We start from the raw sequence: 57,671 nt of genomic DNA, 5'->3' as shown, positions 1-57,671 counted from the left end.
GGTTGTACTCTCCTTTATATCAGGGCTACAAAAGACTTATGTTTATGGTTCTATTGGTTGTTGTCATTTTATTGTTTTTACTTCATCCACTTATAGCTAAATGGATTTATATAGAGTTAAACACAGAATTAAATTGGACAGTCTATATATTCTTTATCTTATTTTTAATACTTATCCTTTTCTTTCCAAGCATAGAAAGGATTAAGTCACATGATTTCGAAGTAGAGTTACAATCTCCACCCTCCGAATTTGTTCTATCTCATCCAACCATTGAAAACAAGTTAGTGGAATTAGAAAGAATAAAGGACGTCATTCCAGACAAGAAGCCTAATCTGCCTTGGGTACAAAATATATAATCGAGATATTAAAACAGGATCAGATAAGACTTTAACTTCAATGATAATATAAAGATGACAAAAATAGAAAAATTACAATTATTAAATGAATTGCCTGAAAGTTCTCAGAATCCCTTACTTAGTGCAGGAGATTTCTTTAAATATTGCAAAGAAAGATTTGAACATATAGGAATCACTGAAGAGAGTTTTCTTTGGTTACTTAGTTATTATAAGAAAAAAAGATTGTTACTACCTACCTACAGCGAAAATAATATTGATTTCTATTCCTCATTCCAAGTTTATAGTCTATATATACTTGAGAGATGTAGAGCAGACTCAGTAAAACTCAGTGCATATAGAATGAAGGGAAAGCAAAGAAGCTATCTTATAACAAACTGGGAACAACTAATAGATTCAAATACCGGTACTTTGAAAAGGCAAATTGAAACATTTAATAGACTCTTAGTACTTCTCTGTAAAATCCAGGATTTCTATTTGCCGGAGGTAAGAAGCGATAATCGTTGGGGAGAAAGCCGAGACTATCATGGATTCGTGGCAATTCACGGTACTTACTTTGTAAAAAAAGAAACTATTTTGTTATCTTCAATCAGAAATTGGAGAGAACAGTTTATTGTAGAGAAGAAATTCAATCCTCTCCAGGTATTAGAAGACTTAAATTTTAAGTCAGATGAAATCAAAAAATGGATAACGGAATTTTCTCTCATTTTAAGACATATTGATCCTCTAGAGAGATGGTACTTACTCCTATCATTTATCAACTATAATAAAAGACAACAACTAAGAGGAAATGCTTTACTTGCACAGGATTTCTATGAAATGGCACAAATACTTTATCTGTATTTGAAAGATATAGGAGAAAACCTATCAATGAAGGGCATTTCGGATATTCATGATGTCTTTGATACCTCGTCAAGAGATGAAATATCCAAATTACCTAAATGGAAAGAAAGAAAATATGGAAAGGATATACTAGAGAACCATCCGTACCAAATGTTGGAATTTCTATGCAACGAATGGGGTATAAATCCAAAACCAAGAGCTATTATATTTACGGAAGGTGAAGAATGGAAAGCCATAAGAAACCTGTTTGAATATTATCAATATAATTCTAACCTATTGGGAATCGAGTTTAGGTCAATTAAGGGAGATGGAGAATTTACTCTTGCAAATTGGCAATGTTTTATTGAGTATATGCATGAAAAACAAGTTTTAATTTATTTTATTGTTGATAATGAAGGAGAAAATGCAAAACAAGCTAGAAGGTTACTAAAGGCAAAGAGAAAATTTGATTTCAAAGGATTAATAAAAGTGATACCAAGTAGAGACAGAATCAAAATATGGGGAGTAAAAAAACACAATTCTTCATTTGAAGAAGCCAATTTTACTGATTCAGAGATAGCCAGAGCTATAAATATGCAGACTAAAACATTTATTAAAGCCAAAGACATTAAGAACATTCGTTACGATGCGACTAGAAAAAAAGGTCTAATAAGAGCGGTAGAAGTAAAATATCAAATCAAAATAAATAAGCCAAAATTGGTTGTAGATTTAGTAGATTTGGTTATCAAAAAAAGACAATCTAAGCCAAATTCGAAACACAAAAGACCCATAGAGAATTTTGTTCTAAAGAGTGGAGATTTAATACTCCTAAATCATCAACCAACAGGAAAAGACCATCAAAAGATGAACATAGGGACTGGCTTATTGGGGTAGTGGTTTCAACCACCAATTATGTTCGTCAGATCATTAAGGCTTGATGTGATAGGATATGCAAGTTTTAACCTAATCCACGAGAAAGATTGTTGTTATAATCGCAATCCACCCAATAATGAGGGTTAGTAGGGTTCCTATCATTAATTTGTTTATAAGTGCGGAACCCGTAGCTGTTTTATCAAGTATTACTAGAATATTATTGAGTCTCTTCTCGATTGAATCTAATTGCCTTTCTATATTTCCCATAAGACAATAAAACCAGTTTTTATTTACTTTTTCAACCACATGACACATCTCGATCCTGTAGTGTATTAGCCCCCTAATTTATCGGACAGAGATTAGTGTAGAAAATACTAATAATGGCTCATATACAGGCCAGAAGAAGCAACTTTGGGGATGCCAATTCTCTTATATTCCTCAATGATCTACCTAATACATGATATTGTTAAACTCCCCAAATTTAGCTAGACTTTGAATACGTGGGGTATTAAAGTACTTTTCTAATAACCATTGAGTTTAGAGCTATTGCCCATATTATGAGGAGACTCTACCTTGTGTAACCGATTTACGCTCAGCACAGATAAGGATGACCTTCAATCCAGGTATGGTTTCATATTTCCTAATGATATTCTGTTACAACCCAGATACAACATAGCACCGTCCCAGAATTCACCTATCATAGTATCAAATCAAGGCCAGAGGGAACTGGTAATGATGAGGTGGGGACTGATACCCGTCTGGGCCAAGGATATAAAGATTGGGTATAAAATGACTAATGCCAGAGCAGAAACACTTGCTGAAAAAAACACCTTTAAGAGACCATTTAGGGATAGGCGCTGTCTGGTTCTGGCTGATGGTTTTTACGAGTGGACTGGTGACAAAAAGAATAGAATTCCATATCGGTTTGTACTTAAAACAAGGGAACCATTCGTTTTTGCTGGTCTATGGGAAAAGTGGAAAAGTCCTGAGGGAGAAGAAATCCTTTCTTTCACCATAATCACCACAAGGGCAAATGAGTTAATGGAACCTATCCACAATAGAATGCCAGTTATCTTGCACAAGAAGGATGAAGATGTGTGGCTAGACCCCAAGTTTAAGGATACCGATACACTGACTGAATATCTGGCCCCTTTTCCATCTGACTTAATGGAAGCCTATCAGGTTTCTACATTGGTTAACTCACCCAAGAATGATTCAGAGGAGTGTATAAAACCAGTATGAGGAGGGTAACAATATGACTGTAACAGAAATGTATAGGCTAAAATCTGAGGTCAAGCTAAATCTCCCCTTATTCTTAGTACGTCCTCCAGCAGGGTTCCCCTCACCTGCTGATGATTATATCGAGGAACGTATTGACCTGAATAAGAAGCTGGTCAAACACCCAGAGGCAACTTACCTTGTTCGGGTAATGGGTAATTCTATGGTTGAGGCCAGAATTGATGATGGGGACTTCCTATTAGTAGATAGAGCAATTGAAGCCAAGACTAATGATATCATCCTTGCTGTTTTAAACGGGGATTTTACCGTAAAGAGATTGGTCAAGAAAGCTGACAGGTGGTATCTGGTATCAGCTAATCCAAAGTACTTACCAATAGAAATATCCAGTGAAGCAGATTTCGAGATTTGGGGCAAGGTTACTTATATTTTCCATCCTGCCTTGTGAAATGCCATGATGATATTTGCTTTAGTAGATTGTAATAATTTCTATTGCAGTGTTGAGAGGGTTTTCAACCCGAAGCTGAGGAAACGCCCAGTAGTTGTATTATCAAACAACGATGGTTGTGTGGTTGCTAGAAGTGAGGAAGCGAAGACTCTTGGAATACCGATGGGAGCACCAGCATTTTTATGGGAACAAACTTTCAAAAATAATAATGTAGCTGTTTTATCCAGTAATTACTCCCTCTATGGGGACATGTCCCAGAGGGTAATGAGTATACTTTCTCAGTTCACACCAGATATACAATTCTATAGCATTGATGAAGCCTTTTTAAACCTCTCTGGTTTCTCTAATCTAAATCTTACAGAATATGCAAAGGAAATAAAATCAACAGTCTATAGATGGACTGGTATACCTATAAGTATTGGTATAGGCCCCACAAAAACCCTTTCCAAAATCGCTAACAAACTGGCTAAGAAAAACCCTATGTGCTCTGGCGTTTTTGATATTACCAATCACCCCAGAACAGATGATTTCCTGGCCAGTGTCAATGTAGAAGATATCTGGGGTGTAGGAAGACAATATGCCAAATTGCTTAATAGGAATGGGGTATTCACAGCATTAGACTTAAAGAATGCCCCTGAGAATTGGGTTAAAAAGTATATGACCATTGTGGGACACAGGACTCAATTAGAACTCCGAGGTATATCATGTATTGAACTGGATGATTTAAATGAGCCTAAGAAACAGATTATCCGGTCTAGGGGTTTTGGCAGACCGGTAACTAGCTTAAATGAGTTAAGAGAGTCTATTAGTACTCATACAACAAGAGCTACTGAGAAGTTAAGGGAACAGAGGTCTGTAGCATTTCATATAAGTGTGTTTATTGAAACCAATAGATTTAAAACTGATGAACCTTATTATGGGAATCTGGCAGGATGTTCCCTACCCGAACCATCAGCTTACACACCTTTATTGATTAAATATGCCCTACAATGCTTGGATAGGATATTTAGGGAAGGATATAAGTATAGTCGAGCAGGGGTCATGGTGACAGATATAGTCCCAGAAGACCAGATACAGCTTAATTTATATGAGCATCCCAGAGATGTAGAGAGGGACAAGTCCTTAATGAGAGCAGTTGATAGGCTTAATGACAAATGGGGTTCTAATACAATCAGATATGGCTCATCAGGGATAGAGCAAGAATGGCGAATGAGGAGGGCAAAGCTCTCCCCCAGATACACTACAAACTGGGATGAAATATTGGTAGTTAAAAGCTGATTCAAGGAATGGGCATTATGGAAGTAACCATAAAGTTGTAATTCAGGCTTAGGGGAAAACCCATCATTGATTCATGGTAATTCTTCAGGTGTTATTTGCATACAAGGAACTTACACCGAATTTTTTGGGTACTGAAACTTCGAGATGATATAGGCGACCGTATTGAAAAATGTAAGAACTGACCTCTTATTTTAGACTAATTATTACTCTCTACTCTGAGTAGATAGCTACGTCATATTCCCCCCCTTATCACACATTAAATTTTGTTTTAAAATTTTCTATATGAAATGCTAAATATAATAGGGTGAGACAAATGAGTAATCATGAGCCTTTTGGTATAGATAGAGAAACATGGAACCAGACCGTTCTAGAAATAAGAAATATTCTAAGGGATAGAGCAAGGAAAAGACAGCTAATAACCTATAGCGAATTAGCAGAGAAGTTAACCCATGTCACCATTGAACCTCCTTATCACCCTCTCTACTGGATGCTAGGAGAGATTTCAACAACAGAACATAACGCTGGAAGACCTCTTTTATCAGCTATAGTTGTGAGGAGAGACGATAATATGCCAGGTAACGGATTTTTTGAACTCGCAGATGAACTTGGATACGATATTTCCGACGATACACTATTTTGGGCTGATCAGTTAAAAAAGGTTTTCTCAGAACATAACGAAGATTAGATAAGGACAAAAGATTCTTTCCCATGTTAAATTAGAAAGCATCTTACCCGTTCATTCCCGTTTAAAACTGTTTGGATTTTTAATCCAAGGCAATTTTTCCACCATTCCAGATTTATAGGAGGGTAAAAGATGGGCATAAATCATGGTAGTGGATATTTCGGTATGACCCATCAATTCCTTTACGGAGACAAGGTCAGCCCCATTCATTATCAAATAGCTAGCAAATTGATGTCTTAGATGATAAGGAGTAGCTTTGACTCCCACTCCCCGACAACATTTATTAAAACTGGTTCTAATGCTTTTTAGCTTACTTCCATCCGGTTTACAAAAGATATAAACTAGTTGCTCTGGTTTCCTGACAGATACTTCTAGCGTATTGGGGTCAATATAGTTGTCCTTCAAATAAAGAAAGATTTGATACAATTCTTCATTAATGGGAAGTACCCTGAAGTTACCTGTTTTGCTCGCTATTACTGTTAGAGTTCGGTTGTTAAAATCAATATCTGAAAATTTTAGACTTAATAGCTCCCCTACCCTAACCCCTGAATTAAGTATCACGATAATCATTGGTTTCAACCAGGGATTGGCATGTTCTAATAACTTATTTATGTCTTCAATAGTAAGAAGTTTTGGAGGACGTTTTTGTACTTTTAACAACCGTATCTTCGGTGGAGTTTGGATGTAACCCCATTCATGGGCTTTATTTAGCATAAACCTAACTATCTCTAATTCCCTATTTATTGTCTTAGGTTTCAATTTTTTGCGAACCCTCGTAAGCTTATAAGCTTCTACCGATTCCGTGCTTATTTGGCTGATTTCTATATTCCTAAAAAATTTCTTAAAGAGAGTCATAGTCCACTCTTCTCTGGACACAGTTAGCTCAGATTTGTTTGCTTTGCAATAATCCATGTATTTATCAATGAACTCATATAAAGTAATAGTTTTTGGTGGAGTGAGATTGAACTTATCCCTTATGAACTCTAATTCAAGCTGTCTCAGTATCTTCTGGGCTTCCTGTTTAGTTACAGAACCGATTTTAACCCATTTCTTCCTTCCATTAACACTAAATACCCCGTAGTAGGTATTGCACTTAAATTGGAGAGAAGCCATCGCTGAACCTCCAGCCATGAAAGCTAGAGATGACAGCGAATTTCTGGGAAGTGGTTAGAAATAGGTTAGAAAGTGATGTTTGGGGAGTTAATAAGGAGTGTGTAACTACCTGAAACTTTTGACAAATTACCTTGCATCGTGCGTAGCTCTTCAAAAGTCCCGAACGCAACGCTCTAGCCAACTGAGCTACACCCCGAGAGCTATTTAAATCTACAATAGATTTATCATCTTGCAAATAAATGAGAAATTTATTTGCAAGAGAGGGTACAGAATTTCCAGAGAAAGCAAACTTAAAACGAATCGTAACAAACCCCATATGCTCGGTGTTCTCGTGGTCGGCCTATAAATCCTTCATCCTGGTTTAAGGATGCTCGTTTCCCCTTTAAAAAGCCCTTTGAACCTTTCCGCATCCGCCTCCGAACCGACAATTGTGCCCCAGTGCATGGGAACTACTAATCTAGGGCTAAATTCATTGGCAATTTGAGCGGCTTCCTCCGCGGTCATGGTATACGTCCCTCCAATGGGAAGAAGGGCTATATCAACACTAATCTTTTTCATCTCCGGGATGGCATCAGTGTCGCCGGCATGATAGATTTTCCTCCCGCCTAAAGTGACTACAAAGCCAACCCAGTCATTGGTCTTTGGATGATAATTTTTCCCTATATTGTAAGCTGGTACCGCTTGAATTTGTATGTCGTCAATCTCCACATTATCACCCGGCTTTACTGTTCTTATATTCCCCTTTAACTTCGATGCGGAATCCTTGGTGGCAATGATAACGGTATCCTTTTTCTGAATCCTTCTCACATCGTCTGGAGATAGGTGGTCGAAATGGGAGTGGGTTATAAAAATTAGGTCGGCTTGGCCCTTTTTGACCTTCCACGGGTCTATATAGATCGTCTTATCGCCTGCTTCGAGCTTAAAGCTGGCATGTCCAAGCCAGGTTAAGATGATGTCGTCGCTGATCTTTAGCATAGCTTACGCAAAAGTAGGGGCAATTCAGCGAAACTAATTGCCCCTACAAACCAATTTGAATTGACTCGATTTTTACTTCTTGGCAGTAGTTTCCCATTCCTTGAGAACTACTGCCTGGGGATACACAAAACTGCCTTTCATGTAAGATCCCCATACAATCTTCTTGGGTTTAATTTTGTTGAGTGGATGGTCCGCGGGTATATTCTTCGTAAATTCAACCTTGGTATTCTCGGTCTTCACGGTTCTCACAACAAAAGGAATCGGGTATTTCATGATTCGAGTCATCTCTTTGCCGTCCATTTCTGACTTCTTCAACCCGAAGTAATTGAGATGCCCTCCTGCTGCGGGCTGGAAGTCTTCGCCCACATCCGCCGTCGCTACTATAAACGGTTTTCCTCCCACCTCCAGCACCGATGTCAGCTTCCCATCTTCCTTTGTTTGCTTGGTCATCCCCTCCTGGGCAGGGATTCCCACTTTAGTAGTGAAATCCCGCATCAACTGGGAGCTGTTGAAATAGAAGGCAAAATACCTGCCCGGCTCTCCTGTCTCAGAACCCATGATATATGAGTCTTGGTCCTTCAACTGCACCGTAAGATAGGTGAGCGTGTATGCCCCAAACCCGGAGGTTTGGGACGCATCCGGAACCGTGTACATGTTCATAACCACCATGTTGCTGGGATTGAGTTCGAGCCCTGGCGGAAGAATGGCCTTGAGCGCTTCCGGATCCGCCTCGAACCCAATAATTAGCATCCAAGCATCGGTCACAAGCTGAGGTGCAGGCAGGTCCTCAGAATAGGCCGCTTTAAGTCCTCCCAGACCGATAAAAGTAGCCAGCAATACAACTGAAACAGCTCTACTACTAAGCTTTATTACCTTCATTGTGTTTTCCTCCTCCTGGTGTGGGTCTTGTGTTAGTTACTACTATTGTGTAAAAAATTTGCCGTGTCAATATATACCAAAACATACTAACCACAAGGAATCTCGGATTTAATTTCTCCTCGAGGAAATTCGACCAGCGGTTCAGCTTGCAAAAGCCAGAGTCGTGTGCAAAAATGAAGATATAAATTTTGAGGGGTATGCGCATGAAAAAAGTCAGAGAGCTTTCCGCTAATGAGGTTTACCGGCGCTGCGACCTAAGTGCTTACGGATTCAAGACGACAGAGGAACTCGGGGTCTGCGAGGAATTTATCGGCCAGGAAAGAGCGGTCAAGGCTATACATTTCGGCCTGGGGATGGAGCATAGAGGATATAATCTTTATCTTGCCGGTCCCCTAGGCGTCGGCAAGACTAGCGCTATAAGAACTATATTATCCAAGGTCGCCAAGACCAAGCCCGCCCCTCCCGATTGGTGTTTCGTCTATAACTTTAATAATCCTAACGAACCCAAGGCCGTCAGCTTTCCCACCGGTATGGGAAGGGTATTCAAGAAGGATATGGAAGGCCTTCTAGAGATGCTCAAGGTGGATATACCGAAGGCCTTCGAGAGCAAGGAGTATGAAGAAGAGAAGCAGCGGATTATGAACGAGTCACAGAAGCAAAAGGGTATGTTGTTTGAAGAGCTTCAAAAAAAAGCCACCGAAGAAGAGATGCAGATACAGTACACGCCGACCGGGATAATAACCATTCCCCTTTTCCACGGGAAACCAATTACCCAAGAAAATTACGCCAACCTTGACGAATTTCACAAGGAGGAGATAAGAAAGAGAAAAGAGAAGATAGATGAAGAGGTAGCCGAGGTTTTCAAGAGAATCAGAAAGCTAGAGAAGGATGCCATGGAAAAACTGAAGGAACTGGAGAAAAAGGTAGCCCTTTTTGCGGTGAGGGACCTACTAGAGAGCGTCAGGGAAAAATACAACAACTATCCCTCGGTAATCGATTACCTGGACATGATGCAGAGGCACATACTCGAGCACATCGATAACTTTTTGCCGGATAAGGTCGCCGAAGGAGGGCCCACCCTTCCCTTTCCAACCCCTCCTCAGCCCAAACCCACTTTTACCGAGTATCAAGTCAACGTTTTCATAGACAATTCCGGCTCTGAGGGGGCTCCCGTAATTTTCGAGACCCATCCCACCTATACCAACCTGTTCGGCTCCATAGAAAGAGAGGTAAGGTTTGGTGTACTGGTAACCGATTTTACCATGATTCAACCGGGTTCGCTGGCCAAGGCGAACGGCGGTTATCTGGTAGTCGAGGCAATAGATATTCTTAAATATCCATTTGTCTGGGACTCTCTCAAAAAAGTATTGGAGAACGAGGAGCTGAGAATAGAAGACGTCTACCAACAATATGGCCTCATGACTACGGTCGGCATCAGACCGGAACCCATAAAATTAAACCTCAAGGTCATAGTCACCGGCAACCCCTATATTTACCAGATACTTTACGCCTACGACGAGGACTTCCGAAAGCTATTCAAGGTAAAAGCCGATTTCGATACGGTGGTGGAGAGGTCGGATGAACTCCTTTACAAGTACGCCTGCTATATCAAGTCCTTCTGCGATAACGAGGGTATAAGGCACTTTGACCGGAGCGGCGTCGAAGCCTTAATAGAGCACTGCTCCAGGATGGCCGGCAATCAAAACAAGTTATCGGTTCAATTTGGGGCCATAGCCAAGATCGCCAGGGAAGCCGATTACTGGGCAGGCATGGATGGAAACGCTGGATACGTGACTCGGGAGCACATAGAGAAAGCAATCGAGGAAAAAATCTATCGATCAAACATGGTCGAGGAAAAGATAAGAGAGATGATCGAAAAGGGAATGATACTGGTAGACACCAAGGGTGAGACCGTGGGGCAAATTAACGGACTCGCCGTTTACAACTTAGGAGATTACGTGTTTGGGAAGCCTTCCCGAATCACCTGCGAGACGTTCCTAGGGAGTGAAGGGGTTGTCAATATCGAAAGGAAGGCCCGGTTGAGCGGCAATATCCACGACAAAGGTGTTCTCATACTGAGTGGATATTTGGGAGCTAAGTACGCCCAGAATAAACCCTTAAGCCTTTCGGCGAGCCTCGGTTTCGAGCAGAGTTACGAGATGATCGACGGCGACAGCGCATCCGTCGCCGAGCTTGTAGCAATTCTATCAAGCCTATCCAGCGTCCCGATCAAACAAAATTTCGCAGTTACCGGGTCGGTAAACCAGAAGGGACAGATACAACCTATTGGAGGCGTAAACGAAAAAGTGGAGGGGTTTTACTATGCTTGCAAGGCCAAGGGCCTGACCGGGGAGCAGGGAGTAATAATCCCCCACCAAAACGTAAATGACCTGATGTTAAAGGGCGAGGTTGTCGAGGCAATAAGAGGAGGCCGGTTTCATATTTACCCGGTAGAAACTGTGGACCAGGCCATAGAGGCCCTGACCGGTATGGAGGCCGGGGAAAAGGGCCCTAACGGAGAATTCAAGAAGGGTACGGTGAACTATCTTGTCAACAAGCGCCTCAAGGAGTTTACGGAGGAATTCAAAAAGCTTGCCAGGCAAAGAGCCGGAAAGGGGAAGGAGAACAATGAGGAGGGAGAGGAGTAGTAATTACTGTGTTATCAACTTAAACCAAACCGATCGTCCTGAGCCCGGTCCAAGGACGCGCCTGGTTTCCTATTCACATGATTACAGGTTCATACTCCGACTGGCTCAGTATGAGCGGATAATATAGCTCTAAACAACTTAACTAATGGATTTACCTGCGATGGCAGAGGAAATTTAGGTAAAAAAGAAGAGGATTTGAATGTATAACTTTTTTCCTAAGATGATCTAATTCCCAATGAAAAAATCCAAGTCACAATATCAATTCGTCTGTCAGAACTGCGGGAACTCGTCTCCCAGATGGCTGGGAAAGTGTCCCGCCTGTGACGAATGGAATTCTTACGTGGAAGAAAAGATAGAAAAGCAAAGAACCCCCCGGATGAAAGAACTTCGGGGTTCTTCGCCACTCTCCATCACTCGTATAGAAAGCGGAAAAGAGGAAAGAATCAAAACAAAGATTGGCGAGCTGGATAGGGTTCTGGGCGGCGGATTCGTTCCTGGCTCAGTCGTCTTGGTGGGTGGCGACCCCGGAATTGGAAAATCGACCCTGGCCCTTCAGATGTTGAATAACATAGGCATATCCAACATGAATGTCCTCTACGTTACCGGAGAAGAATCTCCAGACCAGGTAAAAATGAGAGCAGAGCGAATTGGAATAGGCTCAGACAAGCTCTTTGTATTCTCGGAAACCTTGGTCGAGAATATCATAGAACAATTAGAAAAACTTTCTCCAGTCGTAGTGGTGGTCGATTCCATACAGACGACCTATACGGGGGATTTCCCCTCTGCTCCGGGAAGCGTTGGACAGATTAGGGAGTGCACGGCCAAGCTCATGCAATACTCAAAAGCAAACGGCACCGCAGTTTTTCTGGTAGGCCATGTCACCAAGGAAGGAACCATAGCCGGTCCCAAGGTTCTTGAACACCTGGTAGATACCGTTCTTTACTTCGAGGGCGGACGGGAGCATCCTTACAGAATTCTAAGAGCGGTGAAGAACAGGTTCGGCTCAACGAACGAAATAGGCGTCTTTGAGATGAATGAGAGCGGACTCCAGGAGGTAAAAAACCCCTCGGAGATCTTTCTCTCCGAACGGCCCTTGGGGGCCTCCGGCTCCGTCGTTACTCCCAGCCTCGAGGGTACAAGGCCGATACTGGTAGAGATTCAGGCCCTGGTCTCCCCGTGTAACTTCGGCGTGCCCAGGAGGACCACCATCGGGCTCGACTATAACCGAGTCTCCCTTCTGGTGGCGGTGCTCGAAAAAAGAGCAGGGCTTCATATTCTCAGCCAGGATATCTTCATGAACGTTGCCGGTGGGGTCAGGGTTGAAGAGCCGGCAATAGACCTGGGTATCAGCATGGCGGTTACGTCGAGCTTTCTCAACAAGCCGGTTCAATCAGACGTGGTTGTTTTTGGGGAAGTCGGTCTTTCCGGGGAAATCCGCTGTGTTTCTCAAGCTGAGTTGAGAATAAAGGAAGCCGAAAAATTGGGATTCAAGAAGTGTATTCTTCCCACAATAAATTTTGAGAGATTTAAACCGCAGGATAACAACATTTCCTTGGTCGGTGTGGGTTCCATCGAAAAGGCCATCGAAGCCCTTTTCTGACAAAAGAGGGAACCCCTTCTGTATCAGACAGGGCAATGATTTAGATATAGCTACGACAGGACGAACGGATGCGTATCCGCCCGAGAAACCTAAAAGAGCGACATCAGCTTTGACGGCAATTGACCGAGGGTGTGGCGAAGCCTCGTCCAGTTGTTGGCGGCATTTTCCTTGGCATCCCAAACAATCCCAAACACCGCCGGTACCAGAAAGAGGGTGAAGAGGGTAGAAACCACGAGCCCTCCGACTACGACGCTTCCCAATCCTCTATACAACTCCGAACCGGAGCCGGGGAACAAAACCAGAGGAAGCATACCAAAGACGCTTGTGGTCGTGGTCATAAAAATCGGCCGGACACGGGTTTTTACCGACTCAGCCACGGCATCTTTTAATTCCATTCCCTCCTCACGTATGTTGTTGAGGGCCTGATGTACGATCAAGATTGCGTTGTTCACCACAACTCCAATCAATATCACAAACCCGAGCATGGTAAGAACATCGAGCGCCTGATAAATAAAGAGGTTCAAGATAGCCAGCCCGAGAAAGCCGCCCAGCGCGGCGAGCGGAACACTGAACATAATGACAAAAGGATAAAGGAAACTCTCAAAGAGAGAAGACATCAGGAGAAAACAAATTGCCGCAGCCAGGAGGAAATTCCACTGGAGTGCTTGCCGGGTAACGGTCAGGTCGTCTGCCGTCCCGGTGAGGATGACGTTATAAGACCCGCCCAGCTCACCAGCCTGGCGAAGCGGTGTTATGATCTCTCTCTCGATTGTTTCAATCGCCGATTCGAGCGGCATTTCGTCGGGAGGTATTACCTGAATAGCAATCGTCCTCTGGCGTTCGTAGTGATTTATCTGCTCAGGACCAGTGGTTACCACAACATCCGCCACCGAGCCGACGGTTACCATCTCACCGCTAGGTGTATTAATCATAAGGTCTTCGATATCTTGGGTTCGGCTCGAATATATATCCTCTCCACGAAGCACTAGGTCAATCTCATCCCCTTCGACCAGATAATCGCTCACCTGTGCACCGTCTACCAGGGCGTTAACCGTGAATCCCAGCTCCTCGTTGGTTAAGCCTACATCCGATGCCCTTACTCTATCGGTCACAACCTGCACCTCTGGGCTCCCCAGGTCAAGGCTGGGAATGGGCCTGGCTTGACTGCCGGGTATTTTTTGCATTACGCCAAAAAAGGCCTTTTGCCCGATGTCCACGAGTTTTTCCAGCTCGGGACCGGTGATCTGGATGTTGATGGAGCGTCCCTCGCCCAATCCCCTCTGGAAAAGACTGGACTGAGTGACGACCGCAATCATGCCCGGAATTTTGCTGAGAGTTCGCTGCATCAACGGAATCAGCTCACGAACCTTGTCCGGCTCCTGGGCGACGGCACCCATGAATACCTGACGTCCCCGGGCCACGTAGAAAAAGTTCTCTATAGGAGGAGCATCTAGTTTTGCCGCCTCGGGAGAACCTGCTTTTGCTTCCCAATAAGGTCTCAAGTCCTTCTCAATTTGCTCACCTATATCAGTGAATTCCTGGATGTTATATCCGGGAGGAGGAAGAAGTATGCCGAAGATAAGATTACGATTTCCCTCGGGCAGGTATTCGGTCTTGGGCATCATAACCCAGCTAAGAAGAAAAGCGCCAAACGTAAACCCACAAACTACCCCCATACGAAGCTTTGGGTCGGCCATGATGCGGCGAACCAGGTTCGTCACTCTGTCTGCAAATACTTGGGCGAAGTCGACATAACCCCAAAGGTTTGATAACGATTTACCCTCTTTCCCCCGGGCAATCTTCAATATCTTGGCAGAAATGGCCGGAATTACCGTGATAGAAACGATAAGGCTTAATATTACGGAAACGCTTATGGCAATGGCAATATCTCGAAAGAGCTGACCGGCCTGTTCCTCGATGAATATGACCGGAAGAAACACCGCTGCAGTGGTGAGAGTGCTTGCCAGAACTGCGCCCCAAACCTCTACTGTTCCATCATACGCCGCCCTGAGACGTGATTTTCCCATCTGCATGTGGCGGTAAATATTCTCCAAGACGACTATGGAGTTATCCACGACCATTCCTACGGCGAAGCTCATTCCGGCCAGGCTTATAACGTTTATGGTCCTGCCCAGGAGCGCCATCATCACAAAGGTTCCGATGACACTGATCGGGATGGCGGTGGCGATGATCAGAGTGCTGCTTCCGCTTCGCAGGAAGAGTAAAAGGACCGCAATAGCCAAGCATCCTCCTATTACCAGGTTATGCTTTACCAGGTCTATTGCACTTATAATGTATCCCGTTTCATTGTATACGTTGTACAAGGTAATACCGCGGTCTTTCAAGATTCCCCGGTTAAGCTCATCCATAGCTTCTTTGAGCCCGGCCATGACCTCTATAGAATTAGCCCCGCTTTCCTTAATCGCATTAATGGCAATAGCCGGCTCACCGTTTTGACGGACAGCGTACTCCTCGTCTTTGTATCCCAATCTGACCCTGGCCACGTCCCTTATGTAAACAGGCGCTCCGTTTTTTCGGGTGATGACCACGTCCTCGATATCCTCCGGAGATTTGTATTCTCCTATGGTCCGGACGACGTATCTGCGTTTTCCTTCATCGAAATCCCCGCCGCTATAGTTATCATTTTCCTGGTCAATTGCCCTGGCCATCTCTAGCATGGTGATATTCCGTGCGGCAAGGGCATCAGGGTCGACAATTACCTGCATCTCTCGTTCCCGTCCGCCGAATACGTTTGAGGAGCCGACCCCGGGAACCCGCTCAAACCTAGGTTTTATATAATCCTCTGCAAAGTCGTGAAAATGGTTGATGTCAACGTTATTGCTGGGTAGCGGCTTAAGAATGAACCAGGCCATAGCGCTTCCCCGTACATCCGTACTGCTTATTACCGGCCGGTCGGCCTCTGCCGGATATTCCCTCACCTGGTTTAATTTATTCGATACATTCACCAGTGCAGCATCGAGGTCAGTTCCCACCAGGAATTCTAGGACGATAGTCCCTCTCCCATCCTGGCTTTCACTGGTCATCTGGACCAGGCCCTCGACCGTCTTTAACTCGTCTTCCTGCTTCCGTACGACCTCGGTTTCCACCTCCTGCGGGCTGCCTCCCTCCCAGGTGGTGTCAACAGTGATAGTAGGTTTTTCGACATCGGGCGTGAGCTGGACGGGTATTTTGTAAAGGGAGATGACCCCAAACATGACCACAAATATCACACCAACCGCTACGCTTACCGGTTTTTTGATTGATGTGTCGACTAGCTTCATTGCCCTTGGCCCTCGACCTTACATGACTAACGATTAATTCAAATTAGCAGGATCAATACGATGCATGATCACGATTTAACTTGCATCTTTCATCCTTGATCATGTGCTTTCATCCCTTTTTCTCCGGCACGCTGTCTTGGTTAATTATATTTACCGGCTGGCCGGGTCTCAGTCTCTCATTCCCGCGAATTACCACAAGTTGACCGGTTTGAACCGGGCCTATGACCTCTATCAGGTTTTTATATGCCATACCGGTAGTTACGGGCATTGGTTCTGCTGTTCCGTTATTCACGACATAAAGAAGTCTATCGTTGCCATTCTCCACGATAGCGTCCTTGGGAACAAGCTTCACCAGTGACGGTTCCCCAATCAGAAAGGAAACCCGGGCAACCATTCCGCTCTTTATAACATGGTTTTTGTTATCCACGACCACTTTAACCGGAAAAGTACGGGCTCCCTGAGCCGCCTGTGGAACAATCGAAGTCACCTGTCCTTCTACCTCCAACTGGGGAAGGGCATCGAAGTTCACCTTCACGCCGTCTTTTAACTTGATCTGGCTAACATAGCGCTCCGGAACATCGACTTTAATCTCAACCGTGTCCATATCAATTAGTTCGACTACCGGTCCACCCTCGGCAATCCATTGCCCTATCTCGGTGTATTCCCTAATCACATATCCGTTAAAAGGTGCCACAATCCTAGACTTGGAAAGGTCGTACTCGTACCGGTCTATCTGAGCCTCTAGTTGAGCCACCTGCGCTGACCAGGCATTTCTCTCCGATTCCATATCCTGAAGTTGTTGCTCTGAAGCTACGCCTTTTTGGCGAAGTTCTTTGAAACGGGCATAATTTTTACGAGCGAGTTCAAAACGGGCCAAGGCCTCGTTTTTTGCCGCTTTGGCCTCGCGTAGCCTGATCATAAGAGGCTCAGTCTCGAACTCTGCAAGTACATCACCCTTTTTAACATAGTCACCCTCTTTCACCGGAAAGCTTTCTACAAGCCCAGCTATCTCGCTAGCCACTAAGCTTCTCTTGCTCGGTTCGACCGCCCCCACCAGTCTAACCGGCTTTTGGAGTCTTTGCTCTACTACTTTTGATACCACTACTGGCGCCGGCGGCTCCTGGGTCCAAAGCTTATCATCTGAAAGCAGTCCGAATACGCTAAAGGCTAATGAGAGAAGGAAAGCAATTCTTTTAAACCGCATTTCTACCCCTAAAAAATTAGATACGGCTGGAGAATAACCAAAAGATTCGACCGAAGAGCTTCATAATAATTCCACATCATTTAACTTTTTGAATAACACTTTTGATTTCTATGCGTTCTCACCCTATTACGAAATTAAGCTAACGTGGAACCAAAGTTTCTCCAGTAGTTTTTCCCCGAATCCGCGATATTAATCGAGACAGAGAGAACTTACCCATTCTCCCCTGAATTGAATCCATGTATGTATAAAACACTGGGGTAAGGTAAAGAGTGACAAGCTGTGAAAAGACCAACCCCCCCACCACAGCTATACCCAATGAACGGCGGGATTCTGCTCCGGCTCCGTGGCTTAATGCAAGCGGCAAAGCACCGAATAGAGCAGCCATCGTGGTCATCATAATGGGACGAAACCTTACCAGACATCCCTGGTATATCGCTTCCATTGGGCTTTTTCCTTCCTTCCTCTGGGTTTCCAGTGCAAAATCAATCTGCATTATGGCGTTTTTCTTCACTATCCCTATGAGCATGATCAGGCCTACAAAGGAATAAACATCCAAATCGATGCCAAACAAGAGGAGGGTAAGCAAAGCGCCAAAACCGGCAGAGGGAAGACCGGAGAGGATGGTAAGCGGATGAACGAAGCTCTCGTACAGGATGCCCAGAATCATATAAATAACCAGTATGGAGAAAATGAGGAGAAGCCAGAGCCCCTGAAAAGACGCTTGAAATTCCTTGGCCACACCTTGGAATGAAGTGCTTATAGTGGCCGGCAATACCTGGCGAGCAACGTCATTGACCTTTTGCACCGCCTCTCCCAGAGATACCCCCTTTTTTATATTAAAAGAAATGGTAACCGCCGGAAACTGCCCGTAGTGGTTTATTGTCTGCGGGCCGAGGTTCTCGGTTATCGTCGCCACCGCATCCAATGGAACAAGGTGCTCATTGGATGAGCTTACATAAAGCCGAGATAACGCCTCCGGGTCCATCTGGTACTCCGGCTCCAACTCCATGATTACACGGTACTGGTCTTCAGGAGCGTAAATGGTCGATACCCATTGATTCCCATAGGCGTTATTGAGTGCCGTGGCCACCTGTTCCGCAGTCACTCCGTGTGCAGAGGCCTTATCCCGCTGGATCACCACGTTTATCTGTGGATTCCGGTTCTGGAGGTCGCTTGTTACGTCGTCTAACTCCGGGAGGTCGCGTAGCCTGGCTTCTAGGACCGGAGCAAATTTATAGAGCTCCTCGATATTCAAGCTTTGAAGCGTGAACTGATAAGAGCTTTTTGTCAGTTGCCCTCCTATTCGAATCTCAGGAGGGTCCTGCATAAAGACCTTTATTCCGGGAATCTCGGCCAGTCTAGGCCGTAACTGCCCGATTACCTCCTCTGAACTCGGACGCTCTGAAAGTGGGTTCAAGTACAAAAACATGCGACCCTGATTGGCATTACCGCTAGAGCCGCCCACGGTCGAGAAGAAATTCCTGATGTGCGGGTTTTCTCTAACAACGTCAACCGCCGCTTGTTGTAGCTTCGCCATCTGTTCATAAGAGGTTCCAGGCGGGGATTCGGTAATTGTCAAGATGGAGCCTTGGTCCTCGTTAGGAATGAATCCTTTCGGTACGACGATAAAAAAGTACACTGTAACAATTAAGATGACACCGTTTATTGCCATTGTGGCCAAGCGGTGCTCGAGAACCCGGCTTAAGCTCCACTTATAGGCACTGAACATACCGTCAAAAAAGCGCTCGGTAATCCCATAAAAGCGTCCGTGTCTCTCCTCGGCCGGTGGGCGTATGAAACGACTGCAAAGCATCGGCGTCAGAGTCAGGGAGACAAAACCGGAGATCAAAATAGCCACGCAGATGGTCACGGCGAATTCATTGAAGAGCCGGCCAACTACCCCGTCCATGAAAAGAACAGGAATAAACACCGCCGCAAGTGAAATAGCCATAGAAACTATGGTAAAGCCGATCTCCCTGGAACCAGCTAGCGCTGCCTGGAGGGGTTTCTTTCCCATCTCCATGTGACGAACTATATTCTCGAGCATCACGATAGCGTCGTCCACCACAAACCCGATAGCCAGAATCAACGCCATCATGGAGAGATTGTTGAGACTGTAGCCGAGTGTATACATAACTGCAAAGGTGCCTATTATGGACATAGGAAGCGCTAAGCTGGGAATAACGGTAGCGGAGAGATTACGTACAAAAAGAAATATGACCATGACTACCAGGCCGAGGGTTAACATCATGGTGAATTTGACCTCGCCAATTGACTCGCGTATCGACTGGGAGCGGTCATATCGCATATGCAACTCAACAGAGGAAGGCAGGTACGATTTGAGTGTGGGCAGGAGTTCTTTAACAGCGTCTGCCACGGCAACGGTGTTGGTTCCCGGCTGACGCTGTACAGCCAGAAGCACCGCCCGTCTACTACCGTCCTTATCTATGTAGGTGGCAATGGTCTCGTCATCCTCGACACTGTCAATAACCTTTCCCAGCTCCTCCAGTCGCACAGGTGAACCGTTGCGGTAAGCTACGATAATATCACGGTAAGCATCGGCTCTATACAGTTGACCAGTAGTCAAAATGGTGAATGCCTTGTTAGGCCCGGACAGCGTGCCTGTAGGGAGGTTCACATTCGCCTCCCGTAGTGCCTCCCCCACTTCATCGATTGCAATGCCCCTGCTGGCCAGGGCATCGGGATTTAGCTGTATACGCACGGCGTATTTCTGCGCCCCGAAAATCCGGACCTGCGCCACTCCTCTGACCGTAGAAATACGCTGGCCCACGATGGTATCCGCATACTCGTTGAGCTCCCAGATAGGAAGTGTCCTAGAGGTCAGCGCGAGGTAGAGAATAGGCTGGTCGGCAGGATTTACCTTTCTATAGCTAGGAGGTTCCGGCATACCAGGGGGAAGAAGGCGAACGGCGCGGGATATCGCCGTCTGAACATCTTGAGCAGCCGCATCAATATCCCGGTCCAGGTCGAATTGCAGCGTAATCTGAGTGGACCCTAGGGAATTTACAGAGGTCATGTTATCTATACCCTCGATGGCAGAAAACTGCCGCTCTAGCGGGGTAGCAACAGAGGAAGCCATTGTTTCGGGACTGGCACCTGATAGGTTGGCGGATACTACAATGGTCGGGAAGTCAACATTTGGGAGGTCATTTATAGGAAGTAGCCTGTACCCAGCAATGCCGAAAAGCAATATTCCCATCATGACGAGCGTCGTCATAACTGGTCGGCGAATAAAGGGGCCAGAAATATTCATGGGCATATTTCCCGCTTAATTTTCAAATACTGCCCTTTCGATTGGTTAATCCAGAATTGTCTTGATTGCTGCCCTCAACACTGTTCTTAATCTCAACTTTGACACCGGGAACGAGCTCAAGCTGTCCGGTCGTAACCACTTTCTCCTCAGGCTCAAGCCCCTCCGAAATCACCACATCCTGATCCAATCTGCTACCTACGACAACTGGCCTAGATTCCACAGTTAGGTCCGGCTTGACTACAAAAACAAATTCGCCATCTTGGCCCGTTTGCACTGCCCGTGATGGAATCACGACTGCATCTTTTAAAGTGGTGATTGTCAACGCCACGTTGACGAATTTGCCCGGCCAAAGAAGCTCACTTTCGTTGGGGAATAACGCCTTCAGCATTATAGTCCCGGTCGTAGAATCTACCTCGTTGTTCAAAAATGTGAGTTCGCCACTAACCGGATTATTCAGGTCTGTGGGAATCGCCGCCTCGACCCTCAATTTCCCACCCGACGCCATGTGTTTTCTGATTTCTAACAACTTCTGTTCCGGGACGGAAAAGGTTACGTATACAGGCTTAATTTGGTTTATTACCACCAGAGTTGTCTGGTTGGCTTCGACAATATTACCCGGGTTGACCATGAGCCTTCCCAAGCGTCCGCTAATAGGTGAACGAATATAGGAATACTCCAGTCGGAGCTTCGCATTTTCTACGGTGGCCTGGCTGGCCTTGACTGTTGACCGTAGGGTCTCAAGGTTGGTGCGGCTCTGTTCGTATTCCCGCTCCGAGACTATCCCTTTTTTGAATAACTCCCTGTAACGATTTACATCCGATTCCGCTTCTTTCATCTGGGCTATGTCCCTTGCCAGGTTGGCCTGTGCCTGCCTTAGCTCCGCTTCAAAGGGGCGAGGGTCAATCGTGAAGAGAAGATCTCCTTCTTTGACATCGTTACCCTCTTTGAAATAAGCACGTGCCAACTTTCCTTCCACCTGCGGTTTGATTTCCACGGTGGAGTAAGCTTCTACATTGCCAATTATTCGCAGTTTTAAGGGAATATCTTTTTGAGCGGCGGTGGCTATAGTAACTGGTACCGCATTTCCCCTATTTCCCGACTGGTCTGAATTTTCAGGGGGGCGAGTTTGCCCGTTTGAACACGCCCATAACAAAACTGAGCACCAAAATATCGATAAAAATAACGTCGCTGGAGAACAAAACATCTCGTTCCTTGTCATTTCACAGCCCTTTCTGGCCGGTTACAATCCCGACAAAGTCATCCTCGCCCGGCATAAATTTAACCTCACCCTCAAACGCTTTTTATTCCGTCGAGAAAGATTTTCACGAAAGTTTCAGCCACTTCCTCTTTCTCCGGCTGTCTTCGTCTCTTTTCCCCAAAGAGTTCCTGTCCCACTATGTAATTGGAAACCATACCCATAAACGCCCGGGCAGCAAGAAGAGGATTTAACTTCTTGAATGCTCCTTCAGAGATTCTCTCTTCGATGTAGTCGGTAAGAACCATTGTTATATATTCCACATAGGTATCAAAAAACATGTCGGACAACTCATGGCCCTCCAGCGCACTGAAGTAAAGTAGGCGCATGAAAGTGGGGTCCTTTTCCACACAATCGAACATCCTGAGGGCGATAGTTTTGAAGATGAGCCAATCGTCCTTTGTACCCCTGTAAGCCTCGATATGCAACTCGATGCCCGGTTCTTCCTCGATCTTTCTCTCGATTATTGCTCCATAAAGGTCCCTCTTCGTAGAAAAATAACGAAATATGAGGGCCTCATTAACGCCAGCCTCTTCCGCTATCTCTTTCGTCGTGGTTCCGTTAAAACCCCTTTCCGAAAAAAGCCGGATCGCCGTCTCCAGAATCTTGTGCCTGGTGCTTATTTTTATCTTTTCTGTTGACATTTTTTTTATCTCGGTAATCTTATATAGTAAGTAATCACTTACTTAGGAAATTACCACCTGCCATGCAGAATGTCAAGGAAATCAGCCTTTGATAATCAAACTCAATCTAGGAAAAAGCTCCGCTTTGATATAAATTTAGCAATTCTCACACCGGAAGGAGGAAAAGCTACATGACCGAAACCATATTTCTGATCCTTCTCTCGTTGTTAGGAAGTCAGGACGCACTCAATCTCTCGCTTCAAGATGCTAAAAGAATGGCTTTAGAAAATAACCGTGACATACAGATTGAGAAAAAGAATGTAGAGATTTCCGCCGGAGAAATAACCACACAGAAAGGTGCATTTGACCCGGTCCTGAACCTTAGTTCGTCTTATACAGATGCTAAGATACCCACAACCAGCACCTTTATTGAAAGCGGCGTTATTAACGAAAACGAATTCGTCGCGGAGAGTGGAATCATAGGAACTCTTCCGACTGGGACATTCTACAACATTCTCAACTTTTCCCTAAGCAGGACCAAAACAGACTCACCGATCGAGGACTTAAGCCCTAGCTGGTTCACCAGTCTCAGCTTCAGCATCGGACAGGAGCTCCTCCGAAACTTTGGACTCGACGTAAACCTTGCCCCTTTAACCGTAGCTAGAAGATCGAACGAAATATCGGTAAAACAGCTAGAGGTAACCGTCTCAGATACCCTGCTCAGGGTCGAAGAGGCTTACTGGTTAGTCGTAGCCGCACGCCAGGACCTGGAAAATCAGAGGACTGCATTAGAATTGGCAAAGGATTTGCTAAGAAGAAACGAGATCCAGGTGGAAGTGGGTGTTCTTCCGCCGGTAGCGGTTACCGAAGCCAAATCTGAGGTGGCGAATAGAGAAGTGGACGTCATCAGCGCCGAAAATACACTCAGAGCAGTAGAGGACAGACTAAAAAATATCTTGGTAATACCACTAACCCAGCAAATTTCCCTTACCGATGAGCCCACCGATGTAGTCAGGTCTTATAATGAGGTTGAGGTTCTGGAAGAAGCATTAGAAAAAAGACCGGAGATAGAACAGGCAAAACTGGATATTGAAAACAAGGAGACGGAAAAGAGGTTTTTCTCAAACCAGAGACTTCCAAGCCTCTCCGTTCAAGGAACGATAAACCTCCAGGGATTAGGCGGAGATGAAAACCCAAACCGCCTGAGTTTTGAGGAAGAGCCCGAGCCCATACCGCCTCAATTTGACCAGCCTGGGGACGCGTTCAGAAATTTGTTTGACGGCGAATTTCCGACCTGGCAGATTCTAGGGGTCTTTAGCCTCCCCATTTTTAACTGGACAGCCAAAGGCAACTACGTCAAAGCCTCGGCCAACTTAGATAAAAGCGTTATAAGCTATAAGAAGGTTACCGACGACGTCACGCTGGATGTGAGAAATGCCGTAAGGGAAATCGAAAATAGCTTGAGAAGCATAGAGGCGGCCAGGACGACGGTAGAGCTTCGCAACGAGGTGGTTAGAAACGAGGAAGAGAGGCTTAATGTGGGAATTGGAACAACCAGGGACGTGATTGAAGCACAAAGGGACTTGGTAAATGCTAGGACAGAGCTGATAAGGGCTATCGCCAGTTATAACATTGCCCTGGCACGGCTTGAGCGGGCCAGGGGGACTATAATGGAGGCAAGTGGAGTGGAGATAAAAGAATAGTTCATGCCATATCTACGACACCGTGTCCGCAATTGTATTCGTCCTAGTCCTTATTCCTTATTGATGAATGAACACAAGATTCACCCCTACGATAAACACGCTTTCCCTTATAGCCTGTTCTCAAGCAGACAATTGCAAGGACACCCAAACAATAAGGACACAAAATAATAGGGCGGGGGCAAGACCCGCCCCTACCTATTTCTGCTAAATAAACAGCGGCGCAAGTACTAAAGTAATTGTGGAGAGAAGCTTTATAAGGACGTGGATTGACGGGCCGGCGGTGTCCTTGAATGGGTCGCCCACCGTGTCGCCCACCACGGCGGCCTTATGAGTTTCTGACCTCTTACCCCCGTACATGCCTGTCTCTATATATTTCTTGGCGTTATCCCAAGCACCGCCGCCATTATTCATCATAGTTGCAACCAGGATGCCCCCGATTGTTCCCACCATGAGAAGCGCTGCTACGCTCTCTGCACCTAGACCAAATTGCTTGAATATGATTCCCACCACGATAGGCATACCGACGGCCAGAATTCCCGGCGGAACCATCTCTTTTAGCGCGCCTTTTGTAACTATGTCCACACACCGGGCATAGTTTGGTTTTGAAGTTCCCTGAAGGATACCCGGATTCTCCTCAAATTGGGCCCGCACGTCGCTTATCACGTAATACGCCGCCCGAGCCACCGCCCTTATGGCCAGGGCGCTGAATAAAAATACGAGCATCGCCCCCAGTAAACCACCCACGAATACCTCGACCTTAGCTATATCTACGGTGTGAAAGGCTTTTCCGGTTAGATGCGTCACCTCATCCAGATAAGCAGAAAAGAGCAGAAAAGCCGCCAGCGCCGCAGACCCTATTGCGTATCCCTTGGTAAGAGCCTTGGTGGTGTTGCCCACGGCATCAAGTCTGTCCGTCTTGTTCCTGACCTCTTCGGGCTGCTTGCTCATTTCCACTATGCCCCCGGCGTTGTCGGTAATCGGCCCGAATGTATCCATGGCCAGGATGTATGCCGCCGTCCCCAGCATACCCATGGTGGCGATTGCAGTGCCGTAAAGCCCTGCTCCGGTCGTTGAAATATCGGTAAACTCCTTAAGGCCGTAAACGCCACAGTAAAACGCTCCGACCAACGCGGCAGAGATAGCCAGCACTGGAAGCGCAGTACACTCAAGCCCTACTGCCAGACCGGCTATGATGTTCGTGGCCGGTCCGGTTTGAGACGCTTCAGCGATGAACTTCACCGGGCGATACCTGTACTCGGTGTAGTATTGAGTGATATAGACGAAGACAATACTGGTCACAATTCCTATCACCCCGGCAGCGAACAACCAGAGGTTGTTATTCAAGAGTAAATACGTAGCTACATAAAACCCTATAGCTGCCAATATACAAGCAACATAGTATCCGCGATTGAGGGCAGACATTGGGTCCTCCTTGTCATCTTTCAACCCGACCATGCTTATTCCCACCATGCTGGCGATTAGGCCAAATGCACGAGCCACTAAAGGGAAAAGGATTCCTTTGATGCCGAAGTGAGGAAAAAGGGCCACCCCAAGGATCATCGCTCCGATGTTTTCTGCCGCCGTTGACTCAAATAAATCAGCGCCACGGCCGGCACAGTCACCGACGTTATCACCCACCAAGTCGGCAATTACTGCCGGATTCCTGGGGTCGTCTTCGGGGATTCCCGCTTCTACCTTTCCCACTAGGTCTGCCCCGACGTCGGCGGCCTTGGTGTAAATTCCGCCGCCAAGCTGGGCGAAAAGTGCAACAAAACTCGCTCCAAACCCGTAACCGACTATTAGAAATGGAACCCTCTTCACCACCTCCGGGTCATCTGCCGAACCCCCGTATAGGACAAACAGAATTCCTACCCCCAGAAGACTCATCGCTACTATGGTAATTCCGGAGACTGCTCCGCCCCGTAACGATATTTTGAGGGCCCGGTCCAGGCTCGACCTCACGGCGCTGGCCGTGCGGATATTCGACCTTATTGAGATCCACATCCCGATATAACCGGCAAGTGCAGAGCATCCGGCTCCGAAAAGAAAGGCAACCGTGGTTCGCCAAGCCAGGTCATGGTCGCCCTTGGCAAACCAGTAGAGCACGAAAATGAGAACGGCAAGGGCAATGCTCAGCATTATGATCGTGGAGTACTGTCTCTTGAGAAAAGCCTCGGCCCCCTCTTTGATAGCGTTACTTATTTCCTGCATTGCTGATGTCCCCATGTCATTACCGAGGACAAACTTCGCCAGATATCCAGCATAAGCCAGTGAAATCACGCTTATAGCCAGAACAAGCACGAGTAGTATGTGACCGAACTCCATATTTTTTCCTCCTTTTTTCTTCTGTCTTTATCGATTTTATCTTATTACTTCATATTGTCAGAGAGTAAGAAAGAACACACTACTTCTTGGGTTGGATATAATAAATGGCAAGATGATAGCATTGCCGGGAAAAGTAAACCCAGAATTTAGCTCGTGTATTTAATCGGCTTGTTGGTCTTGATTGGGGCAAAAACAATTTTAAGCCTTTACCCTCCTGGGGGAAGTTATGATAGCTAAAAAAACAAAAGTTACAAGTAGCCTGACAACTCTTGATAATTCTAGTGGATTTGGCACCTTAGGGGCAAGCTGCAGGGTGCTCCTATTCTACTATATAAGTTAACACCGGCCAGTCCCTTGAACGGCAGTTTCAATTTCAGCTATAATAATGTACAAACTTTTTCAAGGAGACTTTGGAATGGCCAGTGCAGACACGGTAGAATTAAAGGACTCAACCTTTGAGAACGAAGTTTTGAAAAGCGATAAGCCTGTTTTGGTTGATTTTTGGGCCCCTTGGTGCGGCCCGTGCAGAATGATTGCTCCCGTTGTTGAAGAAATTGCCAGTTCCTACAGCGGGCGGCTCAAGGTGGCTAAACTGAACGTCGACGACAACCCAGAAATCACCATGAAATTTGGGATCAGAAGTATTCCTACCCTTATTTTATTCAAGGATGGAAAAGCACTAGAACAGATTATAGGAGCTGTTCCCAAGAGCGAGATAGAAAGGGTAATTAAGAAAGCCCTTTAGGCTTTTTCATCTATTCCTATCCCTCGTAAATAGAGAGTGAAGCGAAGAGTAAGATTTTACCTCCTTCCGGACCTGCTTTCACATACTTGGCTTAACCTCAGCCCTTAATACAAATTTGGGGATTCAGATATGGTTATAAGCTGGAGCAGTAGTTTTACACTAAATCTTAGTGCATCCGAAGACCCATCTTGGAGACCATCTTGCGGTTTTTAACCGCCAGGAAAAGCATCCCTTCTGGTACGGCACGAATAATTTTTAGGAATAACCAGTCATCCATAGCTACATGGAGACACGACTCGCCCGGCTCTGGAGATGAGAGAGCTCACCCCTTACTATCTCATTCACGCTGGTTTCTTTGGAACCCAGTGTTGACCTGAGATAATGAAACGCCTTCCACGGGTCAACAGCATTGCCGCAAGTGAATATGTCTACCGCCGCATAGCCGTATTCCGGCCAGGTATGAATTGCCAGATGAGACTCTGCTATGACCACCACACCACTCACTCCTTGCGGCGTAAAATAATGGAAGGAGGCATCTAACACGGTAGCACCGCTCTCCGAGGCCGCTTCGAGCATAAACTTTTTAACCCTCTCCAAGTCATTCAATATTTCAGGGTCACACCCATGGTATTCGACCAAAAGATGTCTCCCCAGGACTTTCAATCTCCCTCTCCTTCTCTATATTGTGATAATTACTCATTAAAAAGTGAGAATATACCCTTGTGAGTTAAAAAGTCAAACCAAAATGCTCCGTGTCCGGTTTACACCAGGCAGCACGGAAGTCATGCCGCATAGCATTTTAAAGGGATAGAGACTGAATAATATAGTGGCCCCCAATCCTGTCTCTCAGCCGCCGGGGAATTAACAAATTGGTTTGTTATAAGACCATCCAAACATTAAACAACTTGATAAAAAAATCCCTTGCAAAAGCCAAGGGCTAGTAATATCATCATTTCTAGCTAAGTTCAGGTCTAAAAGGAGGAGATATTATGGCCAGATACATAATGCTCAGCACCTTAACCGACGAGGGGAGAAAAACGGTAAAAATGAGGCCGGAGAGGATTAAAGAAGTAAACAAGGAGTTGGAAAAAAGCGGGGTTAAGGTAATTGCCCAATATGCCGTACTGGGCCCTTACGACTTCGTAAACATCGTAGAAGCCCCGGATAACGAGACCATCTCCAGGGTTTCGATTGACTTAGGCTCAAGAGGGACGGTTCAGCTTATGACCATGGCGGCAATCCCCATAGAGAGGTTCACCAACAAACTGCAGGGTAAGTAGCTCATCCGGCAGTTGAAATTTAGAATCTAAGCTGAAAGTCAACAATAAAACTGACATTGGCGACATCCGCATCGGAACCAGTTAATGGAATTTGTACTCCAAAACCCGGACTGAACCGCTTCCCTAGCCTCAAACCCGGCGTCACAAATATATCCGTTTTTTCCAGCTTGTATGGAGATAAAAACGTATATCCCGTAAATTCACAAAACAAGGTTGGATGGGTAAGCAGGGGAATGGTTACTCCAATTGCCGTTCCGTATTCTATCCTTGCCTCAAAATCATCGCCTTCTAGTTTATCCGCATTTAAAACTAAATCTATGCCCAGGTTGCTAATAAGGCTTAAACGCTTTTTTCTCATCCCTGTTGAAATGTATGGAGTTATGGTCGTTGCACTTTGCAAATATAGTGGAAAGTCTCTTCTATAATTGCTATTTATTGTTTTTAGTCTATTTACGTTATCCTTGAACGCTGTCGGAGCTGTTAAATCAACCCCGCCGGATAAAATAAAATTTTGATAATCCATCAACACGAATTTGCCACCAAACACCATATTCGAAAACTCAAACCCGTCGTCTGCTCCCTCTGTATTATTCACACCAGCGTATGGACCCCTTATGTAAAAACCATAACTATTGTTAGAAGAATTAAAATCAAGTCTTATAGAATAAAATATATATTGACCCCCCAATTGTTCCTTCAAATCTACAACTTCGAAGTCAAAACCTACCCTTCCCAGCGGCATGGGCGACTCAAGATAAAACGGATAGGAGAATTGAAATGCCTTGGCCTTATTTGCGGTCATAGTTAATGGTCCTTGAAATTCGAAAGTCCCGGTCAAAGGATTCAATATACCTATTTTCCTGCCTCTCATGAACATTCCTAGGGGATCGATTACATATCCCGCTATCTTTGCCGGTACATTATCCCTTTCTAGAAGCCATTCCGATAAGTTTTCCATCATAATTCCGAGTGGAATTCCTATGCCAGGAGTAGCAATTAAATCGGGCAAAGACGGCGTTTCTACGAGGCCCTCCACGGTATATTCCCAAAGTGTACTCATAATGGCCGAACCGAGGGCAGAGGCCCAGATGCTATGTCCCCTATGTCTATAAAAGAGGTAATAAAGGGCGCCAAAGTAGGGATGATATATGTAATTGGTCACGAAGCCATCGCCGTCTTCCACTTCCGGCCATTGGGTTATGTTATCTATCCATTCCGAGAAGGAAGTATCGAATATCCGGTCATTCTTAAACCGCACATAGTAGAGCCTACCTGCCCACCAGATGGTATAACTCAGTCCTATATCGACTAAAAATTCTTTTACTCCCAGTCCTTTTAATTCAGTCTCTCTCGGCGAGAGAACTTCGTCATCCCTGGCCTGGTCATATCCATCGCTAAGTGCATATTTAGGGGTATTGAAAGGTTTCAAATAGCCTTCCAAATCCCCAGCTTTACTAATATCGCCGCAGATAAACACCAGACAGAAAAGAGCCGGGATAAAGAAATTCCTCCTACGCTTGTCCATAAAGCGATTTCTCATTTTCCAATCATCTAAAGTAAACTCAAGCCGAGAAAAGACTACGGTAATTGAACTCTAGCTTATTTATCTGCTCCTCCCCCAAGTTTGCATATCCGTGGCTAAAATACGCGCTTTTGATCAATTGTTCAGAATTTTCTGGTATAGATGAAAAATAGAGAGGAAAAGATACACGAAAAGTGAAATGATTTAAAGACCATATAAACCGTTTAGTATTTTTTTGACCCTTTCTTCCCAGGTGTACTTTTTTACATCGAACCGGGCCCGCATGGCCAGCTTTTCGGCAAGAACTGTGTTCTCCAATACCCTTTTAATAGAATCCACCAGTGAATCCAGGCTATCAGGCTCTGCGAGAAGGCCATTACTTCCGTCAACCAGTATCTCTTTTACGGAAGGAAGCGCTGTAGCCACTATTGGACGACACGAGGCCATGTATTCAAATAGCTTTATGGGTGAGGTAAACTGCATCGCAGTAGTCCCATCCCTGATGGTCATAATGGATGTGTAAGGCATAACCAGCACGTCGGCAGATGAAAGGTATAAATTGACACTCTTGTGTGGGACAAAACCAACCAATGAGAAGTTCTCCGCCCTCTTGCTTTGAGCAATGCTTCTATATCGATCGTTATCGCTTTCAAGACCTCCCACTACGAGAAAAAGCACATCTTTAAGCTTTACTGATGCTTCTATCAGAAGCTCAATCCCTCTACCGCTGTATGTATTTCCGCAGTAGCATACGATCTTCTTCTCGATCGGAAGTCCTACTTGTTTTCTTGCCTCCTCCTTTGACAAGATAGGCTCGAATTCTTCTAAATCCACGCCGTTGTGCGCAACCACCAGCTTTTCTTGCTTAAGCCCTAAAGAAAGATAAATATCTCCCAACCCCTGGGAGTTAGTTGAAAATCGGAGCAGATTATCCGAGTCCTTGAAGGATTTAAAAACGAGGTGAGCGACTCTGTCCACAGGCGGATGATGAGCGTCATAAATGGTAGGGATATTAAAAGAATTGGCGGCAAGATAGGCGTAAAACATGTTCCTGGTGATAACCAGGTCGAGCTCCTTTCTCTTAAACCTGGTGTATACGGCACTCACCGCCCCGTGGGCGATGTGTCTGGCCGTAGTATTATATTTGAAGGAAGGAAGGGTAGTCAGCCTGAAATTTGGTTCGACGTTGTAGTACTCAAAGGGGTTCTGATTACTATTAAAAGAAGGAATCACCAACTCCACTTCAACGCCCAGCCTGGACATCGCTTGGCACATCTTCATCACGTGGATAGCACTCGCACCCCTGGTAAAGAGCGGAGGGCTACCTACATAGACCACTTTCAATACCTTTCACCTCTTCAGAACACCAATAAATTCTGTGTCTCCAGAGAACGTGTAAAACTGACATATAACCTCTAGCCGAACCGAATTAAATTTACAGATAACCAAATTGTAAAGTATAATTTAACCTTTCTAAGTTACCAGAACAAATTTAAACGAGCGATGAAAACACACTCAATCCGGGGTTTTAATGATGTTCTTCCAGATAAGGTCAAAAGGTGGCACCATGTCGAGGAAAGAGCCAGGACCATATTCGAGCTATACGGCTTTTCGGAGATAAGAACGCCGGTAGTGGAATTCACCGAAATCTTCGCCAGAAGCCTGGGAACCACGAGCGACATAGTGGAGAAGGAGATGTACACGTTTAAGGACCGCGATGGCTCTTCGATCACGCTTCGTCCCGAAGGCACGGCCGGAGTGGTAAGGGCCTTCATAGAACATTCCATGTATGCCCAATCCCCCATCACCAAGCTTTACTATACCGGCATGATGTTTAGGCATGAGCGTCCGCAGAAGGGACGATATAGAGGATTCTATCAGGTTGGGGCCGAGCTTTTCGGCTCGAAAGAACCTATTGCCGACGCTGAGATAATAACCATGCTCTGGCGGTTCTTCGAATCCATCGGCATAAGCGATTTCCTTAGGCTTGAAATTAGCTCGCTTGGCGATGAAAACTGCCGGCCTTCATACAAACAAAAGCTGGTTGAATACTTCATGCCCCGGAGAAACGAGCTTTGCCCGGACTGCCAGAGAAGGCTCCACGTGAATCCGCTCCGCATCCTCGACTGCAAGAATGAAAACTGCAAGGAGATTTCTCAACATGCGCCGGTCATGCTCGATAATTTATGCAGTGAATGCCGAGAGCATTTCGAATCGGTAAGAGAAACGCTCTCTATCATAGGCACTCCCTATGTCTTGAACCCGCGCATAGTGCGAGGGCTTGATTATTACACCAGAACCGTCTTTGAGGTGACGACCGATGAGCTCGGCGCTCAAAATGCGGTAGGAGCAGGGGGAAGGTACGACCGACTGGTCGAAGAACTGGAAGGGCCCTCTACCCCAGCCATAGGATTTGCCGTGGGCATGGAGAGAATAATACTCCTTCATGAAAAAAAGTTCCCGGAAGGATTTCGGAAAGAGGCGGATGTTTTCATAGCTTACTTGGGAAACCAGGCTAAAAAAGAATCCTCAATACTGGCTTATGAACTCAGGAAAAACGGTGTGTTCACGGAAATGGATTACGAAGATAAAAGCCTAAAGAGCCAGCTCAAACGGGCCGACAAGCTTGGGGTTAAATACGCCATAATCATCGGGGAAGAAGAACTCCGTCGGGGTAAGGTAAAAGTAAGGGATATGAGGAAAAGCACCGAGGAAGAAACGAGCCTTGAGGATGTGAAGAAGCTGGCGATCAAATTCAGGATATAATTGCTATCACATCTTTATGTAGGGGCGACCAGCCGGTCGCCCTCAATTTCATATCCAATTATGGATGTCATTCAAACTGACTGGTTTTGCACCGAGTTCGATGAGGTTCCTATTTGCCTCATTATCTAATGTATATAACGGTTTTTGCCAAGTAAAAACATCACGGCAAAATTGTTCCGTTTTACTATTCGGTTCGGCGTAGGCAATAAATATGGAACTAGCTAACGCGGCCACGAACAAATTACGGTAAGTCGCCGTTTGCACCGTGGCACGATGCTGACTTTTAGTAAAAGGAGACAAAAACAGTAGCCGTCCTTCCATAAGTGGTTGTTTATACTGCCTCGGCATTCGCATTCCCTCGATGTCCCGTGCCGGACAGATGACTATAGGCTCGGTGCCCCGCAGGAGAATACTCAGGCATTCGCGCTCGATTGGCGAATGGAAGCCACCAATGACCGAAATACCGGCCTGTCTTAAAGACTGCGCAAGGTCATAGGTTTTAAGAATCAGGCTGCCCGGGCATTTGACTGAGCAGAATAAAGCTAATTTTTTTTGCCTAAGAATATCGAGATTGCCCAGGGCAATGATTGACTGAGGGGCTTGGCCGCCCATATAGCTTTTTAGCTCGGAAGGATAGATTAGGTCATCCTTACTTATATACTTAATGTTCATTCTCCGAGACCCACATAGAATTAAATGGACAAAACGGACAATTTAATGGACAACTTATGGACAAATAAGATTCATAAACTGTCCATATCAGGGTAATTAATTGAGAGTTATCACAAACGTTTAATCAATTCATCTTTAGGCATTCCTGTCCACATGCTTACCTGAGTTAATATGTCATTCAAAGTACCCTTTGCAATCACTTTGTGCATAGGAATGGTGATATTGTGTGTGCCCAAATGCGTAGTCAGCGAATAACGTGCATGGCTACCGCGTTGGCGTACAAATTGGTAGCCAAGACTTTGAAGCAAGCGAGCAACCTGGGCACCGCTAACTTGTGGCAGACGCGACACTGCTTAGCTTCACCTCCGAAAGTAACAACACATCCGGTAGTGATTCAGCACCTTCAAAGTGGAGAGCGACGGCCTCTTTTATGTTTTCAATGAGTTGATCAAAGGTTTCTCCCTGAGTAAAGATATCCTCCCCTATCCCTCTTGCACACCAGAGCTCACCGTCATGATAGGCTTCGATTTTTACTAGCACAGTAATTCACCTCCCTTGTGCTTTGAACAAATTTTTTAATCTGCTTCCTTAAATATTATACTTTTTCACCTGGAAGCAATCCCATCTCAAAGAGAAATCTAGAAGGTTCCTTTGGCCATCCCCAATATTTTTCTGCATAAGAAAGGGTTAACGTTTTAATAGTTCTGGTGATCGCAACGAAACAGTTGCGTCGTTCCTCCTCCATTTCAGGACTATTGTCACCTTTCCGTTTACTTTGAAAAGATGGCATTTCATCCTCAACTAACCCAATAAGATAAACGTGGTCAAATTCCTTGCCCTTAGCCCCGTGAATCGTCATGAGAACAACTGTGTTTGGCTTTGGACTCGGCTCCTTTGAATGCATCTGGAGTTCCTGTAGGAACGCCTCCAAGGTTAATTGATCACCCAGAGACCTTGTTATGTCTCTCATTAGCTCTTCCCATACGGATCGCTCCTCTTCGTAACGAGCAAATACTTCGACCGTCGGGTTGCCATTGACCTTCTGCTGAATCTGCACCAACTCGTTAAACCAATCAAGCGCAAGTCTACTAAACTTCTTAAAATCTCTGCCCTCACCTAAGTAGAGTGAGGTCTGATCCAGAATCTCCTTAACTAAATGATCTGAAGGCTTTTGACAAGCAAGCTTAATCCAATGTCGCAAAAAATCACCATTCGACGCTAAGGCTTGTGTTGTCACTACGTCGGGGTCAACCTCCACCTGAGTAAGTTGGGCAAAAGTACCGCATACTGCCTCTAGACTATCAAGGTTTTGTCTATCATTAGCAAGACGTAGAATGGAGTGAAGCCACACAAACGGCGTGCTCTCAAATTCATCTTTTCTCTGAGAGATTACACAGGACAACCTTTCGCTTCTCAATGCATTCTCAGCGCCTTCAAGAAGTTTACGGCTTCTCCCCAAAACAACTACAGAACCAAGATGTCCAGAATGAAGGTTTTTGATGTCCTTGGCTATTCCTGCTGACTCAGCATCGAAATCAGGAAAATCTGAAAGAAGACGCACAACGTTTTTATCAGACGCAGAATGAAATGCCTCAAGTGGTTTTTTATCGGGCGACCTCAGAAAGTTGTGACGGATGAGATTATTAGCTAATTTTACGATCTCAGACGGACATCTGTAGTTCATAGGCAATTGTATAATCTTAGGTGAATAATCTTTTATAAACTCCTCAAGGCGTTTGTGACTAGCTCCATTCCACTGGTAGATAATCTGTCATCGTCAGCAACTACAAATAGATTTCTATGCTTGTCACCGGTAAGAGCACGGATAAGGCTATACTGAGCCTGATTAGTATCCTGAAACTCATCAATGCATATGTATGGATAGACCGTCCTATAGCGCTTGGCAAAAGCGGGGAACTTTGTGAATAACTGATAAGCTTTCAGGATAAGAGAGTTAAAATCCAGCGCATTCCGTTTAGCTAATTCCGCTTCATAGAGCGGATAAACAACCGCCATTCTTTCCCCGAGTCTTTTATCTCTAAACGCATCGCGACATTCCTCAGGTAAAATCAAATGAGACTTTAGACCCTGAATAACTGGTAACGTTTTCTTATCAAGATCGGTCACTAACTCACTTACTTTCCTAGCTTCTTCTACTGCATCGTTTAAAACTGCTTTCAAATCGACGTCTTGCGAATATATTCGAAAATTTGGATTGATACCTATATGGGTTCCATGCTGTCGTAAAATATCAGCACAGAATGAATGGAAAGTACCTAGAAAAAGACGTCCTTCTTGTCCAGGCACAAAATCAACAACACGAGTCCGCATCTCGTCCGCCGCCTTATTGGTAAAAGTTAGACCTAAGATACGGAAATTCTTGTCGCTACTAGACTCAAGGATCCGAGCTATACGGCATGTAAGAACTCTAGTCTTACCAGAGCCGGGACCGGCTAGAACCACTAAAGACCCCTCATCCCACTTGACTGCTTCTAGCTGAATGGTGCTAAGTCTTTCCCAAGCCTCGATAAATTTTTCAGTGCCCATTCTATCCTGCTTTTACGATTATATCGTTTATAGCTTTGGCAAAAAATTCGGGAACACGTGCTGCATTTGACCCTGCTGCTCGAAGTTTTTCTATTAGTAAAATAGTATAACCTGTCTTACCCGTTCTTATTTTCGATGCAATTTCCTCTTCATATCCTGTTTCATCCGGTTTTTTAGTTAAACTCACCTTTCGCTCAGAAAGAATTTCTATGTATTCTTTAATAAACCCATTCTTTACAAGGAAAATTTCCAGATCCGCTCCTTCTTCTGGGAGTGCTCGGACAAGTTCCTTAATTTCTTTATCTGTCAGACCACGGTCTTTAACCTGTTTAACAAATCTCTTTCCTTCATCATCATTGTCACATATCATAATCCATGGAATTTCAAAAGCCTGTGCTAGACCAACGAAGGCTCCCGGAGATCCATTGTTTTGAAAGTCAATTAATGTGACCCCTGCTTGATCTAATGGCCTCCCCAACAATTCCGCAAAATACCGAAGGAGTAAATACTCGCTCTGACCTTCACAGAAAAACCATGCACGCGCAAATAGCACTTCTCCCCGAATGCGTTTTGCATAAGTGTCAAGGTCGGAAAGGTCCTTATCACTGAGGTACGACTGTGATGCTGTACGAAGTCGTTTTAGTTGAATGTGAACATCTCTTTGTTCTGGATACATGGCAAGTAAGTCGCGGTACTCCTTCTCTTCCATCCTGCCGTTCACAGTAAGCGTAGAAGTGCCTTCAATATAGTTAAACTTTGATGCGTTATTTGTGCAAAAATCCAATAAACCAGTTGCATTTGGTACTTTGGCCGAAAAAGAACGTTTAACATAAAGCACTTTGTTTGATAAGCTATCTCGACGAAACATCCGAATCTGTGTGAATGGGATCTCTTGAATGAAGTAGGGTGAGTGCGTTGAGATAATTTTCTGGCTTTTGACCTCGCCCAAATTCGCTGCAAGGGCACGAGTCGCATGGGGATGGAGATGGGCTTCCGGTTCTTCTAATGCTAATATGGCTTCTGTTTCCGGCTGAAATGTTGGTTTGAGAAGAACATCAATGTAGGCTTGGAAAAGAAAGAGAACAGCCAAGCTCTGCATACCCTGTCCGTGGCGTGAGAGCGGAAATTCAACCTCACTTCCACGCCCCCTGATAACTACCTCCGATTTCGACATTAATTCCCAGGGTTGAAGTGGCAATGGCTGTATTGAAGTGGTTTGTGCAGCTCCTAGTGCTATAATCCTTTGGATTTTCTCTAAAGAGACTCTTACTTGTTCAAGTCTTGGATCAGCTTTAAGCAGAGCATTGTTGAGTTTTAATAGTTCATCACCTAGATTTCTTCTCTGTTCCTCACTAATTTTAAGGTCGCGTAGTATTCGCCCCCAGAACTGAGACCGTGGAGAAAACTCATCCTCAGAATCCCGTAGTGCAGATAAATAAAAGAAACGTATGTAAGAGAGAAAGCTTGACAGATTACTTGGATTTGCACCCTTCCCACCTAACGGCTGTCCATCCAAATTGAGGAACTCCCATTTGGTGACAATCTCCTTTGCCATTTCATCAAATTTGCTAGATAGCCTTAGCCCTATCGAATCCAACTCCTTTATAGGGTCCGTTTGAATAATATCGGTAAGGGCTTGGATTAAAGAGTCTGGCCATTCGCCAGATTTATCCTCCCGATATCATAATTCTATTACAATACCTTCACTTGTCTGGGGAGAATCTCCAACTTTGGACATGTAATAGTCGTACTCGTCAAAAGGACTACCCCGACCTGCCAGACTTCTAGGTAAAGCAATCCTTAAAGCATTAAGAAATGCCGTTTTCCCAGAGTTATTTTCACCCACCAAGACGGTCGTATCCCCTATAGGGATGGTCACATCAACTAGACAACGGAAGTTTTTGATTTTGACCTCTCTGAATTTCATTCATTCTCCGCTTTCTTCTTCCGTCCCCAAACCCATCCTGTATTTAATGTCGTAATTTATGATGAAATCCAATTCCTCATCCGTGAAGCCGTAATGTTGTGCCAACACACGGTCGATAGAGTCTATAAAAAGCTTCGTCCGACTTGGTCTATATTGTTCATAGGTCATCTTTCCGTATCTCGTTTCTTTAGTACCCTTTAGTGCTAATATTTGTTTTTCGCCAATAGTGACAAGAGAACGTGGAATTGCTGTGTCAAAATCTATAGTGAATTTTGCCATGTCAGATTTTGTTAAATGTCTACAGTCAGAATACTTTCTCCATAGCCAATAGAACGCATTTGAATTTAAAATTGCACACAAAGCCAGTCGGGTATCTTTATCCGCTACAAAATACTGCCTGTATTCGTTTGATTGTTGTGGTACGTCAAAAGCGCGAAGCCAATAACCACCAGTACCTCCGCTAACTGCTAATAACTTTCCCTGACGCGAGTAATAGGATGTAATATTTTTCTTCTGTGCTTTAATCCTAGAGAAAATTCGCAATTCTATCAAATCAGAAAACTTACCCCATGCCCCATCGATTATATGTTCCTCAGACTGAACGTAAATTAGATTTTCAAATAGAAAGTTCCTTTCATCATTTAACCAGTGATTGAAACCAGATGACATCAAAAAGGAATTTCCGTTAGATGATTTTTCCATGACACATATAGAAAGAATTTGGTGAACCCCAATGAAAAGGCAACTCGGTCGGTCAGCAAAATTTGAATAGTAAATATGGCTTGCATTATTGGTGAGCATTCTTCGCAGAGGTAACATACGAGGCGTAGAGCCTAGAGAAACTGGAGCTATCATACCGAATCTACCACTTGTATTTAAAATGCTTAATGATCTTTCCATCACAAAAGCATAAAGATTTCCACAACTCTCGGTCTCATACCCCTTTATAGTGTACTCATCTTTGACCTTACTATATTCAACATATGGCGGATTGCCTATAATCACATCAAAACCACCGCTTTTGATTATGCCGTAGAATTCAATGAACCAGTGGAAAGGCTTATGAGAAGAAAGCCATTTCTCATAGGCGACTTTTTTATTTACGTCTATGCCGTATTCCCCTGCCAGGTAACGGTTGAGTTCATCCTCAAGTACCTTCAGCCGGTTGCGTAGTTCCTGCTTGTCTTCTGGTGTTACTTCTCCTTCCAGTTCTGTCTGCTGCTGACGGAAGAGTACAAACAGACGGTCGATGTCCTGTGCCTTCTCTTCAATCCGAGCCATCGTGTTGTCGAAATCCAGCTTGCTGGTGACAGCCCGTTTAACCTCATCATAATTTGCGAACCCGACAAGCGTATTTCCCGCCCTTATGTTAAAGTCAATATCAGGGAGTGGCTCAATATCTTCGACTCGTTCTATCTGCGCCACGAGTTTTAGAAAGAGGCGCAGTTTACATATTTCCACGGCCTCTTCCATTATGTCGACGCCAAAGAGATTGTTTACGATTATAGATTTAAGGATGAAATAACGCGGGTTGGGATGTTGCGCTACTCGATCCAGAATCTTACGAAAATCGCTGAACTTTTCGGGCCGATGCTTCTCGCCCGAACGCTCCAGGTCAGACAAGAAGGCTTCCATACGATCAAGGCAGGCCTCGTAAAGGGGTTCCAGAATATTGAGTGCAGCGAAGAGAAAAGCACCCGAACCGCACGTGGGGTCGAGAACCGTAACTTTTTCAATTGCATGATAGAAGGCACGAAGCAATTCCGGTCCTTCGCAGTTCTCTATCACGTCCTGTGCGAATTGACGGATATCCAGGTTGTAGGTGATAAGGTCGTTGATGTCCCTGATTTCACCTTTTGCTAACCTATCTCTTAGCTCAAGACAGCGTTTTCTGCGCTCAACGTATTCACGCCAAGTCTCTGTAGGAAGCGCTAGGTTATTTCCTTCTGAGTCGGGTACAACTGCTTGGCCGAGGTTATAGCGCTTATCGAACATACGCGCATTGGGGTCATGCATTCCCTTCTGCACAAAATCGGGCAAACTGGATTCAGGAAACACATTTCCATCTTCATCAATCACGCCTCGCCTGACGGCCTCATAAATGTAACGGTCGGGATCAGATTGCAGCAATCTCCAGACCGTCGTATCGGGTGAATCGCCCGTGGTGAGCCGGGTCGAACCACCATTCGCTCCTACAAATGCGATTTTGCATTTCTGCCTGGCTACGTCGAAGAGAAACGGGATGACCGTGTTTTTGCTTATATACCCAGTGATGTCCTCTTTGGTATAATACGCGCCCATCTGCTTCTGGTTTATATATTTCTCGAATATGTAACCCAACACATCCGGGTTGATTTCGTTGTCCGCTCGCAGTGGGCGCTCGTCCAAATGCCACTGATATGCGTCGAAGAAGTCAAAGAGCTTTTCGAATGCGGCGTCGGCTATCCGGATAGCTTTGCCGTGTAATTCTTCAATCTGATGCCTCTGAAATATGCCGCCGTTTAGGTAAGGCACTTTGCCTAGAAGTTGACTGGCTTCCGCAGAACGTTCGCTTTCCTTCTTAGCAAATCCCTCAAAGAAAAGCGGACAGAGAAAATCGGAATAGAAAAGGTCCTTTCCTCTATCCTTGATTCGTGCGAGTTTGTTCCTGAGATAATTCGTATCGTTGTTGAGGAAGCCTTTCTTCTGGATAAAGTAAATAAACATCAAACGGTTCAACATCACCGAGGCATACCATTTCAGCATGTCCTCATCGGGAATACCCTTAAGGAATTTCAGAAATGCAGAATGCTCGGTCTTGAATCGGTCGTAGAAACGTCTGGTAACCCTTTCCACATCGAATGCAGAGCGGGCGCGCGCGGCAACATCTACGATAGTAAGATTTTCCTCATCTTCAAGAGTAAAGACCAGCGCTCGAAGTTTCTGGATAAGAGCGTCCCCTGATTGGTTACGGTGGTAATGGTGTTCTCGGCAAGCTTTGGGCTTACCGGCCTCGCGCTTGACCCATTGCCAGATTTGGTTAGTTAGAGCAGGGTCGGTATAAATAATCAAATGTTCATGGGCGGATTTCGCTACCTCTCTTTCAATCTTCCGGCGCACATTATAATCGGGCAAGGCGTTACACTGAAACGCCACCATACCGCGCTTCTCAGCGATAGCACCGAGGGTAAAATTCTGACCATCTACTGTGATATCTAGTTTTGAGGCGTATTGGTCCCATCCCAGTTCCTCTATAAAAAGTCTTTTGAAGTCAGATTGTTGAAGAAGATTCCGGGTTCTTGGAATGTCCAGTTTCATGGTTGAAAGTATGAATTAAGAGTTATGAATTATGAAATATTAAGGAATTTACTCCTATTTCTTAATTCCGACTTCTTACTTTTCTTGATGATTGTCACAAAGATTGCAATAAGCTGATTCGTTTCTTCGAGCAAACGAGCAAGTTTTTCACCTGACACTACACCAGATTCAGCCATAAGTTCAAGCCAGTATGAGGTTTCCTCCAACTCCTTAAGACAATCTCCCATTTTAGCAATAAATTCCGCATCAGAGCGAGCACGAAATGCCTCTCGGTAATTAGCCCCCACGGAGGTTCCGGAACGCAAAAACTGCCTCCCCATGACTTGCGCCTCCACTGATTTCGGCATGGCACAAAATAAACGTATAATCCTTAATGCAAAGTCCTTTGTTCTCTTTCTTAGATCCTCTTTTTCACCCTTCACGCTTCATCCTTGTTTTCCTTCTTCTTAATTCTTAATTCATAATTCTTATTTTCAAATAACCCCATAGAACAGATGATCCTTGGTTCCTGGCTTTGCTCCTCTTCATGAACCAGACAAAGACGATCCTCTTCGCGAAGAGTAACAACCAATTGGGCTAGAGCCATATCGGAAATGCCGCTGCGAAGCTGCCGGTTTAGGGTATCAACCGCGGTAGAACGTAGGGGATAACGGTAGATTTCATCGATAGCCTTGAGCAGTTCCTGCGACTCAAACAGCGTGCCCTTAACCTCTTCAGCATAGCGTTTTAGCCTTTCATAAGTGCGGAAACGCGCTCCGGATGGCCGCCCTAGTTGTCCGCCGATAGACTTTTCTTCCTCCACAATCAGTTTGACTCCTTTTTCCACCAGTTCATGATGTTTTTCATGGCGCTGTAATCCAGGGGTCTCGGGCCGGCATTCCGCTGCTTTTAGAATTAAAAACTGGGATTCGGTGACACTATTTCCGTCCTTATCGATCCATGCCAGAGCGTCGTTCCCTTCGGCGGTGCGTAGGTAAACAAGCACGCCCTCGGGTTCTGCGGGTGTACCGTGGTGCGCCCCTACAACGGCTTTGGTCGAATAAACCACCGAGGGCAATTCGGGAATGATTTTTTGTAAATTTGGGTCGGCAGTAACGGCATTCTTCCAGATCTGATAGGCATAAGAGGCCAGGTCCACTTCCGTATCCGCATCGCCATCCAGTATTCCTGCCTTCTCGTGGTAAAGGTCGAGAACAGCGTTATCATTCCGGTCATCTTCAAAGAAAAATTCGTCCGTACCAACGACTTCAGCGTTCTCCTGCAGCCGTCGACGCACTCGATCACGAAGGCGGATGATACGTTCTACTCCCTCTGCAGGCAGGAATGAATAACAGAGTATGTTTTCAGCCTGTTGCCCGATTCGGTCTACACGCCCGACACGCTGGATGAGTCGGATAATAGCCCAAGGTAGGTCGTAGTTTAGGACGATAGAACAGTCCTGCAAGTTCTGACCTTCACTGAGAACATCGGTAGCTATGAGAACGCGCAACTCATCCTCAGGCCTGATTTGGCTCCGCTTATTGTTGCTAGCCGGACTGAATCTCCATGCCAAAGCCGTTGGGTCGGGCGAGTCTCCGGTTACACCGGCTAGTTGGGTCACACCCCTCTTCTTCAGTTGAGATTCGAGGTAATATACCGTATCGGCAAACTGACTAAATACCAATACCTTTGGGTCCGGGTGCGTTTTCACCAGTAGCTTAACGAGCGCGTCAAGCTTTTCATCTCTGCTTGCATCCCAATCTCCACATTTTTGGAGGACTTTGAGCAGAGCGGATGCATCGCTTTGTAAGTCCTTTGCTAGCGTCCTGACGAAAAGAGAAGGGGGTAGCCACTTGAACCTGTGTCTATATTGGGTTGCATACTCCGCGTAAACCTTCTCCGCACGACGCTTAAAGTCCTCCTCGGTTCTTAAGGGCACACGGCCGTGCGCCCCTACAATCACATTGTTATCACCATCTTCATCAAAAAGTTCGGCTGCGATGCCGATTTCTTCGTCGCCGTCATTAACTCTGGCATCAAGAAGAACCGAATCTTGTGTGCCAATGGGAAGAGTCTGTCCCTGGTTAATTGCGTGTAGGAATATGTAGTTACGTAATATATGGCGCTCAACAGACTGCAGGAATGCCTGTCCACTGCTTTCAAGCCGCTTGAATAAATTGGTGCGGCAAAAGCCCATAAGTCTCTTGCCCGCGCGGGATAGGTCCTGAAGCACTTTGGCCTCGGTTTGGGTTGGCGGCTCATGAGGTGAGGCAGAAACGTAATTGCCAAGGCCGTACCGCGGTAGGTTGAGCCTGTTAATAGTATCAACGACATCTGGTGCATATAAGCAAGCATATTGGTCATCGGGGTTGTCATCGTCAATCTCGAACTTGAGTGTCCTGGGAAGGCGTGTTGGAAAGTAAGAGCGCGTGCCGTCTTCGAAGGTAAGGTATTTGCGCCCATTCGTAGAATCAGTTTCTGCGTAGTTGTCTTGAATGAAGCTTCGGGTGCGGCGCACAAGATAGAGCCGCATAAGCTCACGCCAATCATCAGCGTATTCACTTTTTTCAAAAGCGGCTAAAGAACGAACCGAACACTGATGGCGGCGTATAAACTCGGTTTCACCCAAATCACGAAGCAATCGCTCGGGCCGAATTCCCAGGTCTTTATCCTCCGGGATGAAAAGGCGAAGCTGATTAGAGAGATCAAGGTAAGTTTTGTTGTAAGGTGTAGCGGTTAGCATAATGACTTTACTTTCATTCTCCCTTATGTATTCCTGAATGGCCTTATAGCGCTTACCCTCACGGTTACGAAGGTTGTGGCTCTCGTCTATCAGGACTAGGCGGTAGCGCCTCAGATTTCGCAGTTCGGTTGTGACCTGACTTATAGATAGAACCTTGGCATGGAGCCGATACTGCTCACGGTAGTCTTCCCACATTTTAACCAAGTTCTTGGGGCAGATGATCAGCGTTTCTAGTCCGTGGTCGTCTTCAAATATGCGTGCCAAAGCAGTCCCCATGAGTGTTTTGCCCAAGCCCACCACATCACCTATCAGAACACCACTACGCTTATTGAGATGGTGTGCGGCTATCTTTACGGCTGCTGTTTGGAATTCAAAAAGCCTATGCCCGAAGTCACGAGGAATGCGGAACTCGGAGAGACCGGCTCGTGCTTCCTGGGACAGGTGATATGCCATTTTTATATAGATATGGTAGGGTGGAACTATTTCCTCCCGGGCCCAGCTCTCTTCGATAATCTTCACCAATTCATCGGAGATGTCCACACACCAGCGGTCGTTCCATCGATCTTCAAACCACTTTGCTAGCTTATTGCAGGCGTCATGGTCGAGCACGTCTACGTTTAGTTCACCCTGTTGTGATAGACCCGCAAAAGTCAGGTTGCTGCTTCCCAAATAGCCAATAACCGGGTTAATTGGGTCCGGTCTGAAAAGTAGGTAGAGCTTAGCGTGCAAAGGATGGCGGAGAAATAGTTTAACCACAACCTTCCTAGCCTTAATTTGAGCTGCTAGTTGTCTAAGACCCGCTTCATCCTCGTTGTTTGGGACGCCCAAGGTCAACTGATCACGGAACTCCTCAGCCAGCTTCTTCTTCAGACGCAGTGCTGTCTGGTTGTCAATGTCACCATCCCGACTCACCAGGCTCATTGCTGCTCGCAGTTCTTCCTGTGGTGGTCGCTGCATTCCCACCAGGAGACGGCAACAATTACCCGTGCCCCCGAACCAGTGATCAATATATGAATCAATCTGTTTCCAACCACGTAGATTCAAGTAACCCACGCAGAAGTCGGCATGATCGGCCACCTCAAGTGTTTCTCGAAGGGCGGGCAGTAATTGCTGGTCAATATTATCGAATATACGGGGCATTACCGGGTTACCCTAAATTATTTCATGTTATACCATTTTGGTATTGATACGCAACAAGAAATATCCAAACTGACCTGTATATATGAGTATTGGGCATCCTGAATAACAAAAGTTATGGTGTTTATTTTACCTTAAGATTGGTCCGGCAAATGATTTTTATTATGAATAAATTGATCGAGGGTGCGGTGTGTTATCTTAAGAGCTCTAACTTTTCTCCCCGGAAAAATCGTAGAGCAGCTTAAGGTTCCGTTCCACCAGCTCATAAATACTGGGAAATCTTTCCTTGGTGAATACCCGGAGCGCCTCCTTGTAGGACTTTATGGCCTGCTTACAGTTTTCGGACTTCTTTTCTATCTCGGCCAAGGTTGTATAAGCAGCCCCGAGATTGTTCTGAGTAGTGGCATATTGCATGGGGAACTTCTCGATAGTGTAGACGATTAGGGCCCGTTCGTAGGCTTCAATCGCCTTCTTACTATTCCTGGCCTTATCCTCTACCTCGGCAAGCGCTCTATACGCCACGCCGATATTATTCTGGGTTGCCGCATATTGTAGCGGAGACCTCTCGAAGCTCCTGACCTTAAGCGCTTCCTCATAGGCTTTGATCGCTTTCTTACAGTTCTCCGCCTTATCCTCGACCTCGGCCAAAGTCCTATAGGCTGCTCCTAGGTTGTTCTGTGTAGAAGCGTATTGAAGTGGAAATCCTTCCAGGGTATACACCCTTAGGGTCTCCTTGTAAGCCTTGATCGCTTTCTTACAATTCTCTGCTTTGTCCTCCCAGTCGGCAAGGGTCCTGTAAGCAACCCCTAGGTTATTCTGCGTAGCGGCGTACTCCATCGGATATCCGGCAATGCTGTAAACCTTGAGCACCTCTTCATAAGCCTTGATTGCCTTACTACAGTTCTGGGCATGGTCTTCCGCCTCGGCAATGGTTCTGTAGGCAGTACCTAGGTTGTTCTGTATGCTGGCATAATCAACGGTCAAGACCTCAGAGTTAAAAACCTGGAGTGCTTCTTGGTAGGCTTTTATCGCCCTCTTGTTGTTATCGATCTTGTCTTCAGACTCGGCTAGCATCCCGTAAGCAATACCGATGTTTCTTTTTATAGTCCCGTAATCCGACGGGTGGTCCTTGGGATTATAAAATTTAAGGGCCTCTTCATAGGCCAGTATTGCTCTCTTCTGTTTTTCAAGATCATCTCCCTCAATAGCCAAGGTCCCATATAGAACTCCCAGGTTTTTGTTTATCACCGCACACTCTCCAGGGTCGTTTTCCAGGGAGTAGAACTTGAGGGACTCCGTATAAGCGGATATAGATTTCTCATAATTCTCAATCCTGTCCTTTACCTCGGCCAGGGTGCTATATACCATACCCAGATTCTTCTCTACTTCCGCATAATCCCTCAAGGACGCATCATCCGTATAAACTTTAAGCGCCTCTCCAAACGCCTCTATCGCCCGACGGCAATTGCTCGATTTATCCTTTTCCTGACTAAGATTCCTATATGCTATTCCCAAATTCTTCTGTATCATGGCGTAGTCTTTGGGATAATCCCCGAGTATATAAACCTTTAGGGCCTCCCGAAAAGCCCGGACTGCGTTATTATAGTTTTCTACTCCACCTTCAACGTTGCCCAGCGCTAAATGAGCCATCCCCAGATTTTTCTGTACGGTTGCGTAATCGATAGGGTTACCCTTGAGTGTATAAACCTTGAGAGCCTCTTGGTAGGATTCGATCGCCCTTCTATTGTTATTAGCCTGGTCATCCACCTCGGCAATCGACCTATAAGCATCGCCGAGTTTTAATTGAGTCCCGGCGTATTGAATAGGAGATTCATGGGGGTTGAAAGCCTTAAGGGTTTCTTCATAGGATTCTATTGCTTTCCGGTAGGTCTCTGCCTTGTTTTCAATCTTGGCATCCTCGGTCTCGGCAAGAAAGGCATAGGCTATGCCCAGATTCTTCTTGATAAGTTCATAATCCCGGGAGGAAATATCGGGGGTATAGAACTTGAGGGCCTCTTCATACGCCTTCACCGCGCCCTTATAGTTTTCGACCTTATTCTCCGCTTGGGCTAGCGCTTCATACGCCATACCCAGATTTTTTTGTATCAACCCATAATCCTCGGGAAATGCGTCGAACGTGTAATACCCAAGGGCCCCCTGGTAAGCCTCTATCGCACCCCTGTGGCTTTCAACCTGGCCCTCTTCCTCCGCGAGTAGGGTATGAAATATTCCCAGGTTCTTCTCCATGAAGCCGAATTCTTCCGGGTAGCGATCGAAACTGTAAACCCGGAGCGCCTGCTCACAGGACTGAATGGCCTTTCTTAGATTTGCAGCTCTGTTCTCCACCTCGGCGATGTTTCCATAAGCAATGGCCAGGCTTTTTTGTATGAAGCCATATTCTACGGGGTAATTTTCATAGGTATAGATATTAAGCGATTCTTCCAGGGCCGGAATAGACCGTTTGTAGTTAGTAGCGCTGTCCTCGTACTGGGCCAATCTGGCATAGGCAATACCCAGGTTTCTCTGCACTAAACCATAATCATCCGGAAATTCCTCAATAGCGTAAACTGACAGGCTCTTCTCGTAAGCCTCTATTGCCTTCTTGTAAAATTCCGGGCCTTCTTCCTTCTCCGCCAGAATTTCATACGCAAGAGCTATGCTCTTCTGGATAGATGCAAATTCACTCTCATGACTGGAAAGTGTATAGAACTTGAGTGCCTCTTCGTAAGATTCTATTGCTCTCTCATAATCGGCAACCGTCCCCTCTTCGTCAGCAAGGAGGTTATAGACACAAGCCAGACTCTTTCTAACCAGTCCGTAATTCGCCGGAGCGTCTTTCAAGGTATAGACATTGAGAGCTTGGTTATAGGCCTCTATCGCCTTATCGAAGTTACCCACCCTGGATTCTTCATCGGCAAGAGCCCTGTATGTATCTCCGAGCCTCTTCTGGATATCGGCGTACTCTTGAGGAAACCTTTCCCGGGAATAAACCTTCAGGGTTTCGCCATAAGACTCGATCATCTTTTTATATCTCTCTACTCTAACTTCTGCTTCGGCCTCTTTTATCCCCTGATCCTCGATGACCGGGAGGACCCGGTATAGGCTCCTGAGGCTTGCTTGAATCTCCTCGTATTCTTTTGGGTATGCCTCCGGACTATAAATCTTTAAAGCCTCCACGAAAGATTCCATTGCCCGGATGGAGTGACCAGCCTTATCCTCTCCATCGGCGAGAAGGGCATAAATTGCACCTAGATTCTTATGAATCCCCGCATATTCAGCCGGATACTGATCCACTGTGTAAATGCTAAGCGCCCTCTCATAAGCGCCTTTAGCACTACGGTACGCATCTCTATCCTCCCTCTCCTTCCCTAACTCCCGGTACATATCCCCTATTCTTACCTCTAAGCTTCCATACTCCTTCGGATACTCATCCTTCCCATATACCCTCAGTACTTCCTCATACGCCTTTATCGCCTTCTTGAAATTCCTCCCACTATCATCCTCTTCTGCCAGTATCCTATATACATCCCCGAGATTCCATTCTATCCTCGCATAATCCATAGGGTATTGATCATACGTATACACCTTGAGCGCTTCTTCATACGCCTTTATTGCCTTCTTCCCGTTGCTTACTCTATTCTCCGACTCGGCCAGCACCTTGAACCCGTCCCCTAAAACCCTCTGACTCATGCCGTATTCCTTCGATTGAGTATTCGCATCGTACAATTTAATCGCCTTCTCACTCGCCTTTATCGCTCTCTTGCTATTCTCTACTCTATCCTCATAAGTGGCCAGCATACTGTAAGCCTTCCCCAACTTGCTCTGTATTACCGCGCTCTCCCCCGGAAACCTCTCCGATGTATAAACCTTCAAGGCTCCTTCATATGCCTCTATCCCCTTCTTACAACTCTCCGCCTCACCGTTTAAATTCATGTACGCATCTCCAAGATTGCCCTGCGTGAATGCATACTCAAGCGGAAATCTATCGAACGTCCTCACCTTGAGCGCTTCCTCATATGCCCTGATCGCATCCCTGAAGTTCTCTAATTTACCCTCTTCCTCCGCCAGGACGGAATATACCGACCCCAGGCTGTTCTGCACCGACCCGTACTGTATCGGTGTCTCTTGAAGTGTGTATACCCTGAGCGCCTCCACATACGACTTTACCGCCCTCTTACAGTTCTCCGGCCTACTCTCTACATCCGATAGTATCCTGTACGCATCTCCAATGCTCTTGTGGATTGCCGCATAAACCATGGGTGTTTTCTCAAAGTTATAGAACCTAAGCGCCTCTTGGTACACCCGGATAGCCTTCTTATAGTTATCGACCCCTTCGTGCCCGGCCATTGCTTCATACGCCATGCCCAGATTCAACTGTATCTGCCCGTAGTCTTCCGGCGTATTATCAAATGTGTAATATCTTAGTGCACCCTCGTAGCTGGCCACCGCCCTGGTGTAGTTGGCAACTTCGTCCTCCAGCTCCGCCAGTTTTACGTATATATCACCCAGACTCTTCTCTATAATCGCATGATCTATCAAAGAACCCCCTTCCGTATAGCCCCTCAGCGCTTCCTCATATGCACCTATCGCCCTTCGGTAGTTCTTATCCTTTTCTTCCCGGTCAGCAAGAGCCATATAAGTAACACCCAAGTTTTCATGGATCATCCCATAGTCTATGGGTGAATATTCAATCTTATAAAACCTGAGGGCTTCTTTATAAGACTCTATCGCCCGGTGGCAGTTGCCTACTCTGTCTTCGACGTCGGCAATCGCTCCGTAGGCAATTCCCATATTCTTCCGGATTACGCCGTAATCGGCCGGGGAATTATCGAAGTTATAAAACCGTAGAGCCTCAACATACGACCCAATCGCTTTCTTGTAGTTCCGGTCTTCATCCTCTTCGTCGGCCAGAGCACTATAGATTATTCCCAGATTCATATTTATCGTTCCATAATGCTCGGGCGACATATCGTAGCTATAAATGTGTAAAGCATCGTCAAAAGCCTCGATTGCTTTACTCAAATTGACTACTTTATTCTCAAACCCGGCCAGGGTGGTATAGGCAAGTCCGAGATTTCTGCTGATGGAAGCATATTCCAATGGAAAATTCTTCTGGGTATAAACGCTCAGTAAATCCTCGTATACTTCTATAGCCTTCTTACAGTAAAGCGCTTTATCTTCAGAGTCAGAACCCATTAGGTAGGCATCTGCCAGGTTTCTCCGTGTTCTGGCATACTGCTCTGGGAAATGCTCAAGTGTCCTTACGGAAAGGGCTTCCGTATAGGCCTCGATTGCTCTCTTACAATTCTCTGCTTTGTCCACTGACTGGGAAAGAGTAAAATAGGCAACGCCGAGATTATTTTGTATAGCGGCGTATTGCTCCGAAAACCTCTCCGATTTATACACAAGAAGTGCATTTTCATATGATTCTATGGCCTTCTTACAGTTCTCCAATCTGTTTTCCGCCTCCGCCAGTAGCCCGTAGGAATTACCCAGGTTGTTTTGCACCATGGCATAATCGTACGGATACTCCTCGACGGTGAATACCCTGAGCGCCTCTTCGTAAGCGGCAATCGCTCTCAAAGAGTTAACCGTTGTCTCTTCCTGCTCGGCCAGGGTTTTGTATGCGTTCCCCAGGTTGTTTTGAGTTACGGCATAATCTAGAGGTAGGCCTTCGTAGGTTCTAACCCTTAGGGCACGTTCGAATGCATCGATTGCCCTCTTGCAGTTATCGACCCTCTCTTCCGACTCGGCCAGAATGCAATGAGCCACTCCTAGATTGTTTTGAGCACTTGCATAATCGGACGGATTTATCTCCGGGTTAATAAGCTTAATCGCCACCTGAGCGGCTGTTATTGCCCGTTTACAGTTTTCAATTTTGTCTTTAACACAGGCCAAGCTGGAGTAGGCTGCGCTCAGGTTGTTATTTATCCGTGCAAACTGAAGCGGAGACTTTTCCTCTGTGTATATCTTTAAAGCCTGCTCATAGTAATCTAAAGCCTTGACACAATTAAATATCTTATCTTCAGTTTCGGCGAGACTCCTATGAGCATTGCCTAGATTGTTCACGATGATCCCATAATCTTGAGGGAAACCCTCTAGCGTTATAACCCGAAGAGCCAGCTCCAAAGAGGTAATTGCGCTTTTCAAAATATCGCTGCTCTTTTCCGTCTCATAGAGATTTAAGTAGGCCTCTCCCAAGCGGCTATTGACTGTTCCGTAATCCTGGGGAAACTCCTCCTCCCCGTACACATCGAGTGATTCCTGGTATGCTTGGATTGCCCTCTTTGAGTTCTCACCTTTATTCTCCACACCTGCAAGGATGGCATAAGCAATTCCCAGATTCTTCTCGATGCCTGCATAATCCAGCGGGAATTCCCCTCGCCTATAGACCTCAAGGGATTTCTGGTAAGACTCAATTGCTTTTTTCGCATTCTCCGCCCTATTCTCCAACCTGGAGAGTGCGGTGTAAGCAGACCCAAGATTGCTGTGGATTATCCCGTAGTCCATGGGAAAGGCTTCTATAGTGTAGACCTTTAGAGCCTCTTTAAAGGCCTCAACCGACTGCTCAAGGTTTTGAGCCCTATTCTCTATCTCGGCAATAGCGATAAGGGCACTACCAAGATTGTTCTGGATCATTCCGTAATTCATGGGAAAGTCTTTAAACGTGTAGACCCTGGATGCTTCCCCATATGCTTCTATTGCCTTCTTATAGTTATCGGCTTTGTTCTCCAGTGCGGCTAGGGTAGCAAAGGCCACCCCCAGGTTATTCTGGGTCATCCCATAATCAACCGGAGAGCTATCTATGGTTCTCACCCTTAGTGCTTTCTCATAGGCTTCGATTGCCTTCTTGCAATTGTCGGCTTTCTCCTCTAATTCAGCTAAAGTACCGTATGCATTGCCCAGGTTATTCTGAGTGGTAGCATATTGGGCCGGGAAATCTTCAAACGTATAAATTTTTAGTGCTTCTTGATAAGCTTCGATTGCTTTTATGCACTGCTCGGGCTCCTGAGCAAGCATGTCATATGCCGCTCCAAGATTATTCTGAGTCGTTGCATACTCTCTGGGAAATCTGTCCGCGCTATAAACGGTCAAAGCCTTTTCATAGGCCTCGATTGCCCTTATACAGTTTTCTGCCTTATCCTCTTCTTCTGCAAACGTCCTGTAGGCATTGCCCAGGTTCCTCTGTATATCCGCGTACTCAACCGGAAATTCTTCATACGTATAAACTCTAAGCGCCTCCTCATGCGCCACTATGGCTTTCCTGCAGTTCTCCGCCTTGTCCTCTTCTTCCGCCAGGACACCGTAGACAATTCCCAGGTTATTCTGGGTCACCGCATAATCTAGAGGTGATGTTTCCAGGGTTCTTACCCTGAGGGCCTCTTGATAGGCCTCGATTGCCTTCTTACAGTTCTCGGATTTATCCTCTATCTCCGCCAGCCTGTCGTACGAGACACCCAGGTTGTTCTGGATGTCGGCATAAACCGTGGGAAAGCCGGCCAGCGTATAAAAGGTGAGAGCTTTTTTGTACATCTCGATAGCTCCCTTGCAGTTTTCTGCCTCGTTTTCCGACTCGGACAGTATCCTGTAGGCGTTGCCCAGATTCCTCATAGCCCCGGAATATTGGAGAGGAAACTCTTGGTAGGTATAAACCTTAAGCGCCTCCTCATGCGCCACTATGGCTTTCCTGCAGTTCTCCGCCTTGTCCTCCTCTTCCGCCAGGATAAGGTAGGACATCCCCAAGTTATCCTGGGTCAGAGCGTAATCCATGGGCGAGATTGCCCGGGTTCTGAATCTGAGAGCCTCCTGATAGGCCTCGATAGCCTTTTTACAGTTCTCGGATTTATCCTCTATCTCCGCCAGCCTGTCGTAGGAGACACCCAGGTTGTTCTGGATGTCGGCATAGTCGATGGGGAAGAGCTCAACCGTGTAGAATTTAAGGGCTTCATGATAGCTTCTTACCGCCTTCCTACAGTACCCTTCTATATCCTCGTATTCAGAAAGATTTAAATAAACATCTCCGAGTTTTTTCTGCAGATGACCATTTAATAATGTAGACCATTCAAATTCCAGCATCCTCTCGTAAATTTCTTTAGCTTTTTTAAAGCAGTCCAAGGTTTCATCCGGGTTGGAGCTCTCGGTAGTGACCCGACGGCAATAAAGATGTGCCAAGAACAGATATGGTCGATATAATTGCTGGGAGATTCTTTCACCATAGCTTTCCTCAAGCCCTTTCATCACGTCGACTGCGTTATCTATCTCGGAGAGGCTGAGATTCCTTCCTCCTATATAACCATCGAGCAGGTTTACCATCATTGTTCTTAGCTCATCGAACTCCTCAGGACCGATGCCTGACACCGGTTTCAAGCTCTCTTCACAATACCTCTCCGCTACCTTAGACATCAGGGTTTCGATCTCTTTTCCCAGCTTGTTCCTGGTATGTTCGGTGGAATTGGGGTCAGCCGCAGAATCTACAACCGTAGTGTTGATACCGTGGCTCTTTGAAAGGTGGTAAAAATAACTGAGGGGAGATTCTCCTAGGCCGGCAAATTCGAAGTTATCAAAGTGGTTGCCGAGTTCGCCCATATCTTCGGTAGAAACCTTCGGAGCCGCTGTAGCCTTATTATCCAGAAAATCCCTCTTGTCCTGGATGGGTACGATCAGCTTTCCTTTCCCCCTGAAGAATCCATATTCGTATAGCAGGTCCGGCCTGAAACCATCGAGAATTACTATGCCCATAACGCATTCGTCCACAATTTTTTCAAATTGATAGAGAAAATGGCCATTAGAGGTGCCGCTATCGGATAGCAAATAAACCTTCAAACCCTTTTCGTACAAGCACTCCCTCACCGAGCGCACGATGTCGTTAATGTAGCTTGCTTCCACCTTGTGTGGGTATAGAACTAAGCACGGTATCTCCGCTTCTCTACTTAATCGAGAACTGCTATCTCTCATTAACACCCCTCCGAAACTTGCCCGAAATCATCGTAGTTAATCCTTTCATTTAATTTAGCAATAACTATGCCAATGCAATCTTAATCATAATTTAGCCACATTGTTTGGTTTTTTAGGGAGAAGTAAAAATTTAGGCAAAGTTCCTAACAAAATTTGTCAGGAATGGATTATTGGGGTAAAAGCCAATTTAATCATTAATAACCTATTCCAGTCGTCATTGCCAGCCGCCTTCCTTTGGCGGCGTGGCAATCTCGTATTGAGATTGCTTCAGGACGAAAGGGTTTTATCTTTAACGTTTTTGCTGCTAATGCGTGCATACGCTCATATAGTTTGTCGAAGTATGATTTAAAGCAAGAGAAGAGGGGTTCACCCTTCACCCCTAGACTCCGCTCGGGGTGAAGAGATGTTACTGTGAATTTTATGCCCTCTTCATGGTGAGCCTTTCTACTGCACTCAAAGCCTGTCCTGAGCTGGTCCCCGATTAAATCGGGGAAGGAATAGACTCCGTCGAGCTATGAAAGGAGCAAATCGAAGAAAAATCATCATTTATACAGCTCTACTTTACGAAAACACCTGCTACAGGACTGGGAGCCCTCGTATATCTCGGCGCCACACTCACAGGTGCCAACCACCCTAGGTTTCGCTATCGCTTTTAATTTGCCAAGCTCCTTCTGTGCATTTTCATGGACGAGCCTAAGCTGTTCTTCCGACTCCCCTATCCTTTCCTCTATCTTGGCTATCTCAACGCACTTAGTCTTTATGCTTTCTTCACTGATGCTGTTCTTATGTTTAAACAACCGATAGACACTACTCCCTAGGTCCTCGATGGCTTTTCTCCTTTGTTTGTTGAGTGATTGTATCTCACTCTTGATTTTCAGGGTCTCATAAGCCTCTTTTGACCGGATATTCACTATTCTCACCCCTTTACTCACTCCCTCCTTTATCCTGGTCAACAAATCGGTAGTATCTAAGATATCAGCCATTTTATTATTTCTCTCCTTAAATGGATTTTGGATTATTGAAGTGAATTATTGAGATAAAATTCTAACTTTGGACGATATATGTTAACCGAAAAAGAATCATAAAATCAATCTCTAATGCAACTTGAGAACTACTTCCCGTACTTGAATAAGATAACCTTACATTTCGCACAGCGAAATCCGGGAAGCTTAGGTCTTTTAAACGGATTCCACCAGACCGTTCCCGGGAGTCCGGAAAAGACAGCGAGTAAACCTATAGGCTCGTCTTTATAACGCCAATTTATGCCCGATGTCAAAGGAATGTATCCTTCTTTCATTGGCAAACCACATTCCGGACATCTCACCTCTTCTATGTCTAGTCTTATTTCGTTTGCTCTTTCCGAACGGCTGATTGAAAAGACCCCGACTACTGCCGGTAATACAGCAGCAAACATCCATACCGCCAGTCCACATATAACAACGACCTTGCTTATGTACCTGGTGCTCTCTACAAAGGCCGCCGGTCTGCATTGTCCGGGATCATCTCTCAAATACAGCACTCGTACAAAATCGCCTACCTTGTGCCGGTCATAAAACGTCTTCGATACGTCCAGTAGAGTGTTATTGAAATTCCCACCGAGGTCTTCAAATTCTACCTGCATCAAATGTCTCTTAGTGCGAGAATCAAAGATCCCCAGAAAGGACGGACTAGTCCTGGTTTCTTTTCTTAATATTCTAGCCTCGGCCGTCAAACCTTCAGCACCCAAACGGGTATAGAGTAGATACATTTTGAATGCCGGGTAAATAAACCAGGCTATCACCGCAGTAACGAAAAAGAATATAAACGTAAGAATTAAAAGCTTCCTTCGTTTTGTCATTTGTTGTTTAATTATATGGTCAAACCAGTGACCACCAAATGGAAAATACCATTACCACTCTGTCTAGCTAACAACAAATATTCCCCCACATAATACATTTTGCAGCGTTATACGCCAGATACTTGGCCTAAATGATTAAATCAAGCCTGTCCAGGAGCTCTATCCAGGAGACCGCGTAACCCTTGATCTGCAAACATTACGAGCAATGCACTGCGCCGGGAACAACTACGAATTTTTATTTAGAAATGTAAGGAACGCATATATGCGTTCCTTACAAGAGATAAATGAGAGGTGCTTTCCATTACTTTTTGGTTAGCATGTCATCTCATGAATGGACTCTCCGAGGTAGGATTTAGATAAAAACACCCGGTACTAACCTCGCCCAGAACCACCAAGCCAGAATTACGGACAGCACAAAACCAAGGAGATAGCTCCTAATCTCACCTGAAACCGGCAGACGGAATTTAAAAGCGGAAAAAATTAAAACCAGGAAGAACGGAATGCTTAAAGGATTTAGTTGAAAAGCAGTAACAAAGTCTCCCTTCGCCAGCTCCAGAAAAGCCCTGGTCATACCGCACCCAGGGCAGGGAATCCCGGTAATAGCCTTAAACAGGCAGAAAATGGGGAGATGCTCGATTGCTTCATCCCTGGAAAGTCCAAATAAATGAATTACTAAAAAAAGCCCAAACCACGAGATAAGAAGTAAAGAACCGAAGTTAAGCGAGAGCAGAGAATAAAATTTTGTAACTCTCCTCAGGTTGACAAGCATCATTCACTCACATTACTAATATCTTACTCTTTGTCATACCCAAATGTCTTTAACAAATATTGTGGATTCCCGCTAAATACATGCGGGAATGACATCCCTTTTCATTGTCAAGCAGTCTTCAACGAAAGTTTATCTACCATCATGTTAATCTCCCTTTGTTGAATAGCATCGGTGACGATGGTTAGGCCGAGAACGGCCAGGACAATGCTTATAGCAGGCAGGTCTTCACTCTTGGACAATCCATGTTTTTCCTGCAACATAGTGATTTCACGCCCCATCACATATTCGTAGTAAAGATGATAGATACCGCAGGTGATAATCGTAAAAATCAAATACCTAACAAATGAAAACCTCTCCTCCCCGGCTACTGTATTCACGAACCGCATCTGTTTATATTGCCAGTAGAGGTTGAATATACCAAGAGTGATTATTGACAGTATGACATATTTGGCGATCCCGCTTTTAAACTCCAGCAAGTCGGCTTGAGTAAAGGAAGTACTCGACCTTTCCATCCATCCTCCTTTTTGCCTCTTGGTAAGACACCAAAAGGTTAGCTTTAAGAAATCTTAGCAACGTCGGCCCATTTTTTCAACTAGCGCTCAACGATTGCACATCAAAGTTAGCCGAGAATAAGTCAAATAAATCGAAGCATAGTTTGAAGAGAGACTCAATTAAGGGATTCCTCGTTCTAATCTGGCCCACGCTTTTTAACCTATCTACCCACCTAGTCTCCTGCATCCGGCGACCTGCTTATTCTCCCTATCCTTATACACTTTACCGAGCCTTTTAAGACATTTTCAGGTATGCTTACATTCCTTAAGTTGTATAATTCAGAACAGGTCATTATGCTAAGCTAGAAGGAACCCAAAACTTACAATCTGTGCCGAATTACAGATAAATCCAAGGAGAACCTATGTTCGGAA

At 45.4% G+C, this 57,671-nt stretch carries 39 protein-coding genes and 1 pseudogene (2 of these 40 cut by a window edge); 13 read left to right on the top strand and 27 right to left on the bottom strand.

From position 1 onward, the window contains the following. The 6 genes from VNN20_05075 to VNN20_05050 form a co-directional block, all read left to right on the top strand. Positions 1-356, top strand: the 3' portion of a protein-coding gene (locus tag VNN20_05075) for a tetratricopeptide repeat protein (protein ID HWP91551.1). Its footprint begins 1,969 nt before the window's first position; only the last 356 of its 2,325 coding nucleotides appear in the window; its start codon lies off the left edge, out of view; its stop codon occupies positions 354-356. Positions 357-410: 54 nt separating this feature from the next. Further along, entirely contained in the window at positions 411-2,069 is a 1,659-nt protein-coding gene (locus VNN20_05070) for a hypothetical protein (GenBank protein ID HWP91550.1), read from the top strand. 552 nt (positions 2,070-2,621) lie between these two features. Then, entirely contained in the window at positions 2,622-3,290 is a 669-nt protein-coding gene (locus VNN20_05065) for an SOS response-associated peptidase (protein HWP91549.1), read from the top strand. A 13-nt stretch (positions 3,291-3,303) separates the two neighbouring features. After that, on the top strand, positions 3,304-3,732 hold the full coding sequence (gene umuD / locus VNN20_05060) for a translesion error-prone DNA polymerase V autoproteolytic subunit (protein HWP91548.1): 429 nt from the start codon (positions 3,304-3,306) through the stop codon (positions 3,730-3,732). Between the two features lie 6 nt (positions 3,733-3,738). Further along, positions 3,739-5,010: a Y-family DNA polymerase gene (locus VNN20_05055; GenBank protein HWP91547.1), complete on the top strand. Its 1,272-nt coding sequence runs from the start codon at positions 3,739-3,741 to the stop codon at positions 5,008-5,010. Positions 5,011-5,323: 313 nt separating this feature from the next. Beyond that, positions 5,324-5,695 carry a hypothetical protein gene (locus VNN20_05050; GenBank protein HWP91546.1) on the top strand — a complete coding sequence of 124 codons (372 nt, stop codon included), beginning with the start codon at positions 5,324-5,326 and terminating at the stop codon, positions 5,693-5,695. A gap of 51 nt (positions 5,696-5,746) precedes the next feature. Here the strand turns inward: VNN20_05050 and VNN20_05045 are convergent, their stop codons facing one another. The 3 genes from VNN20_05045 to VNN20_05035 all read right to left on the bottom strand — a co-directional run bounded on the left by VNN20_05045 (position 5,747) and on the right by VNN20_05035 (position 8,659). Further along, positions 5,747-6,805: a tyrosine-type recombinase/integrase gene (locus VNN20_05045; protein HWP91545.1), complete on the bottom strand. Its 1,059-nt coding sequence runs from the start codon at positions 6,803-6,805 to the stop codon at positions 5,747-5,749. A gap of 351 nt (positions 6,806-7,156) precedes the next feature. Beyond that, complete coding sequence (locus VNN20_05040; protein HWP91544.1) at positions 7,157-7,780, bottom strand: MBL fold metallo-hydrolase; 624 nt, start codon at positions 7,778-7,780, stop codon at positions 7,157-7,159. A 72-nt stretch (positions 7,781-7,852) separates the two neighbouring features. Then, on the bottom strand, positions 7,853-8,659 hold the full coding sequence (locus VNN20_05035; protein ID HWP91543.1) for an acetoacetate decarboxylase family protein: 807 nt from the start codon (positions 8,657-8,659) through the stop codon (positions 7,853-7,855). A 203-nt stretch (positions 8,660-8,862) separates the two neighbouring features. Here VNN20_05035 and VNN20_05030 point away from each other — a divergent pair, with 203 nt between their 5' ends. Continuing rightward, positions 8,863-11,307 carry an ATP-binding protein gene (locus VNN20_05030; GenBank protein HWP91542.1) on the top strand — a complete coding sequence of 815 codons (2,445 nt, stop codon included), beginning with the start codon at positions 8,863-8,865 and terminating at the stop codon, positions 11,305-11,307. Positions 11,308-11,542: 235 nt separating this feature from the next. Beyond that, a complete protein-coding gene (gene radA / locus VNN20_05025) occupies positions 11,543-12,907 on the top strand; it encodes a DNA repair protein RadA (GenBank protein ID HWP91541.1) in 1,365 nt (454 codons plus the stop codon). Positions 12,908-12,996: 89 nt separating this feature from the next. On the opposite strand, the gene VNN20_05020 is transcribed toward radA, so the two are convergent. The 5 genes from VNN20_05020 to VNN20_05000 all read right to left on the bottom strand — a co-directional run bounded on the left by VNN20_05020 (position 12,997) and on the right by VNN20_05000 (position 22,565). Next, positions 12,997-16,188, bottom strand: a complete 3,192-nt coding sequence (locus VNN20_05020; GenBank protein HWP91540.1) for an efflux RND transporter permease subunit — start codon at positions 16,186-16,188, stop codon at positions 12,997-12,999. Positions 16,189-16,297: 109 nt separating this feature from the next. After that, entirely contained in the window at positions 16,298-17,392 is a 1,095-nt protein-coding gene (locus tag VNN20_05015; protein ID HWP91539.1) for an efflux RND transporter periplasmic adaptor subunit, read from the bottom strand. A 139-nt stretch (positions 17,393-17,531) separates the two neighbouring features. Continuing rightward, positions 17,532-20,666, bottom strand: a complete 3,135-nt coding sequence (locus VNN20_05010) for an efflux RND transporter permease subunit (GenBank protein HWP91538.1) — start codon at positions 20,664-20,666, stop codon at positions 17,532-17,534. Positions 20,667-20,688: 22 nt separating this feature from the next. Further along, on the bottom strand, positions 20,689-21,819 hold the full coding sequence (locus VNN20_05005; GenBank protein HWP91537.1) for an efflux RND transporter periplasmic adaptor subunit: 1,131 nt from the start codon (positions 21,817-21,819) through the stop codon (positions 20,689-20,691). 137 nt (positions 21,820-21,956) lie between these two features. Continuing rightward, a complete protein-coding gene (locus tag VNN20_05000) occupies positions 21,957-22,565 on the bottom strand; it encodes a TetR/AcrR family transcriptional regulator (GenBank protein HWP91536.1) in 609 nt (202 codons plus the stop codon). Between the two features lie 170 nt (positions 22,566-22,735). Between VNN20_05000 and VNN20_04995 the strand changes: the two genes are divergently transcribed. Further along, positions 22,736-24,247: a TolC family protein gene (locus tag VNN20_04995; protein HWP91535.1), complete on the top strand. Its 1,512-nt coding sequence runs from the start codon at positions 22,736-22,738 to the stop codon at positions 24,245-24,247. Between the two features lie 204 nt (positions 24,248-24,451). Here VNN20_04995 and VNN20_04990 read toward each other — a convergent pair whose 3' ends face one another. Continuing rightward, entirely contained in the window at positions 24,452-26,572 is a 2,121-nt protein-coding gene (locus tag VNN20_04990; protein ID HWP91534.1) for a sodium-translocating pyrophosphatase, read from the bottom strand. Between the two features lie 415 nt (positions 26,573-26,987). On the opposite strand from VNN20_04990, the gene trxA reads away from it, so the two are divergent. After that, complete coding sequence (gene trxA, locus VNN20_04985; protein ID HWP91533.1) at positions 26,988-27,317, top strand: thioredoxin; 330 nt, start codon at positions 26,988-26,990, stop codon at positions 27,315-27,317. A 279-nt stretch (positions 27,318-27,596) separates the two neighbouring features. Here the strand turns inward: trxA and speD are convergent, their stop codons facing one another. Then, on the bottom strand, positions 27,597-27,980 hold the full coding sequence (gene speD / locus VNN20_04980) for an adenosylmethionine decarboxylase (GenBank protein HWP91532.1): 384 nt from the start codon (positions 27,978-27,980) through the stop codon (positions 27,597-27,599). 326 nt (positions 27,981-28,306) lie between these two features. Between speD and VNN20_04975 the strand changes: the two genes are divergently transcribed. After that, positions 28,307-28,597, top strand: a complete 291-nt coding sequence (locus tag VNN20_04975) for a GYD domain-containing protein (GenBank protein HWP91531.1) — start codon at positions 28,307-28,309, stop codon at positions 28,595-28,597. A gap of 19 nt (positions 28,598-28,616) precedes the next feature. Here VNN20_04975 and VNN20_04970 read toward each other — a convergent pair whose 3' ends face one another. Continuing rightward, positions 28,617-30,122 carry a DUF3943 domain-containing protein gene (locus VNN20_04970; GenBank protein HWP91530.1) on the bottom strand — a complete coding sequence of 502 codons (1,506 nt, stop codon included), beginning with the start codon at positions 30,120-30,122 and terminating at the stop codon, positions 28,617-28,619. Positions 30,123-30,323: 201 nt separating this feature from the next. Further along, positions 30,324-31,457: a glycosyltransferase family 4 protein gene (locus tag VNN20_04965; protein ID HWP91529.1), complete on the bottom strand. Its 1,134-nt coding sequence runs from the start codon at positions 31,455-31,457 to the stop codon at positions 30,324-30,326. 165 nt (positions 31,458-31,622) lie between these two features. Between VNN20_04965 and hisS the strand changes: the two genes are divergently transcribed. After that, positions 31,623-32,885, top strand: coding sequence for a histidine--tRNA ligase (gene hisS / locus VNN20_04960; GenBank protein ID HWP91528.1), 1,263 nt, complete (start codon positions 31,623-31,625; stop codon positions 32,883-32,885). 48 nt (positions 32,886-32,933) lie between these two features. On the opposite strand, the gene VNN20_04955 is transcribed toward hisS, so the two are convergent. The 15 genes and pseudogenes from VNN20_04955 to VNN20_04885 all read right to left on the bottom strand — a co-directional run bounded on the left by VNN20_04955 (position 32,934) and on the right by VNN20_04885 (position 57,260). Beyond that, positions 32,934-33,557, bottom strand: a complete 624-nt coding sequence (locus VNN20_04955; protein ID HWP91527.1) for a DNA-processing protein DprA — start codon at positions 33,555-33,557, stop codon at positions 32,934-32,936. Between the two features lie 110 nt (positions 33,558-33,667). Next, complete coding sequence (locus VNN20_04950) at positions 33,668-33,907, bottom strand: type II toxin-antitoxin system HicA family toxin (GenBank protein HWP91526.1); 240 nt, start codon at positions 33,905-33,907, stop codon at positions 33,668-33,670. Then, positions 33,885-34,097 carry a type II toxin-antitoxin system HicB family antitoxin gene (locus VNN20_04945; GenBank protein HWP91525.1) on the bottom strand — a complete coding sequence of 71 codons (213 nt, stop codon included), beginning with the start codon at positions 34,095-34,097 and terminating at the stop codon, positions 33,885-33,887. Before VNN20_04945 ends, VNN20_04950 begins: the two co-directional genes overlap by 23 nt. Positions 34,098-34,152: 55 nt before the next feature. Beyond that, positions 34,153-35,241 (bottom strand): ATP-dependent helicase, encoded by a 1,089-nt coding sequence (locus tag VNN20_04940; protein HWP91524.1) that lies wholly within the window; start codon positions 35,239-35,241, stop codon positions 34,153-34,155. Positions 35,242-35,273: 32 nt separating this feature from the next. Then, positions 35,274-36,104 carry a UvrD-helicase domain-containing protein gene (locus VNN20_04935; protein HWP91523.1) on the bottom strand — a complete coding sequence of 277 codons (831 nt, stop codon included), beginning with the start codon at positions 36,102-36,104 and terminating at the stop codon, positions 35,274-35,276. A gap of 1 nt (position 36,105) precedes the next feature. After that, entirely contained in the window at positions 36,106-36,780 is a 675-nt protein-coding gene (locus tag VNN20_04930) for a TOPRIM nucleotidyl transferase/hydrolase domain-containing protein (protein HWP91522.1), read from the bottom strand. A gap of 183 nt (positions 36,781-36,963) precedes the next feature. Continuing rightward, positions 36,964-38,031, bottom strand: a pseudogene (locus VNN20_04925) (AAA family ATPase). Then, complete coding sequence (locus tag VNN20_04920) at positions 38,032-41,328, bottom strand: DNA methyltransferase (GenBank protein HWP91521.1); 3,297 nt, start codon at positions 41,326-41,328, stop codon at positions 38,032-38,034. It lies immediately after the preceding pseudogene. A gap of 29 nt (positions 41,329-41,357) precedes the next feature. Continuing rightward, positions 41,358-41,750: a four helix bundle protein gene (locus VNN20_04915; GenBank protein ID HWP91520.1), complete on the bottom strand. Its 393-nt coding sequence runs from the start codon at positions 41,748-41,750 to the stop codon at positions 41,358-41,360. Further along, complete coding sequence (locus VNN20_04910; protein HWP91519.1) at positions 41,747-45,190, bottom strand: helicase-related protein; 3,444 nt, start codon at positions 45,188-45,190, stop codon at positions 41,747-41,749. The genes VNN20_04915 and VNN20_04910 overlap by 4 nt, the downstream gene beginning before the upstream one ends. A gap of 204 nt (positions 45,191-45,394) precedes the next feature. After that, the gene (locus VNN20_04905) at positions 45,395-54,142 is read right to left on the bottom strand and encodes a tetratricopeptide repeat protein (protein ID HWP91518.1); all 8,748 of its coding nucleotides are present in this window, start codon (positions 54,140-54,142) and stop codon (positions 45,395-45,397) included. Positions 54,143-54,684: 542 nt separating this feature from the next. Continuing rightward, on the bottom strand, positions 54,685-55,125 hold the full coding sequence (locus tag VNN20_04900; protein HWP91517.1) for a hypothetical protein: 441 nt from the start codon (positions 55,123-55,125) through the stop codon (positions 54,685-54,687). 128 nt (positions 55,126-55,253) lie between these two features. Further along, complete coding sequence (locus tag VNN20_04895) at positions 55,254-55,979, bottom strand: PF20097 family protein (GenBank protein ID HWP91516.1); 726 nt, start codon at positions 55,977-55,979, stop codon at positions 55,254-55,256. Positions 55,980-56,331: 352 nt separating this feature from the next. Then, complete coding sequence (locus VNN20_04890; protein HWP91515.1) at positions 56,332-56,751, bottom strand: DUF2752 domain-containing protein; 420 nt, start codon at positions 56,749-56,751, stop codon at positions 56,332-56,334. Between the two features lie 104 nt (positions 56,752-56,855). Continuing rightward, positions 56,856-57,260 (bottom strand): DUF4234 domain-containing protein, encoded by a 405-nt coding sequence (locus VNN20_04885; protein HWP91514.1) that lies wholly within the window; start codon positions 57,258-57,260, stop codon positions 56,856-56,858. A 401-nt stretch (positions 57,261-57,661) separates the two neighbouring features. Here VNN20_04885 and VNN20_04880 point away from each other — a divergent pair, with 401 nt between their 5' ends. After that, a protein-coding gene (locus tag VNN20_04880; protein ID HWP91513.1) for an MFS transporter crosses the window boundary here: on the top strand, positions 57,662-57,671 show its start. The gene runs 1,247 nt beyond the window's last position; only the first 10 of its 1,257 coding nucleotides appear in the window; its start codon is at positions 57,662-57,664; the stop codon falls past the right edge of the window.

It is taken from the genome of Thermodesulfobacteriota bacterium (assembly GCA_035559815.1).
Classification (GTDB): domain Bacteria; phylum Desulfobacterota_D; class UBA1144; order Nemesobacterales; family CSP1-2; genus DATMAT01.
This window is presented reverse-complemented; position numbering and strand designations above follow the sequence as displayed.

What these genes read in the sequence shown, in the direction of transcription:
- VNN20_05070 (HWP91550.1), top strand. Translation starts at nt 411, where the DNA reads ATGACAAAAATAGAAAAATTACAATTATTAAATGAATTGCCTGAAAGT.
- umuD (HWP91548.1), top strand. Translation starts at nt 3,304, where the DNA reads ATGACTGTAACAGAAATGTATAGGCTAAAATCTGAGGTCAAGCTAAAT.
- VNN20_05055 (HWP91547.1), top strand. Translation starts at nt 3,739, where the DNA reads ATGATGATATTTGCTTTAGTAGATTGTAATAATTTCTATTGCAGTGTT.
- VNN20_05050 (HWP91546.1), top strand. Translation starts at nt 5,324, where the DNA reads ATGAGTAATCATGAGCCTTTTGGTATAGATAGAGAAACATGGAACCAG.
- VNN20_05045 (HWP91545.1), bottom strand. Translation starts at nt 6,805, where the DNA reads ATGGCTTCTCTCCAATTTAAGTGCAATACCTACTACGGGGTATTTAGT.
- VNN20_05040 (HWP91544.1), bottom strand. Translation starts at nt 7,780, where the DNA reads ATGCTAAAGATCAGCGACGACATCATCTTAACCTGGCTTGGACATGCC.
- VNN20_05035 (HWP91543.1), bottom strand. Translation starts at nt 8,659, where the DNA reads ATGAAGGTAATAAAGCTTAGTAGTAGAGCTGTTTCAGTTGTATTGCTG.
- VNN20_05030 (HWP91542.1), top strand. Translation starts at nt 8,863, where the DNA reads ATGAAAAAAGTCAGAGAGCTTTCCGCTAATGAGGTTTACCGGCGCTGC.
- radA (HWP91541.1), top strand. Translation starts at nt 11,543, where the DNA reads ATGAAAAAATCCAAGTCACAATATCAATTCGTCTGTCAGAACTGCGGG.
- VNN20_05020 (HWP91540.1), bottom strand. Translation starts at nt 16,188, where the DNA reads ATGAAGCTAGTCGACACATCAATCAAAAAACCGGTAAGCGTAGCGGTT.
- VNN20_05015 (HWP91539.1), bottom strand. Translation starts at nt 17,392, where the DNA reads ATGCGGTTTAAAAGAATTGCTTTCCTTCTCTCATTAGCCTTTAGCGTA.
- VNN20_05010 (HWP91538.1), bottom strand. Translation starts at nt 20,666, where the DNA reads ATGAATATTTCTGGCCCCTTTATTCGCCGACCAGTTATGACGACGCTC.
- VNN20_05000 (HWP91536.1), bottom strand. Translation starts at nt 22,565, where the DNA reads ATGTCAACAGAAAAGATAAAAATAAGCACCAGGCACAAGATTCTGGAG.
- VNN20_04995 (HWP91535.1), top strand. Translation starts at nt 22,736, where the DNA reads ATGACCGAAACCATATTTCTGATCCTTCTCTCGTTGTTAGGAAGTCAG.
- VNN20_04990 (HWP91534.1), bottom strand. Translation starts at nt 26,572, where the DNA reads ATGGAGTTCGGTCACATACTACTCGTGCTTGTTCTGGCTATAAGCGTG.
- trxA (HWP91533.1), top strand. Translation starts at nt 26,988, where the DNA reads ATGGCCAGTGCAGACACGGTAGAATTAAAGGACTCAACCTTTGAGAAC.
- VNN20_04975 (HWP91531.1), top strand. Translation starts at nt 28,307, where the DNA reads ATGGCCAGATACATAATGCTCAGCACCTTAACCGACGAGGGGAGAAAA.
- VNN20_04970 (HWP91530.1), bottom strand. Translation starts at nt 30,122, where the DNA reads ATGGACAAGCGTAGGAGGAATTTCTTTATCCCGGCTCTTTTCTGTCTG.
- hisS (HWP91528.1), top strand. Translation starts at nt 31,623, where the DNA reads ATGAAAACACACTCAATCCGGGGTTTTAATGATGTTCTTCCAGATAAG.
- VNN20_04955 (HWP91527.1), bottom strand. Translation starts at nt 33,557, where the DNA reads ATGAACATTAAGTATATAAGTAAGGATGACCTAATCTATCCTTCCGAG.
- VNN20_04940 (HWP91524.1), bottom strand. Translation starts at nt 35,241, where the DNA reads ATGAACTACAGATGTCCGTCTGAGATCGTAAAATTAGCTAATAATCTC.
- VNN20_04935 (HWP91523.1), bottom strand. Translation starts at nt 36,104, where the DNA reads ATGGGCACTGAAAAATTTATCGAGGCTTGGGAAAGACTTAGCACCATT.
- VNN20_04930 (HWP91522.1), bottom strand. Translation starts at nt 36,780, where the DNA reads ATGTATCCAGAACAAAGAGATGTTCACATTCAACTAAAACGACTTCGT.
- VNN20_04920 (HWP91521.1), bottom strand. Translation starts at nt 41,328, where the DNA reads ATGAAACTGGACATTCCAAGAACCCGGAATCTTCTTCAACAATCTGAC.
- VNN20_04910 (HWP91519.1), bottom strand. Translation starts at nt 45,190, where the DNA reads ATGCCCCGTATATTCGATAATATTGACCAGCAATTACTGCCCGCCCTT.
- VNN20_04905 (HWP91518.1), bottom strand. Translation starts at nt 54,142, where the DNA reads ATGAGAGATAGCAGTTCTCGATTAAGTAGAGAAGCGGAGATACCGTGC.
- VNN20_04900 (HWP91517.1), bottom strand. Translation starts at nt 55,125, where the DNA reads ATGGCTGATATCTTAGATACTACCGATTTGTTGACCAGGATAAAGGAG.
- VNN20_04895 (HWP91516.1), bottom strand. Translation starts at nt 55,979, where the DNA reads ATGACAAAACGAAGGAAGCTTTTAATTCTTACGTTTATATTCTTTTTC.
- VNN20_04890 (HWP91515.1), bottom strand. Translation starts at nt 56,751, where the DNA reads ATGATGCTTGTCAACCTGAGGAGAGTTACAAAATTTTATTCTCTGCTC.
- VNN20_04885 (HWP91514.1), bottom strand. Translation starts at nt 57,260, where the DNA reads ATGGAAAGGTCGAGTACTTCCTTTACTCAAGCCGACTTGCTGGAGTTT.